At 61.9% G+C, this 51,290-nt stretch carries 54 protein-coding genes, 4 pseudogenes and 1 riboswitch; of the genes and pseudogenes, 29 read left to right on the top strand and 29 right to left on the bottom strand.

All coding sequences use genetic code 11. From position 1 onward, the window contains the following. Positions 1 to 149 (bottom strand): annotated as a pseudogene (locus tag AC0L2L_RS31925) (S-(hydroxymethyl)glutathione dehydrogenase); the annotation flags it as partial. Positions 150 to 459: 310 nt separating this feature from the next. Here AC0L2L_RS31925 and AC0L2L_RS31920 point away from each other — a divergent pair. From AC0L2L_RS31920 to AC0L2L_RS31900, 5 genes are read left to right on the top strand one after another with little or no spacing between them, the layout of a single operon-like run. Next, positions 460 to 1,704 (top strand): ABC transporter substrate-binding protein, encoded by a 1,245-nt coding sequence (locus tag AC0L2L_RS31920; RefSeq protein ID WP_473583792.1) that lies wholly within the window; start codon positions 460 to 462, stop codon positions 1,702 to 1,704. Between the two features lie 19 nt (positions 1,705 to 1,723). Continuing rightward, positions 1,724 to 2,695: a YVTN family beta-propeller repeat protein gene (locus AC0L2L_RS31915; RefSeq protein ID WP_473583791.1), complete on the top strand. Its 972-nt coding sequence runs from the start codon at positions 1,724 to 1,726 to the stop codon at positions 2,693 to 2,695. 10 nt (positions 2,696 to 2,705) lie between these two features. Further along, complete coding sequence (locus AC0L2L_RS31910; protein WP_473583790.1) at positions 2,706 to 3,494, top strand: ATP-binding cassette domain-containing protein; 789 nt, start codon at positions 2,706 to 2,708, stop codon at positions 3,492 to 3,494. Continuing rightward, positions 3,491 to 4,366 (top strand): ABC transporter permease, encoded by an 876-nt coding sequence (locus AC0L2L_RS31905; RefSeq protein WP_473583789.1) that lies wholly within the window; start codon positions 3,491 to 3,493, stop codon positions 4,364 to 4,366. Before AC0L2L_RS31910 ends, AC0L2L_RS31905 begins: the two co-directional genes overlap by 4 nt. Then, positions 4,366 to 4,995: a hypothetical protein gene (locus tag AC0L2L_RS31900; protein ID WP_473583788.1), complete on the top strand. Its 630-nt coding sequence runs from the start codon at positions 4,366 to 4,368 to the stop codon at positions 4,993 to 4,995. Before AC0L2L_RS31905 ends, AC0L2L_RS31900 begins: the two co-directional genes overlap by 1 nt. 7 nt (positions 4,996 to 5,002) lie before the next feature. Here AC0L2L_RS31900 and AC0L2L_RS31895 read toward each other — a convergent pair whose 3' ends face one another. Both AC0L2L_RS31895 and AC0L2L_RS31890 read right to left on the bottom strand, forming a co-directional pair. Continuing rightward, the gene (locus AC0L2L_RS31895; RefSeq protein WP_027169416.1) at positions 5,003 to 5,203 is read right to left on the bottom strand and encodes a hypothetical protein; all 201 of its coding nucleotides are present in this window, start codon (positions 5,201 to 5,203) and stop codon (positions 5,003 to 5,005) included. A gap of 221 nt (positions 5,204 to 5,424) precedes the next feature. Next, on the bottom strand, positions 5,425 to 6,414 hold the full coding sequence (locus AC0L2L_RS31890) for a LysR family transcriptional regulator (RefSeq protein ID WP_473583787.1): 990 nt from the start codon (positions 6,412 to 6,414) through the stop codon (positions 5,425 to 5,427). Between the two features lie 119 nt (positions 6,415 to 6,533). On the opposite strand from AC0L2L_RS31890, the gene AC0L2L_RS31885 reads away from it, so the two are divergent. The 10 genes from AC0L2L_RS31885 to gph are packed head-to-tail and all read left to right on the top strand — an operon-like array spanning position 6,534 to position 16,423. Further along, positions 6,534 to 7,583 carry a class 1 fructose-bisphosphatase gene (locus AC0L2L_RS31885; RefSeq protein ID WP_473583786.1) on the top strand — a complete coding sequence of 350 codons (1,050 nt, stop codon included), beginning with the start codon at positions 6,534 to 6,536 and terminating at the stop codon, positions 7,581 to 7,583. Between the two features lie 9 nt (positions 7,584 to 7,592). After that, positions 7,593 to 8,465, top strand: coding sequence for a phosphoribulokinase (locus AC0L2L_RS31880; protein ID WP_473583785.1), 873 nt, complete (start codon positions 7,593 to 7,595; stop codon positions 8,463 to 8,465). A gap of 10 nt (positions 8,466 to 8,475) precedes the next feature. Then, a complete protein-coding gene (gene tkt, locus AC0L2L_RS31875; RefSeq protein WP_473583784.1) occupies positions 8,476 to 10,482 on the top strand; it encodes a transketolase in 2,007 nt (668 codons plus the stop codon). Positions 10,483 to 10,493: 11 nt separating this feature from the next. After that, a complete protein-coding gene (gene fba / locus AC0L2L_RS31870) occupies positions 10,494 to 11,573 on the top strand; it encodes a class II fructose-bisphosphate aldolase (RefSeq protein WP_473583783.1) in 1,080 nt (359 codons plus the stop codon). A gap of 35 nt (positions 11,574 to 11,608) precedes the next feature. Then, the gene (locus tag AC0L2L_RS31865; protein WP_473583782.1) at positions 11,609 to 13,069 is read left to right on the top strand and encodes a form I ribulose bisphosphate carboxylase large subunit; all 1,461 of its coding nucleotides are present in this window, start codon (positions 11,609 to 11,611) and stop codon (positions 13,067 to 13,069) included. Positions 13,070 to 13,080: 11 nt separating this feature from the next. Beyond that, complete coding sequence (locus tag AC0L2L_RS31860) at positions 13,081 to 13,500, top strand: ribulose bisphosphate carboxylase small subunit (protein WP_473583781.1); 420 nt, start codon at positions 13,081 to 13,083, stop codon at positions 13,498 to 13,500. Positions 13,501 to 13,524: 24 nt separating this feature from the next. Continuing rightward, a complete protein-coding gene (cbbX, locus tag AC0L2L_RS31855) occupies positions 13,525 to 14,463 on the top strand; it encodes a CbbX protein (RefSeq protein ID WP_473583780.1) in 939 nt (312 codons plus the stop codon). After that, positions 14,460 to 15,146 carry a ribulose-phosphate 3-epimerase gene (gene rpe, locus AC0L2L_RS31850; RefSeq protein WP_473583779.1) on the top strand — a complete coding sequence of 229 codons (687 nt, stop codon included), beginning with the start codon at positions 14,460 to 14,462 and terminating at the stop codon, positions 15,144 to 15,146. The genes cbbX and rpe overlap by 4 nt, the downstream gene beginning before the upstream one ends. Before the next feature lie 21 nt (positions 15,147 to 15,167). Continuing rightward, the gene (locus AC0L2L_RS31845) at positions 15,168 to 15,725 is read left to right on the top strand and encodes a thioredoxin family protein (protein WP_473583778.1); all 558 of its coding nucleotides are present in this window, start codon (positions 15,168 to 15,170) and stop codon (positions 15,723 to 15,725) included. Continuing rightward, positions 15,722 to 16,423 (top strand): phosphoglycolate phosphatase, encoded by a 702-nt coding sequence (gph, locus tag AC0L2L_RS31840; protein ID WP_473583777.1) that lies wholly within the window; start codon positions 15,722 to 15,724, stop codon positions 16,421 to 16,423. The genes AC0L2L_RS31845 and gph overlap by 4 nt, the downstream gene beginning before the upstream one ends. Before the next feature lie 172 nt (positions 16,424 to 16,595). Here gph and AC0L2L_RS31835 read toward each other — a convergent pair whose 3' ends face one another. Further along, positions 16,596 to 16,976: a c-type cytochrome gene (locus tag AC0L2L_RS31835; protein WP_473583776.1), complete on the bottom strand. Its 381-nt coding sequence runs from the start codon at positions 16,974 to 16,976 to the stop codon at positions 16,596 to 16,598. A 276-nt stretch (positions 16,977 to 17,252) separates the two neighbouring features. Here AC0L2L_RS31835 and AC0L2L_RS31830 point away from each other — a divergent pair, with 276 nt between their 5' ends. Genes AC0L2L_RS31830 through AC0L2L_RS31815 form a run of 4 tightly spaced genes read left to right on the top strand, consistent with a single transcriptional unit; the run spans position 17,253 to position 20,021 of the window. Continuing rightward, positions 17,253 to 17,462, top strand: coding sequence for a hypothetical protein (locus AC0L2L_RS31830; RefSeq protein ID WP_473583775.1), 210 nt, complete (start codon positions 17,253 to 17,255; stop codon positions 17,460 to 17,462). A 36-nt stretch (positions 17,463 to 17,498) separates the two neighbouring features. After that, complete coding sequence (locus tag AC0L2L_RS31825; protein ID WP_473583797.1) at positions 17,499 to 18,488, top strand: ABC transporter substrate-binding protein; 990 nt, start codon at positions 17,499 to 17,501, stop codon at positions 18,486 to 18,488. Next, positions 18,485 to 19,312, top strand: coding sequence for an ABC transporter permease (locus AC0L2L_RS31820; protein ID WP_473583774.1), 828 nt, complete (start codon positions 18,485 to 18,487; stop codon positions 19,310 to 19,312). Before AC0L2L_RS31825 ends, AC0L2L_RS31820 begins: the two co-directional genes overlap by 4 nt. Then, positions 19,281 to 20,021 carry an ABC transporter ATP-binding protein gene (locus tag AC0L2L_RS31815; RefSeq protein ID WP_473583796.1) on the top strand — a complete coding sequence of 247 codons (741 nt, stop codon included), beginning with the start codon at positions 19,281 to 19,283 and terminating at the stop codon, positions 20,019 to 20,021. Before AC0L2L_RS31820 ends, AC0L2L_RS31815 begins: the two co-directional genes overlap by 32 nt. A 131-nt stretch (positions 20,022 to 20,152) precedes the next feature. Here the strand turns inward: AC0L2L_RS31815 and AC0L2L_RS31810 are convergent, their stop codons facing one another. After that, positions 20,153 to 20,506 (bottom strand): hypothetical protein, encoded by a 354-nt coding sequence (locus tag AC0L2L_RS31810; RefSeq protein WP_473583773.1) that lies wholly within the window; start codon positions 20,504 to 20,506, stop codon positions 20,153 to 20,155. 697 nt (positions 20,507 to 21,203) lie between these two features. Between AC0L2L_RS31810 and AC0L2L_RS31805 the strand changes: the two genes are divergently transcribed. The 3 genes from AC0L2L_RS31805 (at position 21,204) to AC0L2L_RS31795 (ending at position 24,659) form a co-directional block, all read left to right on the top strand. Next, entirely contained in the window at positions 21,204 to 23,102 is a 1,899-nt protein-coding gene (locus AC0L2L_RS31805; RefSeq protein WP_473583772.1) for a methanol/ethanol family PQQ-dependent dehydrogenase, read from the top strand. A gap of 158 nt (positions 23,103 to 23,260) precedes the next feature. Further along, positions 23,261 to 23,785 (top strand): c-type cytochrome, methanol metabolism-related, encoded by a 525-nt coding sequence (locus AC0L2L_RS31800; RefSeq protein WP_473583771.1) that lies wholly within the window; start codon positions 23,261 to 23,263, stop codon positions 23,783 to 23,785. A gap of 1 nt (position 23,786) precedes the next feature. Next, positions 23,787 to 24,659, top strand: a complete 873-nt coding sequence (locus AC0L2L_RS31795; RefSeq protein WP_473583770.1) for a substrate-binding domain-containing protein — start codon at positions 23,787 to 23,789, stop codon at positions 24,657 to 24,659. Between the two features lie 55 nt (positions 24,660 to 24,714). On the opposite strand, the gene AC0L2L_RS31790 is transcribed toward AC0L2L_RS31795, so the two are convergent. Continuing rightward, a complete protein-coding gene (locus AC0L2L_RS31790) occupies positions 24,715 to 24,891 on the bottom strand; it encodes a hypothetical protein (RefSeq protein ID WP_473583769.1) in 177 nt (58 codons plus the stop codon). Positions 24,892 to 25,111: 220 nt separating this feature from the next. On the opposite strand from AC0L2L_RS31790, the gene pqqB reads away from it, so the two are divergent. From pqqB to pqqE, 4 genes are read left to right on the top strand one after another with little or no spacing between them, the layout of a single operon-like run. Beyond that, complete coding sequence (gene pqqB, locus AC0L2L_RS31785; RefSeq protein ID WP_473583768.1) at positions 25,112 to 26,050, top strand: pyrroloquinoline quinone biosynthesis protein PqqB; 939 nt, start codon at positions 25,112 to 25,114, stop codon at positions 26,048 to 26,050. Further along, the gene (gene pqqC, locus AC0L2L_RS31780; RefSeq protein WP_473583767.1) at positions 26,047 to 26,802 is read left to right on the top strand and encodes a pyrroloquinoline-quinone synthase PqqC; all 756 of its coding nucleotides are present in this window, start codon (positions 26,047 to 26,049) and stop codon (positions 26,800 to 26,802) included. Before pqqB ends, pqqC begins: the two co-directional genes overlap by 4 nt. Continuing rightward, a complete protein-coding gene (gene pqqD, locus AC0L2L_RS31775; protein WP_473583766.1) occupies positions 26,802 to 27,098 on the top strand; it encodes a pyrroloquinoline quinone biosynthesis peptide chaperone PqqD in 297 nt (98 codons plus the stop codon). Before pqqC ends, pqqD begins: the two co-directional genes overlap by 1 nt. Further along, the gene (gene pqqE, locus AC0L2L_RS31770) at positions 27,095 to 28,216 is read left to right on the top strand and encodes a pyrroloquinoline quinone biosynthesis protein PqqE (protein ID WP_473583765.1); all 1,122 of its coding nucleotides are present in this window, start codon (positions 27,095 to 27,097) and stop codon (positions 28,214 to 28,216) included. The genes pqqD and pqqE overlap by 4 nt, the downstream gene beginning before the upstream one ends. Before the next feature lie 356 nt (positions 28,217 to 28,572). On the opposite strand, the gene AC0L2L_RS31765 is transcribed toward pqqE, so the two are convergent. From AC0L2L_RS31765 to AC0L2L_RS31710, 12 genes are all read right to left on the bottom strand, one after another. Continuing rightward, the gene (locus tag AC0L2L_RS31765) at positions 28,573 to 29,361 is read right to left on the bottom strand and encodes a creatininase (RefSeq protein WP_473583764.1); all 789 of its coding nucleotides are present in this window, start codon (positions 29,359 to 29,361) and stop codon (positions 28,573 to 28,575) included. A 7-nt stretch (positions 29,362 to 29,368) separates the two neighbouring features. Then, positions 29,369 to 30,871 carry an amidohydrolase family protein gene (locus AC0L2L_RS31760; protein WP_473583763.1) on the bottom strand — a complete coding sequence of 501 codons (1,503 nt, stop codon included), beginning with the start codon at positions 30,869 to 30,871 and terminating at the stop codon, positions 29,369 to 29,371. A gap of 37 nt (positions 30,872 to 30,908) precedes the next feature. Then, entirely contained in the window at positions 30,909 to 31,904 is a 996-nt protein-coding gene (locus AC0L2L_RS31755; RefSeq protein ID WP_473583762.1) for a LysR family transcriptional regulator, read from the bottom strand. 20 nt (positions 31,905 to 31,924) lie between these two features. Further along, the gene (locus AC0L2L_RS31750; RefSeq protein ID WP_473583761.1) at positions 31,925 to 32,776 is read right to left on the bottom strand and encodes an ABC transporter permease; all 852 of its coding nucleotides are present in this window, start codon (positions 32,774 to 32,776) and stop codon (positions 31,925 to 31,927) included. Between the two features lie 2 nt (positions 32,777 to 32,778). Beyond that, the gene (locus AC0L2L_RS31745) at positions 32,779 to 33,720 is read right to left on the bottom strand and encodes an ABC transporter permease (protein WP_473583760.1); all 942 of its coding nucleotides are present in this window, start codon (positions 33,718 to 33,720) and stop codon (positions 32,779 to 32,781) included. Positions 33,721 to 33,723: 3 nt separating this feature from the next. Beyond that, positions 33,724 to 34,926, bottom strand: a complete 1,203-nt coding sequence (locus AC0L2L_RS31740) for an ABC transporter ATP-binding protein (protein WP_473583759.1) — start codon at positions 34,924 to 34,926, stop codon at positions 33,724 to 33,726. A gap of 77 nt (positions 34,927 to 35,003) precedes the next feature. Continuing rightward, positions 35,004 to 36,209: an ABC transporter substrate-binding protein gene (locus AC0L2L_RS31735; RefSeq protein ID WP_473583758.1), complete on the bottom strand. Its 1,206-nt coding sequence runs from the start codon at positions 36,207 to 36,209 to the stop codon at positions 35,004 to 35,006. A 312-nt stretch (positions 36,210 to 36,521) separates the two neighbouring features. Continuing rightward, a complete protein-coding gene (locus tag AC0L2L_RS31730) occupies positions 36,522 to 37,019 on the bottom strand; it encodes a VOC family protein (protein WP_473583757.1) in 498 nt (165 codons plus the stop codon). Continuing rightward, positions 37,016 to 37,489: an FAD-binding protein gene (locus AC0L2L_RS31725; RefSeq protein ID WP_473583756.1), complete on the bottom strand. Its 474-nt coding sequence runs from the start codon at positions 37,487 to 37,489 to the stop codon at positions 37,016 to 37,018. The genes AC0L2L_RS31730 and AC0L2L_RS31725 overlap by 4 nt, the downstream gene beginning before the upstream one ends. Further along, entirely contained in the window at positions 37,483 to 39,069 is a 1,587-nt protein-coding gene (locus AC0L2L_RS31720) for a gamma-glutamyltransferase family protein (RefSeq protein WP_473583755.1), read from the bottom strand. Before AC0L2L_RS31720 ends, AC0L2L_RS31725 begins: the two co-directional genes overlap by 7 nt. A gap of 43 nt (positions 39,070 to 39,112) precedes the next feature. After that, positions 39,113 to 40,246, bottom strand: coding sequence for an isopenicillin N synthase family dioxygenase (locus AC0L2L_RS31715; protein WP_473583754.1), 1,134 nt, complete (start codon positions 40,244 to 40,246; stop codon positions 39,113 to 39,115). After that, positions 40,165 to 40,920, bottom strand: coding sequence for a hypothetical protein (locus AC0L2L_RS31710; protein ID WP_473583753.1), 756 nt, complete (start codon positions 40,918 to 40,920; stop codon positions 40,165 to 40,167). The genes AC0L2L_RS31715 and AC0L2L_RS31710 overlap by 82 nt, the downstream gene beginning before the upstream one ends. A gap of 71 nt (positions 40,921 to 40,991) precedes the next feature. Between AC0L2L_RS31710 and AC0L2L_RS31705 the strand changes: the two genes are divergently transcribed. Beyond that, a complete protein-coding gene (locus AC0L2L_RS31705; protein WP_473583752.1) occupies positions 40,992 to 41,534 on the top strand; it encodes a nucleoside deaminase in 543 nt (180 codons plus the stop codon). A gap of 298 nt (positions 41,535 to 41,832) precedes the next feature. On the opposite strand, the gene AC0L2L_RS31700 is transcribed toward AC0L2L_RS31705, so the two are convergent. The 6 genes from AC0L2L_RS31700 to AC0L2L_RS31675 form a co-directional block, all read right to left on the bottom strand. After that, a complete protein-coding gene (locus AC0L2L_RS31700; protein ID WP_473583751.1) occupies positions 41,833 to 42,399 on the bottom strand; it encodes a HupE/UreJ family protein in 567 nt (188 codons plus the stop codon). 62 nt (positions 42,400 to 42,461) lie between these two features. Further along, positions 42,462 to 42,995: a hypothetical protein gene (locus AC0L2L_RS31695; RefSeq protein WP_473583750.1), complete on the bottom strand. Its 534-nt coding sequence runs from the start codon at positions 42,993 to 42,995 to the stop codon at positions 42,462 to 42,464. Between the two features lie 2 nt (positions 42,996 to 42,997). Further along, positions 42,998 to 44,206 carry an agmatinase family protein gene (locus AC0L2L_RS31690; RefSeq protein ID WP_027169442.1) on the bottom strand — a complete coding sequence of 403 codons (1,209 nt, stop codon included), beginning with the start codon at positions 44,204 to 44,206 and terminating at the stop codon, positions 42,998 to 43,000. A 12-nt stretch (positions 44,207 to 44,218) separates the two neighbouring features. Beyond that, positions 44,219 to 45,028 (bottom strand): ATP-binding cassette domain-containing protein, encoded by an 810-nt coding sequence (locus AC0L2L_RS31685; protein WP_473583749.1) that lies wholly within the window; start codon positions 45,026 to 45,028, stop codon positions 44,219 to 44,221. After that, positions 45,025 to 45,849 carry an ABC transporter permease gene (locus tag AC0L2L_RS31680; protein WP_473583795.1) on the bottom strand — a complete coding sequence of 275 codons (825 nt, stop codon included), beginning with the start codon at positions 45,847 to 45,849 and terminating at the stop codon, positions 45,025 to 45,027. The genes AC0L2L_RS31685 and AC0L2L_RS31680 overlap by 4 nt, the downstream gene beginning before the upstream one ends. A 96-nt stretch (positions 45,850 to 45,945) precedes the next feature. Further along, complete coding sequence (locus tag AC0L2L_RS31675; RefSeq protein WP_473583748.1) at positions 45,946 to 47,010, bottom strand: putative urea ABC transporter substrate-binding protein; 1,065 nt, start codon at positions 47,008 to 47,010, stop codon at positions 45,946 to 45,948. A 99-nt stretch (positions 47,011 to 47,109) separates the two neighbouring features. Beyond that, positions 47,110 to 47,225, bottom strand: a riboswitch (guanidine-I (ykkC/yxkD leader). A gap of 243 nt (positions 47,226 to 47,468) precedes the next feature. Here AC0L2L_RS31675 and AC0L2L_RS31670 point away from each other — a divergent pair. Then, positions 47,469 to 47,739 (top strand): annotated as a pseudogene (locus AC0L2L_RS31670) (tyrosine-type recombinase/integrase); the annotation flags it as partial. A 121-nt stretch (positions 47,740 to 47,860) separates the two neighbouring features. Here the strand turns inward: AC0L2L_RS31670 and AC0L2L_RS31665 are convergent. From AC0L2L_RS31665 to AC0L2L_RS31645, 5 genes and pseudogenes are all read right to left on the bottom strand, one after another. Further along, entirely contained in the window at positions 47,861 to 48,112 is a 252-nt protein-coding gene (locus tag AC0L2L_RS31665; protein ID WP_473583794.1) for a ubiquitination-like system serine protease family protein, read from the bottom strand. Then, the gene (locus tag AC0L2L_RS31660; protein ID WP_473583793.1) at positions 48,004 to 48,789 is read right to left on the bottom strand and encodes a hypothetical protein; all 786 of its coding nucleotides are present in this window, start codon (positions 48,787 to 48,789) and stop codon (positions 48,004 to 48,006) included. Before AC0L2L_RS31660 ends, AC0L2L_RS31665 begins: the two co-directional genes overlap by 109 nt. A 98-nt stretch (positions 48,790 to 48,887) precedes the next feature. Beyond that, positions 48,888 to 49,196: pseudogene (locus AC0L2L_RS31655) on the bottom strand (ThiF family adenylyltransferase); the annotation flags it as partial. 377 nt (positions 49,197 to 49,573) lie between these two features. After that, positions 49,574 to 49,792 (bottom strand): annotated as a pseudogene (locus AC0L2L_RS31650) (E2/UBC family protein); the annotation flags it as partial. Positions 49,793 to 49,930: 138 nt separating this feature from the next. After that, positions 49,931 to 50,188, bottom strand: coding sequence for a multiubiquitin domain-containing protein (locus AC0L2L_RS31645; RefSeq protein WP_473583747.1), 258 nt, complete (start codon positions 50,186 to 50,188; stop codon positions 49,931 to 49,933). A gap of 376 nt (positions 50,189 to 50,564) precedes the next feature. Between AC0L2L_RS31645 and AC0L2L_RS31640 the strand changes: the two genes are divergently transcribed. Then, positions 50,565 to 50,813, top strand: coding sequence for a hypothetical protein (locus AC0L2L_RS31640; protein WP_473583746.1), 249 nt, complete (start codon positions 50,565 to 50,567; stop codon positions 50,811 to 50,813). The last annotated feature ends 477 nt before the right edge of the window (positions 50,814 to 51,290 follow it).

Below are 51,290 nucleotides of genomic sequence, written 5' to 3'. Positions count from 1 at the left end.
GCGCCCGACAGCGTGAACTCGTCGGTGTGGCAGATGCCGGTCGCCTTGATCTCGACCAGCACCTCGCCGTCGCGCGGACCGTCGAGGTCGACCTCCATGATCTCCAGCGGCTTTCCGGCACCAACAGCAACGGCGGCACGCGTTTTCATCGAGGTATCCTCCCAAGGCAATAGACAAAACTGTCAACTCGTGGCGGGCTTAGGCCCGCCTCGCAACAAAATGTCCGTTTCCTGGTTGCCGTGAGATCGCAATAATCGAACGATCCACCTCATAAGTCTATTCTACCAAGGTACCGCGCCTCCCGACCTCCTTGCCCGGGAATAGGACTAAAGCAGAGCCGAGATGTCCTGCTCACGAGGTTGATAAATCCCGCGGGCTCACTAAGCTCCTCTTGGGGCACCTTGACTTCGCGCTGGTCCGGCAACGATCGAGCAAGCGCAAGAATGGGTAATTCTGTCGATGACAAGCGCGGTGCCGGGCACCTTGGCCCTTTTGTGCTTTCTGTCCCTGGCCGCTGGTGCTCCGGGTGCGTCGGCCCAGCAACCGACCTCGCAATCGGCGGACGCGATCAAGCCGGAAGACAAGATAACCGAAATCAAGATAGGCTATTTGCGAGCCTACGCGCCGCGGCTGACGCTTTCCCTGCTCGAGGCGCCGCCGCGTGACGAAGGTGTCGCCGGCGCCAATGTCGCTATTGGCGACAACAATACGACGGGCAAATTCATCAAGCAGAAATTCAACCTCGACGTCACCGAGATAAAGCCTGACGCGGACGCGGTTCAGGCATTCGACGACCTGATCGCCAAAGGCGACCGCTATGTGGTCGCGGACCTCTCGGCCAGGCAGTTGCTGTCGATCGCCGACATCGCCCGCGACAAGGGTGTGCTGATCTTCAACGTCGGCGCCACCGACGACAGCCTGCGCGAAGAGGACTGCCGCATAAATGTCTTCCACATCGCGCCGACGCGAAGCATGCTCGCCGACGCTCTGGCGCAGTACCTCATGGTGAAGAAATGGCCGAACTGGGTGCTGCTCTATGGCTCGCATGAGCAGGACCACCTCTACGCCGATGCGTTGCGCCGCGCGGCAACCCGCTTCGGCGGCCAGATCGTCGCCGAGAAGGAATTCAAGGATACCGGCACGGCGCGCCGAACCGATACCGGAGCCACCCAGATACAGCAGCAGATTTCGGTATTCACGCAAGACCTGCCGGAACATGACGTGCTGCTTGTGGCCGACGAAAGCGAGGTGTTCGGGACCTACGTACCCTATCGCACCTGGACGTCGCGGCTGGTCGCAGGCACGGCCGGTCTTGTGGCATCGTCATGGCATCCCGCGAGTGAGCAGTGGGGCGGCATCCAGATGCAAAGTCGCTTCCTGAAAGCGACAGGTCGGCGAATGCTGTCCAAGGACATGTCGGCCTGGACGGCCGTGCGGGCCGTCGGCGAAGCTACCACACGCACCAATGGCGACGATCCCAAAAAGGTCAGCGACTACATCCGCTCGGATGATTTCTCGGTCGCCGCCTTCAAGGGACAGAAGTTGACCTTCCGCAAATGGAACCTCCAGTTGCGCCAGCCGATCCTGCTTGGCGATACCAAATCGGTCGTCTCGACATCTCCCCAGGAAGGCTATCTCCACCAGGTCTCCGAGCTCGACACCCTCGGTATCGATCAACCGGAAACGAAATGCGTTCTCAAGTAGCGCCAATCGGGAGGAATTCGTGCAGAGACGAGCTTGCGTACTCGCCATTCTCGCAACCGGCGTCATGGCCGGCCCGGCATCGGCCTACACCGCCTATGTCTCCAATGAGAAGGACAATACAATGACCGTCGTCGATACGGCGACCATGCAGGTGGTCAAGACCGTCGACGTCGGCCAGAGACCGCGCGGCATCACCATCTCGCACGACGGCAAGTTCATCTATCTGTGCGCCAGCGACGACAATACGATCCAGATCATCGACACCGCGACGCTACAGGTCGTCGGCACGCTGCCCTCCGGCGACGATCCCGAATTGTTCGTGCTCTCACCCGATGGCAAGACGCTCTACGTCGCCAACGAAAACGACAACCTGGTCACCGCGATCGACGTCGACAGCAAGGAAGTCAAGACCGAGATCCCGGTCGGCGTGGAGCCGGAAGGCATGGCCGTCAGCCCCGACGGAAAAACCATGGTCAACACCTCGGAGACCACCAGCATGGCGCATTTCATCGATACCGGGAGCCATGACGTAACCGACAACGTGCTGGTCGACACACGCCCGCGCTTCGCCGCGTTCAAGCCCGACGGCTCGCAGGTCTGGGTCAGCGCCGAAGTCGGCGGCACCGTCAGCGTCATCGACAACGCCAAGCGCCAGGTCGTGAAGAAGATCAAGTTCGCGATTCCGGGACTGCGGGCCGAAACCATCCAGCCGGTCGGCATCGCCATCAGCGCCGACGGCAAGAAAGCCTATGTCGCGCTCGGCCCGGCGAACCACGTCGCGGTGATCGACACCGAAACCCACGAGGTGGAGAAATACATCCTCGTCGGCCAGCGCGTCTGGCATCTGGACTTCACCCCCGATCAGAAAACACTGATCACCACGAACGGCAATTCCAACGACATCACTTTCATCGATACGGCTACGGACGAGCCCGTTCAGTCGGTCACGGTCGGCCAGCAACCCTGGGGTGTTGCCATATCGCCCAATTAAGGAGCCATCCATGCAGCATGCGAGGACCGGGAGAGCGGGAGACGAGGTGGCGGCGCTCGACATCGCCGGCGTCAGCCATTCCTATGGTCCGAAGCGGGCGCTCAGCGACGTCTCGTTCTCGATCGCGCCGGCGACTTTCACTGCCCTGCTCGGCCTCAATGGTGCCGGCAAGACAACTCTGTTCTCTTTGATCAGCCACCTTTACGATACGCGCCGGGGATCGATCCGCATCTTCGGCCATGACGTCAGCCGTGCATCCGGCGAGGCGCTCAGGCGTGTCGGCATCGTCTTCCAGGCACGGACGCTCGACCTCGATCTGAGCGTCTACCAGAACCTCTCCTATCATGCCTCGCTGCACGGCATCGGACGGCACGAAGCCCAGCAGCGCATTGCAGCGCTGCTTGCGACGGTCGACATGCACGGCCGTGAGCATGACAAGGCACGCAGCCTTTCCGGCGGCCAGATGCGGCGCATCGAGATCGCCAGGGCGCTGCTCCACCGCCCGTCCCTGCTGCTGCTCGACGAGGCGACCGTCGGTCTCGACATCCAGTCGCGCGCGGGCATTCTTGCCACCATCCGCAAGCTGGTCGCAACCGAGGGCATCGGCGTGCTCTGGGCCACCCATCTGATCGACGAGATTGAGGACGGCGACCATGTCGTCGTTCTGCGGCAGGGTGACCTGGTGGCCAAGGGCAAGGTGGCCGACGTCGTCAGGGCAAGCGGTGCTGGCTCGATCCGCGACGCTTTTTCGAGGCTGAGCCGCAGCGAAGCAGCCGGCATTGCGGAGACCTCGCCATGAGCGCTCCCGCAATGCCGGAAAAGGTCGCCGCCGTTACGCCGGTTAAGTCCGGGGCGTTCGGCTTTCGTCACTATCTCATCTGTCTCAAAGGCGTCGTCGTACGGGAATGCCTGCGCTTCCTGCACCAGCGCGAGCGTTTCATCTCGTCGCTGGTGCGGCCGCTCGTCTGGCTGTTCATTTTTGCCGCCGGTTTCCGGCAGGTGCTCGGCGTTTCGATCATCCCGCCCTACAAGACCTATGTGCTCTACGAGGTCTACATCACGCCGGGCTTGTGCGGCATGATCCTGCTGTTCTCGGGCATGCAGTCCTCGTTGTCGATGGTCTATGACCGCGAGATGGGCAATATGCGCATCCTGCTGGTCAGCCCGTTTCCGCGTTGGTTCCTGTTGGTGTCGAAGATGCTCGCCGGCGTCGCCGTATCGATCGCGCAGGTCTACGCGTTCCTGATCGTTGCCTGGTTCTGGGGCGTCAAGGCGCCGCCGCTCGGCTATTTGTTCGTGCTGCCGGCGCTGTTCTTGTCGGGCATGATGCTTTGTGCGCTCGGCATGCTTTTGTCCTCGATGATCAAGCAGCTCGAAAACTTCGCCGGCATCATGAACTTCGTCATCTTTCCCGGCTATTTCGCTTCTCCGGCGCTCTACCCTTTGTGGCGCATCCAGGAGGCGAGCCCGCTGCTTTACAAGCTCTGCCTCGCCAACCCCTTCACCTATGCCGTCGAGCTGATCCGCTTCGCCTTCTATGGGCAGGTCGATTGGCTGTCGCTGGGTGTCGTTGCCGGCTGCACGCTGCTGTTTCTGGGAGGCGCCATCGTCGCCTACGACCCTTCGCGCGGCCTGATAACCCGCAAACAGGGCACGGGAGGAAACGGTTGATGCGACGGATGAGCCTTGTCCGCAGCCTGGTTGCCGCTGCCATGCTCGTGGCAAGCGCCAGCGCCATGGCCGCGAACAGCGATCCGGACTGGCCGTGCGTGCAGCGCAAGGTGCCGCAACTCTCGCTCGGCCAGGTCTGGAACGGACCGAACCTTCCACCGGCGGCGAAGGATTGGTCGCAGGACGCTTCCGTCTCCGCCCTGGTCGAGGAGGTGGCGGCCCGCAGGCTGCCGATTGCAGACGCGCAGAAGAAGATCAGGGATTTTGCGGCCTCCCTGCCGGCCGGGCAACTTGCGCCAAAGATGGCGATGCTCGTGCAGGGGATGTTCGACCACATGGACGCCGAGCGTTCGCACGTGATTTCCGGCATTTCCCGTTACGCCCACAAGCAGCTCGAAATGGCCTCCGAATTGCGCAAGGAAGCCTCGGATGTCGATGCGTTGCGCGCAAAACCAGGCGCCGATCAGGACGAGGTCGAACGGCGGACCGACCAACTGAATTTCGCGACGCGAATCTTCAACGAGCGTGCGCAATCGCTGACCTACGTCTGCGATGTGCCGACGATCATCGAGCAGCGGCTTTATCAGCTGTCCAGGACAGTCTCGGAAACGCTCGCGGCGAAGAAATAGAGGCCTGTCAGCTTCCCCGGCCGGGCAGCACGCGCCAGCGCTGCACGAAATAGCCAGGATGCGTCTCCAGCCAGTGGGCGACCACCGGCTGCGCCTGCATGAAGGCAACCCCGGGATTCATGGCCAGCCCGTCCGCCATTTCCTCGCGTTGCTCACAGGTCTGCGGCACAGCCGTCATGCAGACCATCATCACGATTGTATAAAGCATTGCCCCTTCCCCTCGATCCCCGGACCCCACGCCCGGGTTGCATAGCGATTGTCTGCAGGGTTAGGCTGCCCATCCGTCTTGAAGCGAGTGTGAAAGCGCGCCCCTGCCCTTCCGCATCGCAACATAACATGCGAGCTAGCCGGCCACCATCGGCAGTGGCCGATTGTCCACGCCCTTGTCGACCTTTTCGCATAATCTCGACAGCGGATATGTAAGGCGTTTCACCCCCGCCGCTTTCCGGGCGCTCCCGAATGTTGCGCTCGCACCGCTTCATTCGCTTCGGCGTAGGGATACAGCTTGCCGAACAGGGGCAGGTGCGTCGCCCCCTTGCGCATCAGAAAATCGTTGAAAGTCGCCATGGCCGGCGAGATAGCGTGATCGGTGCGCATCACCGAAAACCATTGCCGGCGGATCGGCATGCCGGCCACGTCGAGAATGACGAGCCGGCCGGCTTCCGTCTCCGCGGCGATGGTGTGGGCGGAGATGAAGGCAATGCCGAGACCTGCCATCACCGCCTGTTTGATCGTCTCGTTCGAACCCATCTCGACGCCGAGATCGTCGATCCGGCCAGGAACATCGCTCAGGAATATCTCCAGCGAGATGCGCGTGCCCGAGCCTGGCTCGCGGATAAGGAAATGCTCCTCGGCGATCCTTTCCTTGGAAATGTCGCGTGCCGAAACCAGCGGGTGGTCGGGCGGCGCGACGATGACCAGCGGATGGTCGCCGAAGACGGATGCGCGCACCGAAACTTCCTTGGGCGGACGACCCATCAGCGCGATGTCGATGTCGTGGTTCTTCAGCCTGTCGATCGTTTCCGCCCGATTGCCGATGGCGAGGCGCATGTCGATATCGGGATGCTCCTTCATGAAGCCGGCCATGAGCCGCGGCGCGAAATATTTGGCGGTGGAAACGACGCCGAGCCTCAGGCTGCCGGTGCGCACGCCCTTGATGGCGTCCATCTCGTCTTCGAGCAGACGCAGCCGCTCCTCGATGGCCTGCGCCGCTTCGACGAACGCCAGCCCTGCGGCGGTGGGACGCATGCCGTCCGACGTCCGGTCGAACAAGGCCAGCTGGAACTCCTCCTCCACCTGTCGCAGCTGGATCGTAACCGCTGGAGGGGAAAGGCCTAATACCTTGGCCGCGCTCACGATTTTCCCGTGGCTGACAATGGCTTGCACGGTCTTGAATTGCTTGAGCGTGAGGTTTCTCATAGAGCATACTAAATTAATTTTAGTGTCTAGGTAAAGTTATTAAATTTTACTTAGCCCTTATCGTTTGGTTTCATCGCTCCATCCGGCCTCGAGGGATACGGCCGGACCGGGAGGTCACGATGCCAGCGGCAACGCTCGACGCTTTTCTGAACTCCTATCTCGGCGATCAGCCCGACGAACGCCGATCCGCGGTCGTTGCCACCATCCGTCAGTTCACGCAGGCCGCCACCAAGGTCCGCAATACCATCAACCAGGGGGCGCTCGGCGCCGCTTTTGCAGGGACCCGCGGCGCCAATGCCGACGGCGATGTCCAGAAGGACCTCGACGTCTTCGCCGACGACATCTTCCTCGACGCCATGCGTCGCGCTCCGGTCGCGCTCTATGCCTCCGAGGAGCTGGAGCAGCCGGTCCTGCTCGACAGGCAAGCCCCCCTCGCCATCGCCATCGACCCGCTGGACGGCTCTTCCAACATCGACACCAACGTGTCGGTCGGAACGATTTTCTCGCTCCTCCCTGCAACTGGCGCGCCGGACGCCGATCCGGCCGCCTCTTTTTTACAGGCAGGCGCGAAAATACTAGGCGCCGGCTTCTTCATCTACGGGCCGCAGCTGGCGCTCGTTCTGTCGCTCGGCAGCGGCACGCATGTCTTCGTGCATTCGACCAGGCTGGGCACCTTCGTCCAGGCCTACGAAAGCCGGATCATCCCGGAGCGGACCCAGGAATTCGCCATCAACGCCGCCAACTACCGCCACTGGGACGAGGCCGTGCGCCTCTATGTCGACGACTGCCTGGAAGGCGCCGAAGGCCCAAGGGAGAAGGATTTCAACATGCGCTGGATCGCTTCATTGGTTGCCGAATGCTATCGCATATTGATGCGCGGCGGCGTGTTTCTGTATCCCGGCGACCAGCGTCGGGGTTACAGCCAGGGCCGGCTTCGGCTGGTCTATGAGGCCAATCCGATTGCCTATCTGATCGAACAGGCGGCCGGTGCCGCGACCGATGCGATCACCCGCATCCTGGAAATCGAACCCGAGAGCCTGCACCAGCGCGTACCCGTGGTCTTCGGATCCGCGCGGGAAGTCGCGCGGATCGCCCGCTACCACACCGAACCCAGCGCCATCGGCGAGCGTGCGCCGCTGTTCAGCCACCGCGGACTCTTCAGGGCTTGAGCAGGAACCATGTCGGCGAAGCACCCCATCATCACCATCACCGGATCGTCGGGCGCGGGCACGACCTCGGTCAAGCGCATCTTCGAGCTGATCTTCCGGCGCGAGAACATCGATGCTGCCTTCATCGAAGGCGACGCCTTTCATCGCTACGATCGCGCTGCGATGAAGGCGGAGGTCGCCGCTCAGGAGAAGGCAGGCAACCCGAACTTCACCCACTTCCATGCCGAGGCCAACGAGCTCGAGATCCTCGAAGGGGTGTTCGAGGAATATGGCCGCCGCGGGAGCGGAAGGAGCCGCACCTACGTCCATGATGAGGACGAGGAGAAGCTCTACGGCACGCCGCCCGGCAATTTCACGGAATGGCGCGAATTCGCGCCGAGCGACCTGCTCTTCTACGAAGGCCTGCATGGCTGCGTCGTCACCGACGAGATCAATCTGGCCAGGCATGCGGACCTCAGGATCGGCGTGGTGCCGGTCATAAATCTCGAATGGATCCAGAAGATCCATCGCGACCGCGCTACGCGCGGCTATTCCACCGAAGCGGTGATGGACGTGATCCTGCGCCGCATGCCCGACTATGTCCGCTTCATCGTCCCGCAATTCTCGCAGACCGCGATCAATTTTCAGCGCGTGCCGATCGTCGACACGTCCAACCCGTTCATCGCACGCTGGATTCCGACCCCCGATGAATCGATGCTGGTCATCCGCTTCGCCAATCCTCGCGGCATCGATTTCCCTTACCTGCTTTCAATGATCCACGACTCCTTCATGTCGCGGCCGAATTCCATAGTGGTGCCGGGCAACAAGCTCGACCTTGCCATGCAGCTGATCCTGACGCCGCTCATCCTGCAATTGATCGAACGCAAGAAACGTGTGTCGTGAGGAGGACGCCATGACCACCTTGGCAGCATTGAAGTCCGTCGCCGCCGCCGTCTCCGAGCGCGACATGGCGAACGCCATCCGCGCGCTGGCCATGGACAGCGTGCAGAAGGCCAATTCCGGACATCCGGGCATGCCTATGGGCATGGCCGATGTCGCGACGGTATTGTTCAGCCGCTTCATCAATATCGACCCGACAGCGCCGGGCTGGCCCGATCGCGACCGCTTCGTGCTTTCAGCGGGACACGGCTCGATGCTGCAATATGCCCTGCATTACCTGCTTGGCTACGAAGACATGCCGATCGAGGAATTGCAGCGGTTCCGCCAGCTGGGCAGCCGTACCGCCGGACATCCGGAGCATGGCCACGCACTCGGTGTCGAGACGACCACCGGCCCGCTCGGACAAGGCATTTCGACCGCTGTCGGCATGGCGCTGGCGGAGCGCATGCTTGCCGCCCGCCACGGCGCCGATCTCGTCGACCACTACACCTATGTGATCGCCGGCGACGGCTGCCTGCAGGAAGGCATCAGCCACGAGGCGATCGATCTCGCGGGTCACCTGAAGCTCTCCCGCCTGATCGTGCTTTGGGACGACAACGCGATCTCCATCGACGGACCGACCTCGCTGTCGACATCGATGGACCAGCCGGCCCGCTTCAAAGCCGCCGGATGGCATGTGCAGCCCGTGGACGGCCACGACATGGAAGCCGTCGCCGCGGCGGTCGAAGCCGCGCGGCGGTCGGATCGGCCGTCGCTGATCGCCTGCCGCACTGTGATCGGCAAGGGCGCTCCCAATCTCGGCGGTTCGGAAAAGACGCATGGCGCGCCGCTGGGCGATGCGGAGATCGCTGCGACCCGCGAAAACATCGGCTGGGCCCACGCGCCGTTCGAGGTGCCGGACGATATCCTTTCGGCCTGGCGTGAGATCGCCGAGCGCGGGCAAACGGCACGGCGCGCCTGGGAGCGGCGGCTTGCCGCCTCGCCGCGGCGCGAGGACTTCGAACGCGCGATCGGCGGCAAATTTCCCGATGCGGTGTTCGAGGCCCTTAGCGCCTTCCGCAAGGAGCACGTCGAGAAGGCTACCAAGGTTGCGACGCGGAAGGCCTCCGAAATGGCGCTTGCCGCGATCAATGACGCAAACGAGTTGACGGTCGGCGGCTCCGCCGATCTCACGCATTCGAACCTGACGATCACCAAAGGCATGGATCGCATCGTGCCGGGTGGTTATGCAGGCCGCTACATTCACTACGGCATCCGCGAGCACGGCATGGCCGCGGCCATGAACGGCATCGCGCTGCATGGCGGATTTGTGCCCTACGGCGGCACCTTTCTGTGCTTCGCCGACTATGCGCGCGGCGCGATGCGGCTCTCCGCGCTCATGAACCAGCGCGTCGTCTATGTGATGACGCATGACTCCATCGGTCTCGGCGAGGATGGCCCGACCCATCAGCCGGTCGAGCACCTGGCGATGCTGCGGGCGACACCGAACCTCAATGTCTTCCGTCCGGCCGACATCATCGAAACGGCGGAGTGCTGGGAACTAGCGCTGAAGAGCGAGACGCGACCGAGCGTGCTTGTGCTCTCGCGCCAGAACCTGCCGATGCTGCGCCAGGCACATTGCCACGATAACCGGTCCAGCTGGGGTGCCTACGTCTTGCGCGAGCCATCCGCGCACCGGGCAGTGACGCTGATCGCCACCGGCTCGGAGGTCGAAATCGCCGTCGCCGCCGCCGAGCGGCTGGGAACCGAGCATGGGATCGCCGCCGCGGTCGTCTCGATGCCGTGCTGGGAATTGTTCGAGGAACAGGATGCCGACTACCGCAAGTCCGTCCTCGGCTCGGCGCCGCGCGTCGCCGTTGAGGCGGCCGCCCGTCTCGGCTGGGACCGCTGGATCGGCGACACCGGCGCCTTTGTCGGCATGACCGGCTTCGGCGCCAGTGCGCCCGCGCCGGACCTCTACCGGCATTTCGGCATCACGCCCGAAGCCGTCGCCGCGGCGGCGCTGAGGCTCATCTTCTAGGAGGATCGACAATGGCCCGCATCACCCTTCGCCAGCTTCTCGACCATGCCGCCGAGCACGGTTACGGCGTGCCGGCATTCAACATCAACAACATGGAACAGGGCCTCGCCATCATGGAGGCGGCCAAGGCCTGCGACGCGCCTGTGATCATCCAGGCCTCGCGCGGCGCCCGCGCCTATGCCAGCGACATCATGCTGTCCAGGATGATGGATGCGTTGACCGAGATCCATCCGGCCATTCCGTTGTGCATCCACCAGGATCACGGCAACAACGAAGCCACCTGCCTCTCGGCGATCCGCCACGGCTTCACCTCGGTGATGATGGATGGGTCGTTAATGGCGGACGCCAAGACCCCGGCGAGCTACGACTATAACGTCGCCATCACCGAACGCGTCGCGCGCATGGCGCATTGGGTCGGCGCTTCCGTCGAAGGCGAGCTCGGCGTGCTCGGCTCGCTGGAGACCGGCCGTGGCGAAGCGGAGGACGGTCACGGCGCGGAGGGCGCGCTGTCGCACGACCAGCTCTTGACCGATCCCGATCAGGCGGTCGATTTCGTGACCGCCACTCGCGTCGATGCGTTGGCGATCGCCTGCGGCACCTCCCACGGCGCCTACAAGTTCACCCGCAAGCCGGATGGCGACATCCTTGCCATGCAGGTGATCGAGGCGATCCACGAAAAGCTGCCGAACACGCATCTGGTCATGCATGGTTCGTCCTCGGTGCCGCAGGAACTGCAGGACATCATCAACACATATGGCGGCGAGATGCCCCAGACCTTCGGCGTCCCGGTCGAGGAGATCGAGCGCGGCATCCGCCACGGCGTGCGCAAGGTCAACATCGACACCGATTGCCGCATGGCCATGGCCGGGCAATTCCGCCGCGTCGCGACACAGGATCCGCGCGAATTCGATCCGCGCAAATTCCTGAAGCCCGCCATGGACGCCCTGCGCGACCTTTGCCGCGATCGTTTCGAACGCTTCGGTACTGCGGGCAAGGCTTCGAAGGTCAAGGTCATCGCCATGGACGAGATGGCGAAACGCTACGCCGCGGGAAAGCTCGACCCGCAGATCGCAACCGCGAAAGCCGCCTGAGCGGCGGTCCGCCAAAGAAGGAAAGGACCAGCGCCATGCCCAACAAATCCGAAACCGTGACCGGCAAGGACCGCTACAGATCCGGTGTCATGGCATACAAGAAGATGGGCTATTGGGAGCCCGACTACGAGCCTAAGGACACCGACATCATCTCGGTGTTCCGGATCACGCCGCAGGACGGCGTCGATCCGATCGAGGCTGCTGCAGCCGTCGCCGGCGAATCCTCGACCGCGACCTGGACGGTGGTCTGGACCGACCGGCTGACGGCGAGCGAAAAATACCGCGCCAAGGCTTATCGGGTCGACCCCGTGCCGAACGCGCCCGGACAATACTTTGCCTACATCGCCTACGACCTCGACCTGTTCGAGCCGGGCTCGATCGCCAACCTTTCGGCATCGATCATCGGTAATGTCTTCGGCTTCAAGCCGCTGAAGGCGTTGCGGCTGGAGGACATGCGTTTTCCCGTCGCCTATGTGAAGACCTTCCAGGGTCCGGCGACAGGCATCGTCGTCGAGCGCGAGCGCCTCGACAAGTTCGGCCGCCCGCTGCTCGGCGCCACCGTCAAGCCGAAGCTCGGCCTTTCCGGTCGCAATTACGGCCGTGTCGTCTATGAGGCGCTGAAGGGCGGGCTCGATTTCACCAAGGACGACGAGAACATCAACTCGCAGCCCTTCATGCATTGGCGCGAGCGTTTTCTCTATTGCATGGAGGCGGTCAACAAGGCACAGGCCGAGACGGGCGAGATCAAGGGCACCTATCTCAACGTCACCGCGGCCACCATGGAGGACATGTACGAGCGGGCCGACTTCGCCAGGGAGCTCGGCTCCAACATCGTCATGATCGACCTCGTGATCGGCTACACGGCGATCCAGTCCATGGCGAAGTGGGCGCGCAGGAACGACCTGATCTTGCACCTGCATCGCGCCGGCCATTCGACCTACACGCGCCAGAAGAGCCACGGCGTTTCCTTCCGCGTCATCGCCAAATGGATGCGGCTGGCCGGCGTCGATCACATCCATGCCGGCACCGTGGTCGGCAAGCTGGAAGGCGATCCCGCAACGACCAAGGGCTACTATGATGTCTGCCGCGAGGACCATAACCCGATGAAGCTGGAGAACGGCATCTTCTTCGACCAGCACTGGGCCTCGCTCAACAAGCTCATGCCGGTGGCGTCCGGCGGCATCCATGCCGGCCAGATGCATCAGCTCGTCGATCTGCTCGGCGAAGACGTCGTGCTCCAGTTCGGCGGCGGCACCATCGGCCATCCGATGGGCATCGCGGCCGGCGCCACGGCCAATCGCGTTGCCCTCGAATGCATGATCCTCGCCCGCAACGAGGGCCGCGACTACGTGCGGGAAGGACCGCAGATCCTGGAGAACGCGGCCAGGAACTGCTTGCCGCTGAAACAGGCGCTCGATACGTGGAAAGATGTGAGCTTCAACTACGCCTCGACCGACACGCCGGACTTCGTCCCGGTGGCAACGGCAGCCGAGTAAGGAGACAGACAATGCGCATAACCCAAGGGGCCTTTTCCTTCCTGCCCGACCTGACCGACGACCAGATCCGCGCCCAGGTGCAGTATTGTATCGACAACAAATGGGCCGTCAGCCTCGAGGTTACCGACGACCCGCACCCGCGCAACACCTATTGGGACATGTGGGGCCACCCGATGTTCGACAATCCCGACGCGGCGGCGCTGATGATGGAGCTGAACGCATGCCGCAAGCACTATGGCGATCGTTATATCCGCGTCGTCGCCTTCGATTCCTCGCATGGCTGGGAATCGGTGAAGCTCTCCTTCATCGTCAACCGTCCGGCCGAGGAACCCGGCTACCGGCTCGAACGGCAGGAGGCCGCAGGCCGCATGATCCGCTACACCACCAGGCCCTACGCCGCCGACAAGCCGGCCGGAGCGAGGTACGGCTGATCATCGCGACAGGAGGAAAATGCCATGCCAGCGCCAGCCTTTGCCGAAACGGACGTGCCGCAAGCCACCACCCCCGCGGCGATCGATCTTCGCGAGGAATTCGAAACGTCCGGCGTCAAGGACGTCCTGGCCGAGCTTGACCGCGATCTGATCGGGCTCGCCCCGGTCAAAAGGCGCATCCGCGAGACCGCGGCGCTCCTGCTGGTCGAGCGGGCGCGCCGCCGCATGGGCCTCGCGCACGAAACACCGACGCTGCATATGAGCTTCACCGGCAATCCGGGCACCGGCAAGACGACGGTCGCGCTGCGGATGGCCGACCTGCTGCATCGGCTGGGCTATATCCGTAAAGGCCATCTGGTTTCGGTTACCCGCGACGACCTCGTCGGCCAGTATATCGGCCACACTGCGCCCAAGACCAAGGAGATCCTGAAGAAGGCGATGGGCGGCGTACTGTTCATCGACGAGGCCTATTATCTCTACCGGCCCGAGAACGAACGGGACTACGGCCAGGAAGCGATCGAGATCCTGCTGCAGGTGATGGAGAACCAGCGCGACGATCTCGTGGTCGTCCTCGCCGGCTATGCGCAGCGCATGGATCGCTTCTTCGAAAGCAATCCCGGATTCCGTTCACGCGTCGCCCACCACATCGACTTTCCCGACTATTCCGACGATGAGCTTCTCAGGATTGCGGAACAAATGCTCGAAAAGCAAAATTACTTATTCGATGATGCGGCAACCCTAGCGATGACCGACTACATCGCACGCCGCCGCGAGCAGCCGCATTTCGCCAATGCCCGTTCGATCCGCAACGCGCTCGACCGGGCCCGGCTGCGGCAGGCCAACCGCCTGTTCGAAAGCGCCAAGGGACCGCTCGACGCCAAGGCGCTGTCGACGGTCTCCGCCGAGGACATCACCGCCAGCCGGGTCTTCGCGCTGAAGCGTGGGGAAGGAGAAAGCAAATGACCGCAAAGACCATCATCGCCCCTTCCGTTCTGTCGTCGGATTTCTCGCGGCTAGGCGACGAGGTCGAAGCGGTCGCGCGAGCGGGCGCCGACTGGATCCATCTCGACGTGATGGACGGACATTTCGTGCCCAACATCACATTCGGCCCGCCGGTGATCAAGGCGATCCGCAACCGAACCGACAAGATCTTCGACTGTCATCTGATGATCGCCCCGGCCGATCCTTATCTCGCCGCCTTCGCCGACGCCGGTTGCGACATCATCACGGTGCATGCCGAGGCCGGACCGCATCTCGACCGTTCGCTGCAGGCCATCAGGAACCTCGGCAAGAAGGCCGGCGTGTCGCTCAATCCGTCGACGCCGGAAAGCGTCATCGAATATGTCCTCGACCGGCTCGATCTGGTGCTGTTGATGACGGTCAATCCGGGTTTCGGCGGCCAGGCCTTCATTCCGGCGGTCATCGACAAGATCAGGCGTGTCAAGGCGCTCGTCGGCCAACGTCCGATCGACATCGAGATCGACGGTGGCGTCACGCCCGAGACAGCCCCCCTTGTCACCGCGGCCGGCGGCAATGTGCTCGTCGCCGGATCCGCCGTTTTCAAGGGTGGCGCCGAGGCTGCCTATCGCGCCAATATCGGCGCGATCAGACAGACGGCCGACGGAGCGATCCGGCGGGCCGCGTGAACTGCTTGGTTGGAGGATGACATGGCGGCGACCCCACCTGTTTGCGATTTCGGCTGGCAAGCCGTCGATGCCGTCTTGCCCGGAATCGACGGCAAATCGCATTCGATCTTCGGCAAGGCCGGTCGCAACGGGTTGGTCGTCGCCTTTATCTGCAATCATTGCCCCTATGTGAAGGCGGTGATTTCGCGCATCGTGCGTGATGCCGACGACCTCAAGGCCGAAGGGATCGGCTTTGTCGCGATCAACGCCAACGATGCCGATGCCTATCCGGACGATTCCTTCGACAACATGAAGCTCTTCGCCAGGGCGAACGGCTTCACCTTCCCGTATCTCCACGACGAGTCGCAGGCGGTGGCGCGCGCCTATGGCGCCGTGTGCACCCCGGATTTCTTCGGCCTCAACGGCGAATTGACGTTGCAATATCGTGGCCGGCTGGACGCATCGCGACGGGACGCCGGGACGCCTGCGCTGAGACGCGATCTGTTCGAGGCGATGAAGCAGGTTGCCCGAACCGGCGACGGACCGCGTGACCAGGTCGCTTCGATCGGCTGCTCGATCAAATGGAAGGAGGCGGCATGAATGTCGGCGCAAGCAGGCCGTTTCGGTCTCCGAAGGCGATCCTGTTCGATCTCGACGGCACGCTGGTCGATTCGGCGCCCGACATCGCGGCGGCCGTGAACGAGTTGCTGGCCGGCCGCGGCCGGCCGCCGCTCGGCGTGGATCAAGTCAAGGCAATGATCGGCGGCGGCGTCGGGAAGCTGGTCGAGCGGGCTTTCGCGGCTTCAGGGTCACCGCTTGTCGGCAGCGCGCTCGAGGAGGCCAACCGCGACATGGCGCCGATCTACCGCAGACACCTGACCGGCCTGACGAGGCTCATGCCTGGCGTCAGGGAGGCGCTCACGCACTTCCGCCTGAACGGAACAGCCATCGGCGTTGCTACCAACAAGCCGCAATTGGCGACCCGCGAAATCCTGCTGCACTTCCACTTGACGGAATATCTCGGCGCGATCGTCGGCGGAGACGCGGTGACATTGCTGAAACCGGCGCCCGACGCTCTGCTTCTGGCGCTCGACCAGCTTGGGGTCGAACCGTATGAGGCGCTGATGGTTGGAGACAGCGTCAGCGACGTCGGCGCCGCGCGCGCCGCCGGCATGCCCGTCGTTCTGCTGCGCGGCGGCTACACCCAGGTCCCCGTCGAAGAGCTTGGCGCAGACCTTGTCTGCGACAGCTTGCTCGATCTGCCTTCGGCGATGCAAAAGCTGGGTGCCGCTGCCTGACCGGCATTCGAATGCATGTCGCCCAGAAGTGTGCAGCGGTTCTGGGACACCGACATGCATAAAAACAAAGACTTAAAAGCGTGTCGCCTGAGTCCGTTTCAGCGCGACACGCTTTGAGTGCGGAGGCAAGTCGCCGGTCGCCGATCGTAAAATCGAACGGCCGGCGAAGCCGTCACTTCGAGAATTGCTTCAGATAGGCAATGACGTTGGCCACGTCCTTGTCGTCCTTGAGGCCGGCAAACGCCATCTTTGTGCCTTTCACCATGGCCCTTGGATCATGGAGATAGGTCGTCAGCGTCGGTTCGTCCCATTTGACGCCGGACTTTCCAGCCGCGACCATGGCCTGTGAATAGCTGAATCCCGGATGCGTGCCGGCCGTGCGGCCGATGACGCCGTTCAATGAAGGACCGACTTTGTTCTGGTCCTTGTCCGCGACATGGCAGACCTTGCATTTGGTGAAGACCTTCTCGCCCGCCGCAGCATCCTGGGCGCGGGATTGGTTCGTGACAAAAGTTGCGAAGAATACGACGGCGAAAAATGCGATAGCGCGCATGGCATTTCCTCATTGATCGTCAAGACGCCCCGGATGATTTGCATGCCATTGCTTTGACGAAGTCAACCGTACGAAGGTCCACCCGAAAGAGCCGCCCTGTACTTTCGCCTTCGTTGACGGCCTTGGGGCGAGCGCGTAGCTTCAGCTCATTCTGGTTTCCCATGGGCACCTCGGGAACCCGGTCGGGCTGGGTTTTGTCCAGGCCGATATTTTCCCAGGCAATGGGGCGGGCAGGATTTCGCCAGAGCGGGCGTCTTTGCGCGCAAGAGGTGCTGGATGAATATGGTCGACCTCATATTGACGGTTTGCCTTAGCGCCAATCCCGGCAATTGCCGAGACGAGCATCTCTATTTCGAGAGCCGCGGCTCTCTGTTCCAATGCATGATGCTGGCGCCCAGCGAGATCGCGAAGTGGTCGCAGGAACATCCGACCCTCAAGGTCAGGCGCTGGAAATGCGCTTTCCCGAAGAAGGACCGAGAGATCTGACCGGCGCCCCTGGTTTGTTGCAGTCTCGGAGGAGGCATCATGGTTTCGCGTCGGGAAACGCTCCGTCTGGCAGTCCTTGCAACGGCCGCGATGCTTGGCTCACACCCCATTGCCTCCGCCGCGTCCAAGATTCGCATTGGCGTCCTGAAGTTCGGCACAGTGAGCTGGGAACTCGATACGCTGAAGCAACACAAGTTCGACGCGGCCAACGGGATCGATCTGGAAGTCATCTTTTTCGCCGGCGAGGATGCCACCAATGTCGCGATACTGGCCGGCGCGATCGACATGATCGTGACCGATTGGCTGTGGGTCTCGCGCCAGCGCTCGGAGGGCGGCGACGTCACATTGGCCCCCTATTCGACGGCCGTCGGGGCGATCATGGTGAAGGAGGCTTCGCCGATACTGACAATCGCCGATCTCAAGGGAAAGAAGATCGGCGTCGCCGGCGGCGCCCTCGACAAGAGCTGGCTGCTGATACAGGCGCTGGCCAGGCGCGATCACGGTCTGGACCTGCCGGCAACCAGCGATGTCGTCTTTGGCGCGCCGCCGCTGATTTCGGAAAAGGCGATACAGGGCGAGCTCGATGCGGTGCTCAATTTCTGGCATTTTTGCGCCCGGCTCGAGGCCAACGGCTTTCGGCGGCTGATCGGCGCGGACGACGCGCAGAAGGCGCTCGGAGCTTCAGGCCCGGTGTCCGCGCTCGGCTATGTATTCCATGACAAATGGGCGAACGAAAATCCGAACGCCGTGCGCGGCTTCCTCAAGGCTTCCGCGCAGGCCAAGGAGCTGCTGGCCAGATCCGACGAGGAGTGGCTGCGTCTCGCGCCGATTGTCCGGGCAGAAGGCAAGGAACTGGCAAAGCTGCGCGACCGTTATCGCGAGGGCATCCCCAGGCGGCCGGTCACCGAGGAGGCGGCCGATGCCGGCAGGCTCTATCGGGTGCTGGCCGGGATCGGCGGCGAAAAGCTGGTAGGCAGCGCCCCGGAGATGGCGCCGGGCACGTTCTGGCAGGAGCCCCCGAAATGACCGCAACAGGCACCGGCGGTCGCACGCTTGGCGACACAGCCGACACTTCCAGCCGTTCCGGCCCTGCGTCGGCGCTGATACCCGTGCTGACGGTGACGATTTCCCTGCTCGGCCTTTGCCTGCTGTGGAGCTTGGCGGCGAATGCCTGGCCGAGCCGTGCCTTTCCGGGGCCGGGACAGGTCTGGCAGGTATTGCTGAGAGAGGCGGCGAGCGGCGACCTTTTCTACCATCTCGGCGCGACGCTCGGCCGGGTTGCCGCGGCATATGTTGTCGCGATGATTGTCGGATCGGTGATCGGCATTCTTCTCGGCAGCCACCGCGGCGCGGACCGGTTCTTCAGTCCCTGGGTCATCCTGTTCCTCAATATCCCCGCGCTGGTTGTCATCGTGCTGGCCTATATCTGGTTCGGCCTCAACGAGGTGGCGGCGATAGGCGCGGTTGCCGTGAACAAGATCCCGAACGTCGTGGTGACCATGCGCGAGGGCGCCAGGGCGCTGGACCCGAGTTACGCCGAAATGGCGGCTATCTACCGGTTCGGCCCCCTCGACCGCGTTCGCCATATCCTGCTGCCGCAACTGCAGCCGTATCTGGCCGCGGCCTCGCGTTCCGGCATCGCACTCATCTGGAAGATCGTCCTGGTGGTCGAGCTGCTTGGCCGCTCCAATGGCGTCGGCTTCCAGATATATCTCTATTTCCAGCTTTTCGACGTCGCTGCGATTCTTGCCTACACGCTGGCGTTCGTGGCGGTGATGCTTGTCATCGAACTTCTTCTGGTGCAGCCCGTTGAACGACATGCAACCCGTTGGCGCCGCCGTCCCGCTTAGGGTCGACATCGCCGAGAAGACCTTCAGATCCGCGCAAGGCGTCTCGGTCACGGCGCTCAAGGATCTTTCCTTCGAGGTCCGGCAAGGCGAATTCGCTTGCCTGCTCGGGCCGTCGGGCTGCGGCAAGACCACGACGCTGCGCATCCTGCTTGGGCTCGACAGGCAGTTTACGGGCTCCTTCCAGCTGCCCGAAGGCGACTCTGGCCGCATCGCCGCCGTGTTCCAGGAACCCACCCTGCTGCCCTGGCGAACAGTCGAGCAGAATGTCAGGCTGGCGCTGCCGAAAGACCTGCGGGCCAAAAATCTCGACGGGCTGTTCGGCACCCTCGGCCTCGCCGGCATGCGCTCGTTCTATCCGGCTGAGCTTTCGCTCGGCCTTGCGCGCAGGGCAGCGCTCGCAAGGGCCTTCGCTACCGAACCGGCGATGCTTTTCCTGGACGAACCCTTTGTCTCGCTCGATGGGCGGACCGCCGAGCAGCTCCGGCGCCTGCTTTTGACCGTGTGGTCTGCGCGACCTACGACCGCCTTGATGGTGACGCACAATCTGACCGAGGCCCTGGCGCTGTCGGACCGCATCATCGTGCTCGCGCCGCGGCCTGCGCATGTGCTCGGCATTTTTGATGTGCGGCTGCCGCGGCAACACCGCAGCCCGCAGGCGATCAGCGATCTGTTGCGATCATTCCACCAGAAATTTCCCGGTGTGATCTGATCCCCTGCCGTGGGCACAATCAAAATTGATGCATGTCGCCCAGAAGTGCGCAGCGGTTCTGGGACAACGACATGCATCAAAACAGTGACTTTTAAAGCGCGTCGCCTGAATCCGTTTCAGCGCGACGCGCTTTAGAAGCAACGCACGTCGGCTTCCGCCTGCGCACGCTTCAACTCCGTTCGCGCGGCTTTCGCCGGCGCGCTTTCGCGAAACAGCCCTGCATTCTCGCCCGTCGTCAGGGACATGCTCTTGAAGGTCTCGGCCCTCTCATAATGGTCGTATGGGAGGATCGAGGCGATGACATCGATCGAGCAGGAACAACTCTCCAGCGCCTGACGCGTCTGGCCATTCGTCTGCATGCAGCCGAGCACGTAGTCGACGATCGTCGCCGTCGGGTAATCTCCCGCGGCGCCGGCTGGATTTGCACAGAGCGGCGTCGATGCGAGGACGAGCGACAGGACCGAAAATCCAGCATATCTGACCATGAGAATTCCTCCTGTTGCCTGGGCGCGAGACAGCGAGACAGCGTCGTCGCGCCCAGTTGGCGACATGCCGCAGGCCCGGTCAACCTCTCACCGTCTCCATATAGGACCAAAGGAGGAATGCCCTGCCCGCCGACGGCGACGCCTCAAGGAAGCCTCACGGCCTGCCCCACGCCCGTCTTCCCAGGCTATTTTCATACCCGCATCACTACCGGCAACCAAAGAGGATATCGCCAATACCTTGGAGTAAAATAGGCTTAAATAAGATCAAACCATATCGCGTAGGAAATACAGATAAGGTTAGAATTTTATATATATCAGGAGCCGCACACGACCATTCGGCGCCCCGTGACTGGGAACTGTTTTTGCTTTTCTTCTATATATTGCATTGCATCACAACAATGCTGCAGTGCAAAAATTCCATAGGGGTTTTTCCTTGCCTGCCATTTTGCAATGACATAGCCTTACCACGTTTCCGGCTTCAAGGACGTCGCTGTGAATAGGGAGCGGCGGCAGTCTTTCGTAGGCCAATCGGGCGGGTGCAGGCTAGGTTGAACTATAGTAGAGGAAAGAAATGTTCCTCTGCTGGGTTTAGTCTAGGTCGTGACACGCTGCCGGAAATACTTCCCAAACTGAATCGCTTGGACAAGCCTTGCGGGGCTTAACGATCGATTTCTCGTTGTGAACCTGGGAGGATTTGATGCGCGCACTTACCCAAGCTACCTACATCGTAACGGCCTCCGCGCTGCTGTCGTTCGGTGCGCTCTATACGGCGTCAGCCAACGAAGAGCTCGCGAAAATGGCCAAAAACCCGAAAGACTGGGTGATGCAGACGGGGGATTACGCCAACACCCGCTATTCCAAGCTCAAGCAGATCAACAAGGAGAATGTGAAGAACCTGCAGGTCAAGTGGACCTTCTCGACCGGCGTGCTGCGCGGCCATGAAGGTGGCCCACTGATCATCGGCGATGTGATGTATGTCCATGCGCCGTTCCCGAACACCGTCTACGCTCTGGATCTCAACAATGACGGAAAGATCCTCTGGAAGTACGAGCCCAAGCAAGACGAGAACGTCATTCCGATCATGTGCTGCGACACGGTCAATCGCGGCGTCGCCTACGGTGACGGCAAGATCATTCTCAACCAGGCCGACACCACCGTCGTTGCGCTCGATGCCAAGACCGGCAAGGTCGTCTGGTCGGTCAAGAACGGCGAAGAGATCAATGGCGGAAAGGGCGAATCCGGCACATCGGCGCCCGTGGTCGTCAAGGACAAGGTTCTCGTCGGTGTCTCCGGCGCGGAATTCGGCGTCCGCGGCTGGCTAGCCGCCTACAACCTGAAAGACGGCAAGCTCGCCTGGAAGGCCTATTCGGAAGGTCCGGATGCAGAGACCCTGCTCGATCCCGACAAGACCACGCAACTCGGCAAGCCGGTGGGAAAGGACTCCGGCACGAACACCTGGGAAGGCGAACAGTGGAAGACGGGTGGCGGCACGACATGGGGATGGTATTCCTATGATCCCAAGCTGAACCTCGTCTATTACGGCACCGGCAATCCCTCGACGTGGAATCCGGTCCAGCGCCCCGGAGACAATCGCTGGTCGATGACTATCTTCGCCCGCGATGCCGACACCGGCATGGCCAAATGGGTCTACCAGATGACCCCGCATGACGAATGGGACTATGACGGCATCAACGAGATGATTCTCGTCGATGACATGGAAGTCAAAGGCAAAAAGCACGACGTGCTGGTGCACTTCGACCGCAACGGCTTTGCCTACACCATGGATCGCGCCACTGGCGAACTTCTCGTCGCCAAGAAATACGATCCGGCGGTGAACTGGGCGACGGAGGTCAATATGGACCCCAAGAGCAAGGAATATGGCCGCCCGCAGGTCGTGGCGAAATATTCGACCCAGCAAAACGGTGAAGACACCAACTCGACGGGCATCTGCCCGGCGGCGCTTGGAACCAAGGACCAGCAGCCGGCAGCCTATTCACCGAAGACCGGGCTGTTCTACGTGCCGACCAACCATGTCTGCATGGACTACGAGCCTTACAAGGTGAGCTACACGGCCGGCCAGCCTTATGTGGGCGCCACCGTGTCGATGTATCCGGCCCCCGGCGGCGACAAAATGGGCAACTTCATCGCCTGGGATGCCGCCAAGGGTGAGATCGTCTGGTCGAAGCCCGAGCAGTTCTCGGTATGGTCGGGCGCATTGGCGACCGCTGGCGACGTCATCTTCTACGGCACGCTCGAAGGCTACATCAAGGCGGTCGATGAGCACGGCAAGGAACTCTACAAGTTCAAGACCCCGTCCGGCATCATCGGCAACGTCACGCCCTTCGAACACGACGGCAAGCAGTATATCGCCGTTCTGTCCGGGGTTGGCGGATGGGCCGGTATCGGTCTGGCAGGCGGACTGCTGTCGCCTGACAACGCCGCTGCCTGGCATGGCGCCGTCGATCAGGGCCGACAGCAAGGCGATCAGGCCGCGGTCGTTGGAACCGCCGGTCTCGGAGCGGTCGGCGGCTACGCAGCACTTGCCGACTACACGACGCTCGGCGGACAGCTCACCGTCTTTGGTCTTCCGGACTGATATCCGGGAACGGCCTTAAAGACCGAAGGCTTGAAGCAAGAGAGAGCCCGGACACCGAAAACCCGCCGGGCTCTCGATTTCGCCGCGCACCCGCACATCGATCGATGCCGCTTCGCGACGGCAAACCCTTGTCCTTAACAAAAGAAGGAAGCGTCTGAATGTCTGTTCGCATTGCAATTTCCGTCCTCGCTTTGGCTCTTCTGCCTCTGGCCGGCTCAAGTCTGGCCCGGGCTGAGGACAGCGCCGAAAAAGCCAAGGCAGTGAAGGAAGAGGGCGGCAAGTATTTGGATGCGGATGGAAACCCAACCTACAAGATCGAGAACGGAACGGTGGATTGGTACACGTTCAGCGGTTACCGCCGTTATCACTCGGACTGCCATGTCTGTCACGGACAGGACGGAACGGGTTCGAGCTATGCGCCGGCCCTGGCCAACAGCTTGAAAAACATCGACTATCCCACTTTCCTCTCGATCGTCGCCCAGGGCCGCAAGAATACCGGCGGCGGCAAGGAAAACGTCATGCCTGCCTTTGGCGACAACAAGAACGTCTATTGCTACATGGACGATCTCTACGTCTATTTGCGCGCCCGCGCCGATGGCGCTGCGCCCCGCGGCAGGCCGCCCAAGCATGAAGACAAGGCCAAGGCGGCGAAAGACGCGGAAGCGTCCTGCATGGGTGGATGACATGACCGGCCGCGACGCATCGAAGCTGCGCGTCATCCTGCCGATCCTCGGCGCGGTCGCTTTGTTGCCGTCGAACGTCGAGGCGCAGGGCGCGGGTCTCGGGGCTGCCGGGGAACTGGTCGATCCGGACATCCTGCGCGTCTGCGCCGATCCTTCGAACATGCCGTTTACCGACCAGAGCGGCCAGGGCTTCGAAAACAAGCTGGCCGAGCTGGTTGCCAGCAAGACGGGGCGGAAGTCGGTCGCCTACACCTGGTTTCCGACCGTCATGGGCTTCGTGCGCAATACGCTTGCCGCCAACCGTTGCGACGTCATCATGGGCTATGCCCAAGGCGATGAGCTGGTGCAGAACACCAATGCCTACTACCGCTCCTCCTATGTGCTCGTGCATCCGAAGGGCGACGGCCTCGAGGGCGTCGAGACGATCGAGGATCCGAAACTCGCCGGCAAGAGGATCGGCGTCGTCGAACGCACGCCGCCGACGGCCAACATGGCAGCCAACAAACTCTTGCGAACGGCAAAGATCTACCCGCTGGCCGTCGATACGCGCGTCACCCCGTCGATGGGCGAGGTTGTGATCAAGGACATGCTGGCCGGCAAGATCGATGCGGCGATCCTGTGGGGACCGATGGCAGGCTACTATGCCAAGCAACTCGGGGCCGATGTCGATATTGTCCCGCTGGTCAAGGAAAAGACCGGCTCGCGCATGTCCTACCGCATCACGATGGGAGTACGTCCATCCGACCAGGAATGGAAGCGCACGCTGAACAAGGTGATCCGTGAGAACCAGGCGGAGATCAACAAGCTTCTGCTCGACTACAACGTGCCGCTGATCGACGAACATGACAACCCGATCACGTCGACGCCGGGGTGAGCTTGATCGGAGCGAAACGAGATAGGAGGCAAGGAACTGATCTTTGAGGCAGAGGTTATTGGTTTTGCTCGTTTGCTTTGGTTGTTTGAGAACCCAGTGTTTCATTTGTCCATTTTGAGAGGTGATGGACGAGCCATTGCATCGCCCGCAATGGCGCCAACGACATGACCGGCCCCTTCGGGCTGGCGGAAAAGGAGAACGTCATGAAGAAGAGCTGGAAGAAACCGACCATGTGCCAGGTTGCCGCGGGCTTCGAAATTTCGCGCTATCTGCCTGCTGAAATTCCTCCCAGGAAGTAGGCCGCAGCGATGCATGTCCCTGGCCACAGGGGCATGCATCCCCTTGCCGCGTAAGGGCGTCGCGACGGGCTTTGCCGCGGGAAACGGGACCCCGAAGCCGTTTGCTGGAGAGATTTTCCTGCGGGCCGAATGGGCCGCGGAGCAGGCATTGCCATGCGCGTGAAGATCATCGGGTCGGCGGCGGGAGGTGGCTTTCCGCAATGGAACTGCAACTATCGCCTGAGCCGCGCGGCTCGCGCCGGGGTGGCCGGCGTGCAGTCACGAACCCAATCAAGCATTGCCGCATCGGCGAATGGGGTCGATTGGGTTCTCTTCAACGCCTCCCCGGACATTCGACAGCAGATCGCGCAAACGCCTGAACTGCAGCCCGCAGCCGACGCGCCGCTGCGCTCGACGCCGATCCGGGCGGTGGTGCTGACCAATGCCGACGTCGACCACATCGCCGGCCTGCTCAGCCTGCGCGAACGGCAACCTTTCGCGATCTATGCAACGGCACTGGTGCTGGCGACACTGGAGGCGAATTCGATCTTCAATGTTCTCGATCCGGCGATCGTGCCGCGGCGCCTCCTGGCGGCGGAAGAGCAAGTTGTGCTCTGCGATGCGCACGGCCACGAGACCGGCGTTGTCGTCGAGAGCTTTCCCGTGCCCGGGAAGATCGCGCTCTATCTCGAGGACAGAGCCCATCCAGACGCCGATTTCAGCTCAGACGCCGGCGACACGATCGGAGTCCGGATCACCGGGGCCGGCGGTCGCGGCGCCGTCTTCTACATCCCGGGCTGTGCGCGCGTCGATGCCGCCTTGCGCGCGCGCCTGGCCGATGCCGCCTGCCTGCTGTTCGACGGCACCGTTCACACAGACGACGAGATGATCAGTGCCGGCGTCGGCCAGAAAACCGGCGCGCGCATGGGGCATACCGCAATGTCGGGAGCAGCGGGTTCGATCGCCGGCTTGGTCGATGTGAAGATCGGCCGCCGCATCTTCGTCCATATCAACAACACCAATCCTGTTCTCGACGAGAATTCCGCCGAATACGCGGCAGTCAAGGCGGCTGGCTGGGAAGTAGCCGGCGATGGGATGGAGATTGAATTTTGAGCGATTTCCGCGACGCGGCCAGAGGTGGCCTGTCCAACAGCGAGCTCGAGGCCGTGCTGCGGCAGGTCGGTGCCGAGCGCTATCACAATCGGCATCCCTTCCATCACAGGATGACCAGCGGCGCCCTGTCGAAGGCCGAAATGCAGGCCTGGGCGCTGAACCGCTATTGCTACCAGGCCGTCATTCCGCGCAAGGACGCCATGATCCTGGCACGTGCGGAGGATCCGGCGTTTCGCGCCGCCTGGCGCAAACGCATCGAGGACCACGACGGCGCGGACGGCTGGAGCGGCGGCATCGCGCGCTGGCTGCATCTGGCCACCTCGCTCGGGCTCGATGCCGAAACCGTCAAGAGCGAAAGGCTGGCGGTGCCGGCGACCCGCTTCGCCGTCTGCGCCTACCTTTCCTTCTGCGCGGACCGCACGCTGCTCGAGGCGGTTGCATCGTCGCTGACCGAGATGTTCTCGCCGCTCATCATCGGCGAGCGCGTGCCGGCGATGCTGGCCAGATATGACTACATCACCGAGGATACGCTGGCCTATTTCAGCCGGCGGCCAGAACAGGCATGGCGCGATGCCGACTTCGCCCTCGCCTACGTGCTCGGCCATGCCGACACGGCGGAGCGCCAGCAGCAGGCGATCGATGCGCTGGTTTTCAAATGCGATATACTCTGGGCCATGCTCGATGCGCTTCAACATGCCTATGGCGCGCCGGGAAACATCCCGCCCGGCGCCTTCCAGCCGGAGGCGGCCTGATGGTGGCGCTGCGCGAAAGAACCATCGTGTCGTTGCGATCGGTGCCGTCGCTGCCGAAGCATGTGCGCATACAATACGACGCCATACGGCAGGCCTTCGCCGTGCTTTCGCCGGAGAAGGTATTCTGGCCGAACGAGATCAGTCTCGACATACTGCGCCGCTGCGACGGGCGATCCACCGTCGGCCACATCATAGCCGGTCTTGCCGCCGAATATGACGCCGAGCAGGAGGCCGTGGCGGCCGACGTCATCGCCTTCCTGCAGGAATGGTCGGACAAGCTGCTGGTGAAACTATGAGCGAGCTCCTTCTGCCTCCGATCGGCATGCTGGCGGAATTGACGCATCGCTGCCCGCTGCAGTGCCCCTATTGCTCCAATCCGCTCGAATTGCTGAAGGCCAATCGCGAGCTCGACACACAGATCTGGCTCGATCTGTTCTCACAGGCCGCCGATCTCGGCGTCCTGCAGGTGCATCTGTCCGGCGGCGAGCCGACGCTGCGCCGCGACCTCGAGCAATTGATCGCCGGGCTTTCGGCGCGCGGTGTCTATACCAACCTCATCACCGCCGGCATCAACATTGCCGAAGGCCGCATCGAGGCCTTTGCCGAAGCCGGGCTCGACCACCTGCAACTGAGCTTTCAGGGTGCCCGGCCGGCGACCACCGATCGTATCGGCAACCACCGGGGCAGTCATGAAAAGAAGCTGGAGACGGCACGCCGCGCCCGCGCGGCCGGGCTGCCGCTCACCATCAACGCGCCGATCCATCGTCACAACATCGAGGAGGTGCCGGAATTCATCGATATGGCCCTTTCGCTGGGTGCCGAGCGGCTCGAGATCGCCAACGTGCAGTATGCCGGCTGGGCGCTGGCCAATCGCAATGCGCTGATGCCCGAACGTGCCGCGGTCGACCGGCAGGCGGACATCGTCGCGGCGGCGCAGGAACGGCTTGCCGGCGTCATTAACATCGATTTCGTCCCGCCGGATTATTTTGCCATCTATCCCAAGCCATGCATGGGCGGCTGGGCGCGCGACGCCTTCATGGTGGCTCCGGACGGCACCGTGCTGCCGTGCCATGCCGCGCAGACGATTCCTTCGCTTCGCTTCGAGCGCTTCGGAGAGCGCACGCTTGCCGAAATCTGGACCGATTCACCGGCATTCAATGCCTTTCGCGGCACCGAGTGGATGCGCGAGCCGTGCCGAAGCTGCGAGCGCCGCGAGGTCGATTGGGGTGGCTGCAGGTGTCAGGCGATGGCGATTGCCGGTGACGCCGCGGCTACGGATCCAGCCTGCATCAAGTCGCCGATCCACGCCCGCATGGCTATGCTCATCGATGAAACGCGGCGCGCCGTGGCGGATACTGCGGCGGACGAAGCTTTCATCTATCGTCGGATAGGAGCCGTGACCGAGTCCGCCTGACTGTTTGGTGAGAAACAACATGGTAGCGGTTTGTTTGCCAGCTTATGTTCCTCCTATCTCTTCACTTGGTGTGGCGAACCAATTGCACAGGAAACGAGCGGCCCGTCTTATTTGCTCACAAGCCTCATGATCGTCTCGATGTTAAAATTCACGCGCTCATCCAGGGCCTGAAGCAGCGTGACTTCGACTGCTTTCTGCTGGCGCAGTAACGGCGGCTATCATCGAAGCGCTTGCGGAAATGACCGGCCGGTTGACGCACGGCAAGATCATCACCGCAACTGCGAGTGGCTTTGATATAATTGCTATCATTGCGACAACGGTGCGCCTGACCATCGACACACGCACGCCGCATCGCCCTACGGTTCATCCAAGGCGGCGAAATAGTCCCGCAAGGCAGCTGCGATGTCCGGAACGATCTGTTGGACAACCGCCTTGCCCTTTTCAACCGATGCGCCGGCGGCCGAACTCAACACACCATGCGGGGGGATTGGCCGGAGATCAAAGGGATAGACGTCGAAAAGCGGGAACTCGGCCGGCTTGTCGCCCGGGATCTTGTCGACACGCACGAGGTCGGGGCGCAGATGCAGCATCACCGACGTCTCCATCACAGCGGCATGCTCAAGCGCCCAGCTGATCAGGCCATCGGGAAAAAGCACTGCCTCGGTCGCCTTGGAGATGAATTCCCAGTATGGAAGCTTGACCACGGTGAGGTCGTTGACGCCCTCCCGCCGCTGGTCGGTCAGGGCGAGGTCAGCCGCCTCGGTGATAAACCATTGGTTTTCCATATGGCCGTCGAACAAGACGATCCTGCGGGCGCCATGCCTTGCGAATTCATTGACGAGATCGCGCAGCAGCGCGACCAGCGTTGCGGCATTGAGGCTGATCGTGCCGGGGAAATGGTTGCCTCCGCCGGTCTTTGGCTGCGACTTGTAGCCATAAGAAATCGGCGGCGCGACAATGCCGCCGAGTTCGGGGGCGACCAGCAACGCGATCCCCTCCGGTAGGATGACGTCGGTCGACAGCGGCAGATGCGGGCCGTGCTGCTCGGTCGAGCCGATCGGCACGAAGATGATCGGATTATCATCCTTCACCCGCTGGTCGAATTCCATCCAGGTCATCTCGGCAAGGCGGATTCGTCGCGTCATCACCGCCTCACGCATCGGACGCCCAGCGGTTGATGCCGATGTCCATTCCGTAGCAGCGCCGGATGACCTTGGTGAAGGCAGGCTCCAACTCACCGTTGGCCGCTTCGACACCCAGTGTGTATTCGATGAATTCCGGCATCATGGCGCGCAGTTCCGCCAGCAGCGCCTTCTCGTCGACCTTCGTCAGCCGGCCGTTCTCAACCACCACCTCGCCATTGACGAAGACCTTCTCGATCGACGAACCCTCCTCGCAATAGACAAGGTGGTTGCGGACGTCGTTGAGCGGCGTGAAATTGGCCGTTTTCATGTCAAGGATCAGGAGATCGGCCTTCTTGCCAGGCTCCAGCGAGCCGATTTCGTCCTGCAGCAATGCGGTGCGCGCGCCGCCGATCGTGCCGGCATGAAGCACTTCGGAGGCCGTCAGCCAGCGGGCCCAATCCGGATTGTTGACCTTGTGCATCAGCCCGGCTGCCTTCATCACATCGAAGATGCGTGGCGTGTCGTTGGAGCATATGCCATCGGAGCCTAGGCCAATGTTGACGCCGGCCGTCAACAGCTTGCGCACCGGAGCCGAGCCGGCGCCGAGTTTTTGGTTGGAGATGGCGTTGTGAGCCACCGAGACGCCGGCGCGGCCCATCCGCTCGATATCGTTGTCGTTCACCCAGATTGAATGGGCAATCGTCGTCCACGGGTTCAAGAGGCCGAGGTCATCCATGTAGGCGATCAGTGACTTGCCATGGAATTCGGGGCCGGTCACGCCTTGGACCTTGGTTTCCACGATATGGGTATGGAACGGTACGCTCCATTCCCTGGCAAGGTCGTTCGCCGCGAGCATCAGGTCGACGGTGCAGCGTTGCGGCGCCGATGGCGCCAGCATGGTGCGAATGCGGCCGGCGCGGCCGTGGAAGCGGCCATGGACCTCCTTCACATAGGCGATGTAGTCCGCCGTCGTCATCGGTACGATGCTGTTGATCTCGTCCTGCAGGTGCTGAGGAACGTATTCCCTGGTGAAGGGCATCGTGTCGAGGAAGTTGCGGTTGACAACATGTGCAGAAACGGTGGCCCGGATACCGCAGTCGATATAGGCGTCGATCACGGCGTCCATCAGTTCCATTTCCGAACGGGGGCTCTCGTAGAGGTCGTCTGTGATGCAGGTGACGCCGTATTTCAGCGATTCCATCGCAACCAGCATCGAGCGCAAATAGACCAGCCGCGATGGGAGACGCTTCGCCGCCCGGATCGGGTAGGAATAAAGCATCCACACCTCGAGCGGCATGTTGTCATAGCGACCTTTGAACAGCGCCTCGTTGGTATGAAGATGCGCGTTGACGAGGCCGGGCATGACCAGTTTTTCGGAGCCGTCGATCACTTCCGCCCCGGGTGGCGCCTCAAGCGAAGTTCCAACCGCGGCGATGCGATCGGCTTCGATCAACAGATCGCCGGTAAAAGGCTCCGCCCCTGCCGTGCCACCCATGGCAAGTACGGTCGCGCCTTTGATGAGGATACTCATTCCCGTCTCCAATGCACTGTGTGGCGCTCGAAAGTGGTCAATCCTGCCGCCTCGCACGCAGCCGGCGGCGCGCCTCTTCGAAAAACAGCTGCGCAGGCAGGGAGCGCATTGCTTGCGGGCGAGCGACAAGATGAACGGGATATGAGGGCAGAGGTCCGTAGGACAGAAGCGGCCACAGCGTCCGCTGATTAACCTCCTCGATGACCGTCAGGGACGGCAGGAAACCGATACCCGTACCGGTCAAGATCAGCCGCTTCAGTTCACCGAGATCCTCGGAGCCGCCGCGGGTCAACGTGCCGAGGCCGAACTGCAGCCGGAAATTTGTCATTTCCACCGGTTCGTCGCGACCCGTCAAAAAGAAATGCTCGTTGGCCAGGGCGCCTGGGTCGTCGAACCGGCCGCCGTAGAGCGGATGGAGCGGGCTGCAATAGAGCTGCTGCACCTCGTGGAACACCGGCTGGTAGGTCAGTGACGGGTCAAGGATTTGGACGTAAGTCACCGCAAGATCGGCGTCGCCGGTCTGAACGGCGTCAAGCGCACTGCGCCAGGGCGCGAGGTCGACTGTGATCTCGAGATGCCGGTGACGGCGCATGATCGATGTCAGTATCTCGTCGAAATCGCGGCTGCGAGTGCTCGACATCATCGAGATGCGCAGCATACCTCTGACTGTCCCGGCTGCCTGGGTCAGAAGGTCGGGCGCATGGCGCATCAGCTCCACCATTTCGCTGGCTATGCGGAAGATGATTTCGCCTTCTTCCGTGACCGCAAAGCCGCCAGGTCCGCGCTCGCAAAGGGCTACGCCGAGCTGATCCTCGAGCCTGGCCAACGCCTGGCTGGTTGCCGGCTGCTGCCGGTTCATTGCCCGTGCCGCGGCCGTCACGCCGCCGTTCTGGACGATCTCGTAGAACACCCGCATGAGGTTCCAATCGAGGCGTCGCCACAAGAGATTTTGCCGCACCATATTGCCGCCTGCCGTTGCCGGTGGATCGATCCTTACCGGTTGAAGCGGCTGTTGCAATACAGACTGCATCATCTTGCGGCTCGTCTCGCCGTTCACGCCGGCGCTGTGCGGCGGCCGCGCGACGACGCACGGATGATCATGGGAATGACGAGCAGTTCCGCGCCCGCCAGCAGCAATCCGGAAAACACGAAGATGATGCTGGCGATTGCGTTGAGCGACGGATCGGCGGATGCCGCGAGATAGGTGTAGATCGTTGCCGGCAGCGTCGGCTGAAAACCGGAGACGAACCAGGCGATCACGAATTCGTCGAATGAGAAGGTGAAGGCCAGCAGCCAGCCGCCGGCGATGCCGCTCGCAGCGCAGGGCAGCACGACCTTCCAAAGCGTCTGCCATTCGGTGGCGCCCAGATTCCACGAGGCCTCCTCCAACGAGGCGGGCAATTGACTGAGGCGCAGCTGGATAATCGCCATCGCAGCCGGCGTCGTCAGCACAACATGCGCGATGATGACGCTCAACAACTGTCCCTCCAGATGCAGACGGGACAGGAGACCGAGGAAGCCGATGCCGAGGATAAGCGGTGGGATGAGGATCGGAAGCACGATGACCACTGCCAAAACGGAGCGGCCCGGAAAGACGAAGCGGTTCACCGCATAGGCGGCGCAGAAACCTATGATCGACGCCACCGTCGCTGCGACCGGCGACACGATGAGGCTATTCGACAGCGCAGAAAGCAGCATGTCGTCGCTGAACAGTTTCTCGTACCAGCGCAGCGACCAGCCCTGCCCGGGTATCGAGGCGTATTGATTCTTCTGGAAGGAAAACACCAGCAGGGTGACGATCGGCAGGAACAGGAAGACAAAGGCGACGCCAAGATAGACGCGGCCAAGCAGCGTCAGCAGTGGGCGCCCGTCGGGGCTGCTCCGTCGGAGGACGACCTCCGCCATGGTCAGCTGATGCTCCGCTGGGCGGCTTCGGAGCCTTTCAGGCCGGACATCAGGATGAAGACCAGGATCAGTACCATGATGATGGCGAGAACGCAGACGCGCGGCAAGTTGGTCGAGCCCGAATAATCGCTCATGATCACGTTGGCGAAGAGCGGAACCGACCCGACCAGCGACCGTCCGGCGCCCCCGCCGAGAATCGAACCGGAAAGCACGTCGCCAAAGGCGATGATGCTGGCAAAGCAGAAAGACAAGACAATGCCGACCCGGCTGAGCGGAAGGATGACGGTACGAAAAGTCGTCCAGCGTGTCGCGCCCAGATTGCGGGCGGCCTCGATCAGGTCGCGATCAATGCTTTTCACGGTGACGAACAGAATGACGATGATCACCGGCGCCGAATAGTGCAGCAGCCCTATGCGCGTGGCGGCCTGCGTGTTGAGAACGGCCAGTTGCCAGTCGATCCCCATCGCCGTCAGCGCGGTGTTGATGATGCCGCGCTTGGCCAGCAGGATCTGCCAGGCGAACACGCGCAGGATGTAGCTCGTCCAGAACGGGGCGACGGCAAGCAGCAGCGCCAGCCGATGCAGGCGCGATGGCAGCGTGTAGACGAGAGCAAGCACGAACGCTCCGCAGAGCACCACGCACAGCGCCGCAGTCGTTGCCGCGACGTAGAGCGATTGCAGGATCGCAATGCTGTAGTTGGAATTGCCGAACATCTGCTGGCCGACACTGGCGTAGTTTTCCAGAGTGAACGCCGGTACAACGCGGAAATTCTCCACCTTCCAGAACGAGAGCGCGATGAGGAAGATCAGCGGCCCAATGAAAAACACCAGCGAATAGAGGGTGGGCAGCGCCAGCATCGCGATCATCAGCCGATTGGTCCCGCCGCGCGGCTTCTTGCTGTTGGCCAACGGTACCATGCTCGCCTCAGAGACGATGTCGACCATGGTCTAGCCTCCCATCCGCACATAGGACTTCGCGCCGGGAATGTTTTCCGAGTTCGGCAAGATGCGCGGCCCGACCAGAACGCAATCCTCAGGCGACCAGTAGATATCTATGGTCGAGCCGGGACCGGGGGTCGAGCCGCTGAAGGGATCCGGCGCGATCATACGGAGGACGGCGCCATCCTGCAGCCTCAGATGCTGTACAATCTGCGACCCGGTGAACTCGGTATCGGTGACCACTGCCGTGACGTGATTCTCGTTCACGACGCTGGTGGCATGGCCGCGGACCTTGCTGGCCTGGATGACTAGTGTCACCGTCGCCTTGGGCGCAGGCCGATAGGCGTGGGCAAGGCGCTCGTCCGGCAACGCGACGAAGAACTGCCCGGCGCCGCAGTCGACCGACACGACATTTCCGACGACGGAAGCGATCCTGCCTTCGAGAAGATTGTTGGAGCCGACGAACTCCGCGGCGAAACGGGTGCGCGGCCACAAATAGATCTCGCGCGGCGCGCCGATCTGCTCGATACAACCGCGATTCATCACGACCACGCGGTCAGCGGTCGAGAAGGCCTCGCTCTGGTTGTGGGTAATGTAGACGAAGGCGATCCCTAGGGTCTGCTGGAGCCGCTTCAGTTCGCTCTGCATATGTACGCGCAGATTGGCATCCAGCGCGCTCAGCGGTTCGTCGAGCAGCAGGATGTCGGGCTCCGTAACCAGCGCCCGCGCGATGGCCACGCGCTGCCGCTGCCCCCCAGAAAGTACCGTCACCCTGTGATCGAGGAACTCGGTCAGCCGCACCATCTCGGCGATCGCCGCAACCTTGGCGTCGATCACCTTGCGTTCGAGCTTCTGCAGCTTCAGGCCGAACTCGATGTTGTTGCGCACGTTGAGATGCGGAAACAATGCGTAGTTCTGCCAGACCAACCGCATGTTGCGCCTGTGCACCGGAATCTGGTCGATGCGTTTGCCGCGCGATAAAAGCGTGCCGCTGTCGGCGGTCTCCAATCCGGCAAGGATACGCAGGAGCGTCGTCTTGCCACAGCCGCTCGGCCCCATGATCGCAAGGAATTCGCCACGCTCGACGGTGAAGCTCACTTCGTCGAGAGCGGTAACCCCATTGAAGCTCTTCGCGATCGCACTGATCTCAAGATCAGGAAGATTCTCCGGTCGATCCGGCGTATCGGTCGTCGCCAAGCTCTCGTAATCCAATGATTTCGTCCAGATGTTCATCGTGATGAACGGGGCGCGGGGCAGCGCATCAACGCCACCCCACGCAGCCGATGCCGTCAGGCGGATTTGAAGGCGTTGAAGATCGCCTGCCAATCGGCTTCGGGCTGCTTGACGGGCAGTCCGCGCGGCGCCGTCAGTTCGATGTAGGATTCGACCAGCAGCTTTCCCCGAGCGTTGGGATCAGGGATGTACTTCATGATCTTCTTCTGGTCGTCGTCCCAATAGTCGACGACCTTCATGTTCGGCGCCCGCGCCTTGAACCCTTTCGTATAAACCAGCTTCGCCTGAATCTCGGGCCGGCTCATGTATTCGATCCACTTCAGCGCGAGTTCCTGGTTCGAGCTGTCGGCGCAGAGGCACGCCGCCTCGCTCCAGCGGATCGACCCTTCCTTCGGCACCGAGGACTTGAAGTTGTCGTAGCCGGCCACCGTCATCTCGATGTCCATGTCGCCATATGGCGTGACGATCGCGTCTTCGCTGAGCAGCGCCGTCACCAGGCCCTGGTTCTGCGGCGCGAACGAAACAATCTGCGGCCGTAGCTTGGTCAGCCACTCCTTTACCTTGCCGAGTTGGTCGACGGTGATGTCATAAGGCGTCTGGTTGTTGGGGAACACTGCGAGGCTCGCATTGCTCATGTTCGGCAAATACCAATCGAACATGACCACCTTGTTCTTGAACTTCGGCAGTAGAAGGTTGCTCCAACTCGATGCCTCCTCATCGCTCACGAATTTCGTGTTGTAGGAGATGCCGTAGAACGAGAACCGCGTGCCGATGCCCCAGGTCGTGGCCGCATCGCCAGTGCGCAGCGGCGCAAAGTCCTGATACGCGGGATGGAAATCCGCAAGGTGCTTGAAGTCCGCCTTCTTCAACGCAACGACAGCGTTCTGGGCGACGAATTTCTGGACATACTCCGCGTCGCTGATGATGGCGTCGAACGTCCCCTTCGGCGATTGGGCGTAGAACTGCATCATCTGCTCGCCGCCGATGTAGTTCTTGAATTCGACCTTTACGCCGTTCTCCTCCTCGAATTGCCCGACGACAGGCTTTTCGTCATAGCCGGGCCATGCCAGCACCCGCAGCGTGCTGGCCGCCTTGGCCTTGTTGATGATCGTCAGATTGCTCCACGACACGGCGGCGGCGGCGGCTGCCGTCGTTGCCAGGAACTTGCGTCTCGACAGGTCGGAACCGGCGGTCGACTTCTCTCCCGATCCCGCGCTTTCCAGGGGCGTGGCATCGGATTCATGATCGGATTTCATTGCCATTGTGCTCTCCATACTCAGATTGCTTGGGCGCGACACTCACTTCTCGATTGTGCGATGCAAGTTGAATGCCAATTATGTGAAATCCTTCGGCGCTCCCCTTCGTTCTTTGAACAGGTCTTTTTCTAAGAAATTCAATGTTTATTTAGCGATATAAGATCGAAAGCCAGTCATTACTTTTGAATTTTTAGTAAAAATCACCACCTTCCGCTTGTCGGCGAAAGAACTGGTCGTTTTTTAGTCAATTCACAATTTCCGTTCTGCCTATTCTTTTGTCGTCTCCTCGCTCGCTGTGCCGTCGACCGATCGGCGTCGCTAAAGACTGGGGTAAGTCGGCTGGTCGAAAAAAATCTCGCCAGGCGTGTAGGCGTTTTCCGGCGCGATCGGCCCGTGCGGCTCCCCTTCATTGGCGGAATCGAATGTCAGCTCGATCTGCACGCCGCTCGGGTCGTAGACGAACAGTTGCCAGAGCGTCGTGTTGGGGATGATGAATTCGCGCCAGGGCAGCCCGTATTTCTTGAAACGCTCGCGGTATCCCTCGTGTCCGATTGCCGTGAAGGACACGTGATCGATTGTGCCTGTGCCGTAGGGCGACACGCCGGTAGGTCCCATTCCCGCGCCACCTGCCCAGATGTGGATGATCTGCTCACCGACCGGCGAAGAGCAGGCGAGCCACGCTCCGGGATTGCCGAATGCCGGCCGCGGCGCCTCGCGCAGGCCGATGACGTCCTTGTAGAACTTCAGGGTCAGGGGAAGGTCGTTGGTCTTCACCAGCACATGGAACAGGCCGGTCACGCCACAGACGTCGCTCATTTCGTCTCCTCAACGGTGTTTATCGGGCCGCTCGCCGGCTCAATGTTCTGGTTGACGCAAAGCCGATTCCCGGGATCGAAGCGTGCCTTGATGGCGGCGAGCCGGTCGAAGTTGACGCCGAATGCCTCGCGCACCCGCGACTGTCCTTCGTCGACGGTGACGGCGGCCATCGGCGAAAGGTCGATGACGACGCCGCCGTCGACGACACCGTGGCCGGCGACGCTGTGGCCGCCGCCCCGAACTGCGACCGGCACATCGACCTCTGCCCGTACGTCCTCGTTGCCGGTGCAGCGCAGAACGGCCAGTGGCCGCCGATCGATCATACCGTTCCAGACACGGCGCGTTGCCTCGTAGCGCGGATCTCCGGGCAGGATCGCGCGCTCGCCGAAGCACCGGGCCAGGGCCGCTGTCGACCGGCTTCCGACAGCCGTCCGGGCCTCTCGAAGGTTTGCTGCGACGGCGCTCACCATGCTGCCACCGCCCCATCGCTGCGCGGATCGGCTGCGCCTTCCAGCAGTCCGTCCGCATGGAGCACGATCGCTCCTGCGTGACCCATCAGGTCGCTACAGGATTCAATCAGTTCCACGTCGTGGCCGGCGGCGCGCAATTCATCGACCACCTGCGGCGAAAACCCGTCTTCCAGCTTCAATGAAGCGCCTTCATCGGCCCAGCGCCGCCCGAGCAGCCAACGCGGGGCACTCACCGCCTCCTGCAACCCTTGGCCGAACATCGCATAGCGCGAGAAGATCGCGGCGAGCGTCTGCGGCTGGCCATCGCCGCCCATCGTGCCGTAGACCATGCGCCGCCCGTCATCGAATTGAGCGAAGGCGGGATTGAGTGTGTGGAATGGAAGCCTCCGGGGCTCGAGAGCTCGTGGACCGGCCTCATCCAGGCGAAACGAGATGCCGCGGTTTTGCCAAAGTATGCCAGTCTGCGGCAGGACCACGCCCGAGCCGAAATCATAGTAGATGCTTTGGATGTAGCTGACGGCGCGGCCCTCGCCGTCGATCGCGGCGAGCCAGACCGTATCGCCCTTGGCCGGACATGTTTCCCATGGCTGCGCCTTGCGGGCATCGACCCTGGTCGCCAGGGAGTCGAGATAGGCCCGATCGAGCAGGGTAGCCGGCTCGATTTGCATACTTTCCGGATCGCCGATGCGGTTGCGATCGGCGAAGGCAAGCTTGGTCGCTTCGACAGCCGCATGGATATGCGCAAATCCGTCGGCTTGCGGTATCTTCTGACGCTGCATCAGCGCAAGGATCACCAGCGAAGCCAGCCCTTGCGTCGGCGGTGGATGATTGAACACTCTGACGCCCGGCAGATCGATGGAAAGCAGATCGCAGGCATCACTAGAGTGATCGGTGAGATCGTCGGCAGTCACAGGTGAGCCCACTGTCGCAAGGTCGGCCGCGATGTCCGCTGCCAGCCCGCCCTGGTAGAAGTCGGCGAGCCCATTGCGCGCAAGCCGCCGAAAAGTCCCACCCAGAGCAGGGTACTTGATCTTCTCGCCTTCCTTTGGACATTGACCGTTCGTCAGGAAAGCAGACGCGAAGCCCGGCACGTCGATCAGTTCGTCATAGCCCTCCCGTGTAAGCGCTTCCTGGCTGCGCGTGACGAAGGCGCCATTCTCGGCATGGAAGATCGCGTCCTCGAGCAGTGGTTCGAGATCGGTGCGTTCGCCCCATCTCCCGCTGACCTCAAGCGCGCGCCGCCAGCCGTCCACCGCGCCGGCGACGGTGTTCGCCGCAAGCGGCCCGCGGATCGGAATCGACGACAGGCCGCAGCGCTCGTAGAGGTTCGTGTCGACGGCTTGACCGCTGCGCCCCGCTGCCTGGATGCCGAACGGCTCGCGCCCAGGTTCGCTGATCAGCCAGAACCCGTCGCCGCCGAGCCCGGACATATGGGGATAGACCACCGCCAGCGTTGCCGCCGCTGCCACCACGGCGGCGATCGCCGACCTGCCGGCCCGCAGCTGCGCCAGGCCGGATTGGCTGGCCAGATGATGGGGCGTGGTCACCATGCCGCGGGTGGCGCGCGGCGTCTTCACCACGCCCACGTCCCGTTGGGAGGAAATTCTCTCGTCGCCATCGCGCTCACCCGATGTCCGCCGCCGGCGCATGGGTGGAATGCCGCGCCTCCTGGCCGAAAGAGGATAGCCCAAGGCTCCGTTCCGGTAGCTTCAACTCACCACTGTCGCGACGTTCACGCAGATATTTGAACGTCAGCACGGTCTGCGCAAAAAGATGCTCGCCGGCGACAATCTCATCGAAGGCCGCGGGGCGCTCTGGCGTGACGAACTGCGGCAGCGGCCGCACCAACGCGGCGTAGTCGCAGGCGAAGAACAGCGGGAATGAGTAGCGTTCTTCCTTCACGGCACGCACACGATGTGATGTCGCGACAAACAGTCCGTTGGACAGCACCTCCAGCATGTCGCCGATGTTGACGACCAACGCACCCGGGACAGGCGGAACGTCGATCCATTCACCGCTGCAGTTCATCGCTTCCAGCCCCGCCGCGGTCGGCAGCAGCAGCGTAAAGAGTTCGTAGTCCGTATGCGCGCCGATGCCCGGGGCGTCCTGGCGGCCGGCATGATAGGGATAGTGGATAAGGCGCAACTGCGAGGTTGGCTTGGTCACCAAGTGATCGAGCGCGGTCGGCTCCAGCCCCACGGCCTCTGAGAAGCCGCGCAGCAGCCGACGGCCAAGCTGGAAGACGGCGGCATAATAGGCCATCACGGCCTCGCGGAAGCCTGGCAGGTTTTCCGGCCACTGGTTCGGACCCAGCAACGGGTTGCCGGCGAGATAGTCCGGATCATCGCTCGGCAGATCCTGCGCAAGGTCGAAGGCTTCCTTGCGGTCCGGAGTCTTGCCGGCGAACACCTCTTCGCCTTCGGGCACATAGCCGCGGTGGTTGCGGGAATTGCCGATATACACCTTCATTTTTTCGGAAGCTGGCAGGTCGAACAGCCCTTTCGCCGCCGCGATGAGTGCCGACGAGAGGGCTTCGGGGATGCCGTGACCGGAAACATAGAGGAACCCGATGCTGCTGGCGATCTCGCTCAGCCTCGCGACGGTTGCCGCATGGGCGGCGCAATCGCTCCCCCCAAGGGCCGATACGTCGACGATCGGAATTTTTGTGAACGCCTTCATCGCATTGCTACTCCGCCACTGACCTTGCCGATCGCGGGCGTACCCCTCCCGCAGTCGTCCAACTGCGTGACCAGCCATCGCTCCCGCTGCTCCTCCTCGCCGACCGCGGACAGCCAGACGCTTGTGCCTGCAAGGTCGGCAAATTCGATACTTGGACAAGCGACCGGTCCAGGCCCTGCCGTGGAGAGAATGAGATCAACGCCTCCCGGTTTGAGTTCGAACAGGCTGAACTCGGCTTGGGCACGTTCTCCTGAGAGCGCGTGAAACAGGAAGGTTCCGACCTTAAGCATATAAGCCTGCCGGCCTCGTTCATCATCGAGCGCAACCGCGAAATCGCCGGCCGCGGCTTCTACAATCCTGGTCCACTGTTCGGAGTAGCTTATGTGGACGCCCTCCTCCCAGAGATGACCATCGATCCAGTTCAGCCGGCCTTCATCGGGAGGGCCGTCGACGTGGTTGAGCCGCAAGACAGGCTCCCAGCGGAAAGTGCCGTTGCTGTCGATCAGTTCGCCGGCAAAGGCATCCATGGTGGGCGAACCGCCCTCGCGGAACGCGCCGGCCAGCGCCGAAGCTCGCCGGTGTTCACGTATGTCGGCGCACAGTCGCGCGCCTTGAACCCAGTAGGCGATGCTCTCTCGATCTTCGTTACCCGTCTCATCTGCTAGCAGAGCCCGCTTCCACACGCCGGCGAGGTCCTCGCGGGAGGTGATCCTGGCGGTTTTGGCCGGGTGCTGAACCGATGTCTTGTCCATGCCGGTGAGGCTATTTCAGGTTCAGGATCAGTCAAAATGCAAAATCCACATGCGCATCATTGACAATATCAATGCAGAGCGCGCGGAACTTGGCACGTCGGTTGCAACGCGCATGGAACAGGCAACCGATCAAAGGAGACCCTATGACCCCCGAAGAATTCATGGCCGAGGCAATCGCGATCAGCCGAAAGGCCGTCTCCAATCCCGCCCATCGCCCGTTCGCAGCCTTCATCGTCAAGGACGGCGAGATCGTCGGCAAAGGCCTGAACGATACGCCATCCAGCCACGATCCAACCGCGCATGGGGAGGTGCTGGCGATCCGCGACGCCACTAAACGGCTGGGCACACAGGATCTTTCGGGATGTGAGATCTACACGACCTGCGAGCCATGTTCGCTGTGTGTGGCCGCCATCTGGTGGGCCGGGCTCGACAAGATGTACTACGCGGCGACGTTGAAGGATTGCGCCGAGATCGGCATCGGCGTCAGCGGACTGGTTGAGGAAATCGCCAAGCCGGTGAATGCCCGAAAAATGAAGGCGGAGCAGATTTTGGGCGATGAATCCCGCGCCGTGCTTAAAGAATGGGCGAAGTCGCCCGGCTTCTCAGAATTCTGAGGTGACGTGGTCTCCAATAGGACCGCCGAAAGGCAGATCAACCGCCTCCAAGACCTTCAGATGTGCCATCTGGGATGGGCCGAGCCGGCGCGGAATTCCGGGCGTCTGCATGTCGCCAATCTGTATCTTCACCGCCATACAATAGAGGATAGTCAAAGTCGCTCAGCGCGGGCCTTCATTAGTTGATAAAGCATGGTGCGAAAGCGGCGAAATGCTAGTAGCCACTTCTGTCTCATCACTTTTTCGTCCCTGATTGAAAGCAATGTGCTTCGCGGAGCAATGTGCTTCGCGGACTGATTCAGACGAGCTGCGCGGCCATGGCCACCCCAACCATCGAAGTGGCGACACCGGCGGTGCGGATGGCTCCCGGCCAACCGGCGAGTCTGGTGGCGGACAACACGCCCATCGCATGCAGGACCGAGGTGGCGAGGACGAAACCGACGGCATAAGCGAGGCCACTGTCGCTTTCGGGAATCTCGAGGCCGTGGGCGTTTCCATGGAACAATCCGAACAAGGCCGTCAGCGACACGGCGACGGCCAGCGGCAAGGGCTTCGCCAGACCGACCATCGCCCCGAACACCACGAGCGACAGTGCGATGCCGGTCTCAAGGGAGGGCAAGCCGAGGCCGGCGCCTCCGAACAGGGCTCCGGCGACCATTGCGGAGACGAAGAACAACGGAACGAGAACAATGGCGCGCCCGCCGGTTCTCGCGGCGATCATGCCGACAGCTACCATCGCGAGCAGATGGTCGATGCCGAAGAGAGGATGCTCGACGCCGGCCAGGAAGCCATGGACGTGATCGCCGCCCGGATGGGCGAACGCCAACGAGGGCGTCAAGACGGCCAAAGCCGAAAGGATAGTCATGCCAAGTCTTGGAAACGTTTTCATGGTTGGGCCTGTCCGATGAATGAGGTTGACGAATGAGTTCAATGTCCGGGAACGGCGAATTGCGAGGCAGCGGAACGGTCGGCAAGGGCGCGCGCCGCGGCGAAGCCGAGATGTTTTTGCTGGGTGCCATCGTGATAGATGAAAGCAAGGCGGCGGCGGTGCGACGTCAGGCGCGCCGGCAACGGATGATAGGCGACGCCGGTACCGCCGACGAGCGGCATGACGGCACCGACATCGACCAGATCCTCGGTCTCGACGCGCAGCAGATGAAGCCGCACGCCGTCCGCCATTTCACCGACAAAAGGTATGCCGGCGAGACGCAGAAAGCTGGACGGGTCCGGTGCCCGCGCAAATCCTTCCAGGAAGGCCGTTTCGACAAGATCGAGATCGACTGAGGCGGGATCGACGGGCGGCTCCTGGGTCTGGTCAGGAGGCAGATGCGGCGTCTGCCATTGCAGCGGCTTGCCCGCGGGCCCGTTGTGGCCGAGAGGGCGATCGTGGTGATGACCATTCGGCCCATGATGGTGGCCGTCGCCATGGTCATGGCCGTGGTGGTGATGATCGTCGTGCATCGTCAAAAACTCACCGGCTTGTCGATGATGGATTTATGCTTGCCGAGATTGCCGTGGGCGACCATCGAGCCGAGCGCCTCGACGACGACGCGCACGCCGAATAGCGCCGTGATGTCGGATGTGTCGTAGGGCGGAGAGACCTCGACGACTTCCAATCCACAAATGCCGGGCGCCGTCACCAGCCCAAGCAGCTTGAGCGCTTCGCGCGGCAGGAAACCGCCAGGCTCTGGCCATCCCGTGCCGGGCACGAAACCGCAATCGAGGCTGTCGACGTCGAAAGAGATGTAGACGGCATCGGTGTCCTTCCAGGCGAGTTCGAGAGCGACTTCCGCCGCCTTCTCAAGTCCCATCTGCTCAATATCGGAAATGGTGAGCACGTTGGTGCCCCGCTTCCTCGCCTCCGCGACGCCGTAACGGGGAACCTGCCAGCCGCCAATGCCGAGCTGCACGAGATTGGTCGCCGAGACGTTCGGCAGGTTGGTCGCCCAGTACCAGGGCGTGGTGTGCATGCGCTCGTCGAGATCCTTTTCCTGGATGTCGATATGACGATCGAAATGGATGATGCCGATGCGCTTGGAGGTGACGTCGGCGATGCCGCGCACGCAAGGGAAGCCGATAGAATGGTCGCCACCCAGCATGATCGGCAGCGCGCCCGACGAGGCGACATGGCTGACGCCCTTGGTGATCTGGTCAAAACTCTTTTCGAGGTTGGCCGGAATGGTGAAGACGTCGCCGGCGTCGCAAAGCGTCATCTGTTCGCGCAAGTCGACGCCGAGTTCGTAGTTGTAAGGCGTGTAGAGCGCCGAGATACGGCGGATGCCTTGCGGCCCGAACCGGGTTCCCGGCCGGTAAGTGGTGCCGCTGTCAAAGGGAATGCCGATGACGGCCGCATCATATTTGCCGACATCGCGGACGTTTTCGACATAGGGCGCCTTCAGAAAGGTGTTGATGCCGGCGAAATGCGGCAGCTCGCCGCGCGCGAATGTCGGGATCGACTTGTCGACGATCGAATCCGATCCGGGCAGGCCCATGTCGAGCGCCCATTGCTGCTCCTTGCGCCAGCCGCTTTCCGGCAGCTTCCCCTCGGCCTCGATCGACTTCCAGCCCTGCGTGCCGCGGGCATCAAAATCAGGATGGTGCAAATGTCGCGCCGGCTCCCGGGCGACCAGGCCCGCACGGCGATGACTGCGTTCTGGAATGTCCGTGTGCATGAAAAACCTCCGTTACGACGCCGTCGTCGCAATTGCGCTGTCCAGCCGGGTCGTCCCGACCATCGCAGCCACTTTGGCCACGTCTTGTGAGGAAGCCCGGTTCTTGCGGTCGAGCTTCAGATCGTAGGTGATCGTCGCGCCATAGGCGGACGGGAACTGGGGGTCGTGGCGCACCTTGTCGAAGACCAGCACGCGTGTGCCGAGCTTGAAGGCCTCACCGATATCATGGGTGACCATGACCACGGTCATGCCGTGCTCGGTCCATAGCTCGGTCAGCAGTTCGTGCATCTCGACGCGGATGCCCGGATCGAGCGCACCGAACGGCTCGTCCAGAAGCAATATTTGCGGCCGGCCGAGCAAGGTCTGCGCAATCGCCAGCCGCTGCTGCATGCCGCCCGAGAGCGAGGCGGGATAGAGGTCGCGCGCATGGGCAAGGCCAACCCGCTCCAGCATGGCTTCGGCCTCTTGCCTGGCGTTTCTGCGCCCGGCGCCAAAGACGCGGCCCAGCGGCCCGCCCGAACGAAAGTCTTCGACCAGCAGCAGGTTCTGGATGGCGGTCAGATGCGGAAACACCGAATAGCGCTGGAAGACGATGCCGCGCTGCGGCGTCGGCTCGGGCACGATCGGGCCGTCGCCGACGATGACCACACCGCCGCTCTGCTGCTCCTGGCCGAGCAGGATGCGCAGGAACGTCGATTTTCCGCAGCCGCTGGCGCCGACCAACGACAGGAATTCGCCGGCCTCGGCGGTGACGTTGACCCGTTCGAGCACACGGGCATCGCCGTAGCTCTTTTCCAGCCCACGAACGACGACGCGGCTCATTTGGCCTTCACCGGATGCGCCCAGGGAGAAACCGCCTGGGAAAGCCGCACCAGCAACCAGTCGGTGATGACCGCAAGCAGCGTGATCCAGGCGACATAGGGAAGGATGACGTCCATCGACAGATAGCGGCGGACGAGGAAGATGCGGTAGCCCAGACCTTCGGTCGAGGCGATGGCTTCGGCGGCGATCAGGAACAGCCAGGCCGGTCCGAGCGCCAGCCGCACGCAGGTGATGAGGCGCGGCATGACCTGCGGCAGCACCAGCCGCAGCACCATGGTCCAGCTGTTGCCGCCAAGCGTCTGTGCCTTGGCCACCAGTTCGGTCGGCAACTCCATCACCCGGTTGGCAATGTCTCTTACCATGACCGGGGCGACGCCAAGGGCGATGAGCGTGATCTTGGCCGTTTCTCCCAGGCCGAGTGTGATGAACAGGATTGGCAACAGCGCCAGCGGCGGGATGACACAGATAACGGTAATGAAGGGAAGCAAGAAAGCCTGCACGCGCGGAATGAAGCCGATGGCGATGCCAAGCGAAAGCGCGACGAGCGTTGCCACACCCACGCCTGAGAACAGCCTGACGAGACTGGCATAGGTGTCGACCCACAGGATGAGGTCGCCTGAGCGCTTGTCCGGAACCGTGGCAAGGTCCAGGAAAGCCGACCACATCTGTGCCGGCGAAGGCAGCAGCTTGTCGGCAGGGTTGGCGGCCAGCCTTTTGCCCGACGCGATCAGATAGGCGGCCGCTACGACCAGAAATGGCAAAACGCCGAGAAACAAGGCGCCACCTCGGGAGACCCTTGCGTTGATGAGGCGTAGCCGCACTTTCGGCCGTGGCAGGCCGGCATGCGCGATTTCCTGGCCGGCTTGCTGTCCGGCATTCACCGCACCGATTCCTCTGGCCAACATATCGCGAAAGCCTCAGAGCGTCCCGGCCGCAGCCTGGGCCATGAAGGCCGGATCAAAACGCAGTTTGACGTTGTTGGCGTCGCCCAGGGTCGAGCCATCGGGGAAGCCCATGCCGATCACATCGACGCTTGGCGCATTTGTGCCGAGGATGCCGTGGGCGAACAGGAAGTTGCGAACGAGATCCATCGTCTTCGGCAATTCGGTGCCCTTGGTGAAATCGACCGCCTTGGCCGGCTCGAAGAACATCGCCGTCGATGCAAGCTGCGCGTCGAAGCCGGCAAGATCGGTGCCCGACGCCTTGGCCATTTCTTCCTTGGCCGCCTTGCCCTCGGGCGAACCCGAGGTCATCAGCGCCATCGCTTCGTACCATGCGCCGACCAGCGCCTTGCCCAATGCCGGATTGTCCTTCAGCGTCTCGGTGTTGACGACCATCATGTCGATGATCTCGCCAGGGATCTGCGTCGAATCAAAAACCTTATTGGCGCCGGGTATGGCGACGATTTCCGACACCATCGGGTTCCATGTGACAACAGACGTGACGTCGCTGGTGCCGTAGGCAGCGACCACGTCGGCATCGGACGTGTTGACCACCGTGATGTCCTTCTCGGCAAGCCCGACCGTCTCCAGCGCGCGCGCCAGCAGGTAGTGCGATACCGAGAGCTCCACGAGATTGACCTTCTGGCCGGCAATGTCCTTCAGTGCGGCCTTGTTCTTGAGGATGACGGCATCGTTGCCATTGGAGAAGTCGCCGATGATCAGCGCGGTCGTATCGATGCCGCCGCCGGCCGGAATGGACAGCGCATCCATATTGGTCATAGCGCAACCGTCGAAGCCGCCGGCAGTGTACTGGTTGATACTTTCGACATAGTCGTTGATGCGGGTGATCTCGACATTGATGCCGTATTTTTCGGCCCATTTCTTCATGATGCCGCTGTCGGACAGGAAGCCCCAGGGCATCCATCCGACATAGATCGACCAACAGATCTTGAAGTCTTTCTTGGGCGCCGCCTGCGCGGCCGGGACGAAGGGAAGGCTGAGTGACGCGGCTAGGATGATTGCGGCCAGCTTGCGAAGCATTGCGTACCCCTGTTTGCGATCCGGATTGCGTCCGGACTTTTGTTGGGGCTTGCACAGCGCGCATCCGGGAGAGGTTCGCGCCAGCAAACCCGTGCAGGGTTCTCCCGGGATTTTGGCCCGCCGTGTTCCGCCGGATGCCTCAATGCATCCTGGGCGGTCGCATCTCTTGGACCAGCACCGCCCTAATCGCGATCGGAACCCTAGACGCTCTGCACCTAGAACAAGATGCAAGCTGCGTGCCAGGTTCGAATGGCGCGGTTTGCACGACATATTCACGTGCGCCGCCGCGTCGATGACAAAAAAATCATCGCAGCGCCTGAAGATTGGGCAGCCCTGATCGCGCATCGACCGATGTCGCCGGCAGGTGTCTTAGCCAGATATGACGGCGGTCGAAGTCACCGGTTTGCCGTTCAGAATTATCTATTGCTATCCAGAATTAGGCGGGGCTGCGGGAGTCGCATGGACTAAGGAAGTCGCTTGGCGTCTATCTGGCCGAGGCAGAGGCCTCGACCAGACAGCTCATGGATGTGCTCGGTCACGACGTGACGCGCAAGCCGATGCTTGGCGAAGCTATTGGCGAACCACCCTATAAAAGCATTGATAAATAACGATAATGGTGGGCCCGGAGGGCGTAGTGAAATCGTTGATTTTGTTGAGTTTTTCGTGGGCCAAAATCAGAAATCTTCCCGCATGGTTCCGTACGGTTCCGCCATTGATTGCGGGTCATGACGCGAACGGATGTAGCTATAAGCCCGCTACCTTGCATTTGAGGTGACGGGAAAAGCTGGCACCCTTTGTTCGCCAAACCGTCAACGAAATGATAACGCCTTCGCTAGGTCGACAGTGGTCTTTAACCCCGCGCCCAAACGATCCGCCCGACCCGAATGAAATAGTGACTTCGGCAGCCTCTTATTCGGCGCACCGACGGTGCAGATCCGCTCTTCGGCCCTTCCCCTGACGCAACCCAGCTGGGAGTGTCCTGCCGGACAAGGCTCAGCCTGACAATCTCGCCGCATCCACAAGGGCAAATAAAGGCTGCTGCCCACGGGGTCTCGTCTTCGCCGATGAGATAAACCGTACGTGGCGATGGCTTTTCCGGCATATCCGTCCACATTTCAGCCCGCCAGATGTCACGACCCAGAATGCGATCAACGAGTTGCCGGAGGCGACCAAGCAAGGGCATGCTGCCGCATCCTGGACGCTGAGCTCAGGCATATCGAGAAGGGGACGCACCTCGCCTCGGCCGACGTGTCTGCTAAGCAGCTCGCACGGCTCACCGTCGCCGTGATGGTCGTACATCCCGTGGCTGAGGCTGATCCTGTGGATGGCATATTCACCATTAGGATCGAGCCGGAAGGGATGAAGCCTTGCCAGCAGCTCGTTGACCGCCAGCGATGCGATCACGCTGTTGCCGGCCGGTCTATCCTCAGCAACGCCCTTGATGTAGCCCTCGCGACGAAACTCGCGATAGGTGGCCGGATCTGTCCTCATCAGCCCGGCCGCCCTGACGTGCTCCATAGAGTAGACATGCCGACTATACAGGCTGGACCCTCCAGGCTTCAGGTAGTGGACAGTGCCACAGACCTGATCGACCCCCCCTGCGCCATCTGCCTCCAACTTCACGCCAAGATCGAAATAGGCCAGTCCGTAAAATGTTGCGAGGCGATTGAGCATGTGGCGGCCATCGACAGAATCCATGCATCCAAAGACCACGTCACAGGACGCGATCGCGCGAATGGCATCGAGAGAAGAAAGTGAGGAAGCGAAAGCGCTGACGATGGTTCCAAAGCCAAGCTCTTCGATGGATTCCGCATGAGTTCAACCTTCAGGCGACGCTGCTGAGCATCCACCTGTCGACTGTTTATGATTCGATTGAGGTTCTTGTCCTCCACATGATCAGGATCAACCAGGACAAGCTCGCCAACACAATTTCTCGCAAGTTGGTCCACAACCACGCTGCCTGTGCCCGAACAGCCCACAACGCCGATACGAAGGCGACGCAGGATCTGATAGGTCCCGGCGCCGAAGCTTTGCGCGATCCTTCTCGCGTGGTCCGGAATATCTCCGCGGCCATGCTGGTGTGACCCGAACTGAAGATCATCTCCGACAACATTCACGCATGCGAACGGGGAAAAGACCCCATCCTCGTTTACCACGCGGCCGAATATACGCTCACCATCCAACATAACTGCGCTCCCATGCAGACCATCCGCCCAGGCATGCACACTTGCAAACAGCTCGCGATCCGAGGCGTCGTCGATCTCGGAGAAGCGGTCATAGCCGATATGGCCGTGAATCTTGATGAGTGACATGCCTCGCTTGGACGCCCGAGCGAGCAAGTCGGGAAGCATGTCTGTGGGCCAGGTGACCCTGTCGGGGGCGCGGTGGCATCTGTCATGTGAAATCAGGTGGACCTCACTGACAATGAGGCGATTGCGCCCCTGATCCAGAGTGCGGCCACAGAGGAGCAAGGCGACGGCCTCGAGACCGTCACCGGGAAAAAGATGGTCCCTCAACCTCGCGTGTTGGCTATCGTTTAAGGTAAGCGAGACCCGCATCGTCATCATCCTTTTCGCAGTTCACGTGCGATCCAGTCGTCGATCAGGGCGAAATGCGTCGACAGACTGTCAAGTCCCGGACGCCACGGGTTGGCAGAGGTCCGATGCCTGCTCCAGCGCTGCCACACCTTTCCATCAAAGCTATCGTCGCTTGTCGCAGCGATCGCCCGCCCGTCCCTCCTCAGCAGGGCCGGGCTAAAATACACCATGTCAATTTGCGCATCAGGATAGCCGGATCCTGACGTTTACATCGGCTTTCTCCACTTTGTAGCCCGCAGGAAGCGCCCATCCATAGATGATGACGCGCGGTGTCCCGCCCTCCGCCACCAGTTCGTAAATCAGCCGAGGCTTTCCAGCCACTCCTAATCCTCTTGAGGAAGCGAGAACTGGCGCCTGCCTGCGCCGAGCCCTTCCGTCTGGTCGAGGGGCAACGTCACGAACTTCTCGACGCCAGGCTCGCGCAGATCCACGCGCTCGTCCAGTTCGAGGCGCTTAGGCTGACCTTTGTCCTTGAGGTAAAGCGCGAAATGTTCAACCGGGACCTTGCCCGCGAGTGTGAGCAGCTCGCGCGCGGTGGGCGTGGGATTGTCTGTTTCGAACTTCTGCTTGTCGATCTGCACCTTATAGGTTTCTTTCTTGTGACCCTTCTGGTCCTCATCGCTACTGACCTCCTGTTGTTGCCGATGTGTCCTACTGCTGCCTAACGGGCAAACTCGGACAAAAGAGGTGGGTGATTTTTTTCGTGTTTCATTGTCCGAAACCCCGCCGGCACTCAGCATAGGGTGCCATGGAAGCGACAAACGCCCGCTCGCTAGATGAGTATGGCTCCCCCGAAGAGGTTGCGATCGCTCTCGCAGCTCTGAGAGAGGCGGATTTTGCTCGTCTTGGGCGCATCGCCCAACTCCGCGCCCGGGGTTTGCCGGGGGTGGAATGGCGCGACATCCTGCATGATGCGATACAGCGCTCGTTGGATGGAACGCGTCGCTGGCGGTCGATGTGCCGTTCGTTGCTTTTCTGAGCGGCGTGATGAGGAGCATTGCGAGCGAACACTGGCGGCGCCGGATGCCTGATCGGCGCGATGCGCAACCAGCACACGACGAAGGCTTCCTTGATCAAATAGAGACGATCGCTTCCGATGAACCAGACCCCGAGCGAAACGCAATAGCGCGCGATCTGGTCGAACATTTGGAAAGGTTGGTGGCTGACGATCCAGTTCTGTCAGGTATCGTTGCGGGGCATCGGTGAGGGACTGGATCCGACAGATATTCAGACTCGCCTGGGTCTCAGCGCCACCGAATACAACAGCGCTCGTCGCCGCCTGCGAAGACTGGTCACCCGCGCAACACCGGAGATGCTAGGATGAGTGACATCAAAATCAGAGCCTCAGACCGGCTTGACGCGATATTGGCGGAGATGGAGGACGATATCATTGCCTCGCGCGATCAGGACATACTCAGCTCAGCTGAGCTCAGGTCCCTGGCAAGCCAGGCAAAGGCCGTAGCGGAAGCCACCTTGCGCGCGACGCAGAGCAAGACGACGTCTCGGCGACAGCAGCCGCGACCCGGAGCCTATGTCGGTCGGCCATCCAAGCATCGCGCGACATTGCGTCAGCTTCTCGTTGCCGACTCGCGCGTGAGGAAGATAGCTTGCGTATTCCGACGAAGCCGGCCATCGATTCCGATTTGAAGCCGGCCAGTCATTCCGATTTCATTCCGGCCGGTG

It is taken from the genome of Mesorhizobium sp. WSM4832, assembly GCF_055811115.1.
Note: the sequence above shows the minus strand (reverse complement) of the source record. Positions and strands in the feature narration are given on the sequence as shown.

Bases quoted from the DNA above. Each gene is read 5' to 3' on its own strand.
- AC0L2L_RS31755 (WP_473583762.1), bottom strand. From the start codon at position 31,904: ATGATGCAGTCTGTATTGCAACAGCCGCTTCAACCGGTAAGGATCGAT.
- AC0L2L_RS31710 (WP_473583753.1), bottom strand. From the start codon at position 40,920: ATGGACAAGACATCGGTTCAGCACCCGGCCAAAACCGCCAGGATCACC.
- AC0L2L_RS31865 (WP_473583782.1), top strand. From the start codon at position 11,609: ATGCCCAACAAATCCGAAACCGTGACCGGCAAGGACCGCTACAGATCC.
- AC0L2L_RS31900 (WP_473583788.1), top strand. From the start codon at position 4,366: ATGCGACGGATGAGCCTTGTCCGCAGCCTGGTTGCCGCTGCCATGCTC.
- AC0L2L_RS31790 (WP_473583769.1), bottom strand. From the start codon at position 24,891: ATGGTCGGTTTCTTCCAGCTCTTCTTCATGACGTTCTCCTTTTCCGCC.
- AC0L2L_RS31685 (WP_473583749.1), bottom strand. From the start codon at position 45,028: ATGAGCCGCGTCGTCGTTCGTGGGCTGGAAAAGAGCTACGGCGATGCC.
- AC0L2L_RS31860 (WP_473583781.1), top strand. From the start codon at position 13,081: ATGCGCATAACCCAAGGGGCCTTTTCCTTCCTGCCCGACCTGACCGAC.
- tkt (WP_473583784.1), top strand. From the start codon at position 8,476: ATGACCACCTTGGCAGCATTGAAGTCCGTCGCCGCCGCCGTCTCCGAG.
- AC0L2L_RS31735 (WP_473583758.1), bottom strand. From the start codon at position 36,209: ATGGCAATGAAATCCGATCATGAATCCGATGCCACGCCCCTGGAAAGC.
- AC0L2L_RS31905 (WP_473583789.1), top strand. From the start codon at position 3,491: ATGAGCGCTCCCGCAATGCCGGAAAAGGTCGCCGCCGTTACGCCGGTT.
- AC0L2L_RS31745 (WP_473583760.1), bottom strand. From the start codon at position 33,720: ATGGTCGACATCGTCTCTGAGGCGAGCATGGTACCGTTGGCCAACAGC.
- cbbX (WP_473583780.1), top strand. From the start codon at position 13,525: ATGCCAGCGCCAGCCTTTGCCGAAACGGACGTGCCGCAAGCCACCACC.
- AC0L2L_RS31910 (WP_473583790.1), top strand. From the start codon at position 2,706: ATGCAGCATGCGAGGACCGGGAGAGCGGGAGACGAGGTGGCGGCGCTC.
- AC0L2L_RS31675 (WP_473583748.1), bottom strand. From the start codon at position 47,010: ATGCTTCGCAAGCTGGCCGCAATCATCCTAGCCGCGTCACTCAGCCTT.
- AC0L2L_RS31820 (WP_473583774.1), top strand. From the start codon at position 18,485: ATGACCGCAACAGGCACCGGCGGTCGCACGCTTGGCGACACAGCCGAC.
- rpe (WP_473583779.1), top strand. From the start codon at position 14,460: ATGACCGCAAAGACCATCATCGCCCCTTCCGTTCTGTCGTCGGATTTC.
- pqqB (WP_473583768.1), top strand. From the start codon at position 25,112: ATGCGCGTGAAGATCATCGGGTCGGCGGCGGGAGGTGGCTTTCCGCAA.
- AC0L2L_RS31695 (WP_473583750.1), bottom strand. From the start codon at position 42,995: ATGCACGACGATCATCACCACCACGGCCATGACCATGGCGACGGCCAC.
- AC0L2L_RS31895 (WP_027169416.1), bottom strand. From the start codon at position 5,203: ATGCTTTATACAATCGTGATGATGGTCTGCATGACGGCTGTGCCGCAG.
- AC0L2L_RS31725 (WP_473583756.1), bottom strand. From the start codon at position 37,489: ATGGTGAGCGCCGTCGCAGCAAACCTTCGAGAGGCCCGGACGGCTGTC.
- AC0L2L_RS31830 (WP_473583775.1), top strand. From the start codon at position 17,253: ATGAATATGGTCGACCTCATATTGACGGTTTGCCTTAGCGCCAATCCC.
- AC0L2L_RS31835 (WP_473583776.1), bottom strand. From the start codon at position 16,976: ATGCGCGCTATCGCATTTTTCGCCGTCGTATTCTTCGCAACTTTTGTC.
- pqqE (WP_473583765.1), top strand. From the start codon at position 27,095: ATGAGCGAGCTCCTTCTGCCTCCGATCGGCATGCTGGCGGAATTGACG.
- pqqD (WP_473583766.1), top strand. From the start codon at position 26,802: ATGGTGGCGCTGCGCGAAAGAACCATCGTGTCGTTGCGATCGGTGCCG.
- fba (WP_473583783.1), top strand. From the start codon at position 10,494: ATGGCCCGCATCACCCTTCGCCAGCTTCTCGACCATGCCGCCGAGCAC.
- AC0L2L_RS31760 (WP_473583763.1), bottom strand. From the start codon at position 30,871: ATGAGTATCCTCATCAAAGGCGCGACCGTACTTGCCATGGGTGGCACG.
- AC0L2L_RS31730 (WP_473583757.1), bottom strand. From the start codon at position 37,019: ATGAGCGACGTCTGTGGCGTGACCGGCCTGTTCCATGTGCTGGTGAAG.
- AC0L2L_RS31665 (WP_473583794.1), bottom strand. From the start codon at position 48,112: ATGCCGGAAAAGCCATCGCCACGTACGGTTTATCTCATCGGCGAAGAC.
- AC0L2L_RS31810 (WP_473583773.1), bottom strand. From the start codon at position 20,506: ATGGTCAGATATGCTGGATTTTCGGTCCTGTCGCTCGTCCTCGCATCG.
- AC0L2L_RS31815 (WP_473583796.1), top strand. From the start codon at position 19,281: ATGCAACCCGTTGGCGCCGCCGTCCCGCTTAGGGTCGACATCGCCGAG.
- AC0L2L_RS31715 (WP_473583754.1), bottom strand. From the start codon at position 40,246: ATGGCTGGTCACGCAGTTGGACGACTGCGGGAGGGGTACGCCCGCGAT.
- AC0L2L_RS31885 (WP_473583786.1), top strand. From the start codon at position 6,534: ATGCCAGCGGCAACGCTCGACGCTTTTCTGAACTCCTATCTCGGCGAT.
- AC0L2L_RS31800 (WP_473583771.1), top strand. From the start codon at position 23,261: ATGTCTGTTCGCATTGCAATTTCCGTCCTCGCTTTGGCTCTTCTGCCT.
- AC0L2L_RS31880 (WP_473583785.1), top strand. From the start codon at position 7,593: ATGTCGGCGAAGCACCCCATCATCACCATCACCGGATCGTCGGGCGCG.
- AC0L2L_RS31920 (WP_473583792.1), top strand. From the start codon at position 460: ATGACAAGCGCGGTGCCGGGCACCTTGGCCCTTTTGTGCTTTCTGTCC.
- AC0L2L_RS31845 (WP_473583778.1), top strand. From the start codon at position 15,168: ATGGCGGCGACCCCACCTGTTTGCGATTTCGGCTGGCAAGCCGTCGAT.
- AC0L2L_RS31765 (WP_473583764.1), bottom strand. From the start codon at position 29,361: ATGACGCGACGAATCCGCCTTGCCGAGATGACCTGGATGGAATTCGAC.
- AC0L2L_RS31795 (WP_473583770.1), top strand. From the start codon at position 23,787: ATGACCGGCCGCGACGCATCGAAGCTGCGCGTCATCCTGCCGATCCTC.
- AC0L2L_RS31700 (WP_473583751.1), bottom strand. From the start codon at position 42,399: ATGACTATCCTTTCGGCTTTGGCCGTCTTGACGCCCTCGTTGGCGTTC.
- AC0L2L_RS31805 (WP_473583772.1), top strand. From the start codon at position 21,204: ATGCGCGCACTTACCCAAGCTACCTACATCGTAACGGCCTCCGCGCTG.
- gph (WP_473583777.1), top strand. From the start codon at position 15,722: ATGAATGTCGGCGCAAGCAGGCCGTTTCGGTCTCCGAAGGCGATCCTG.
- AC0L2L_RS31690 (WP_027169442.1), bottom strand. From the start codon at position 44,206: ATGCACACGGACATTCCAGAACGCAGTCATCGCCGTGCGGGCCTGGTC.
- AC0L2L_RS31705 (WP_473583752.1), top strand. From the start codon at position 40,992: ATGCAGAGCGCGCGGAACTTGGCACGTCGGTTGCAACGCGCATGGAAC.
- AC0L2L_RS31750 (WP_473583761.1), bottom strand. From the start codon at position 32,776: ATGGCGGAGGTCGTCCTCCGACGGAGCAGCCCCGACGGGCGCCCACTG.
- AC0L2L_RS31890 (WP_473583787.1), bottom strand. From the start codon at position 6,414: ATGAGAAACCTCACGCTCAAGCAATTCAAGACCGTGCAAGCCATTGTC.